This window comes from Amycolatopsis anabasis, assembly GCF_009765355.1.
Classification (GTDB): Bacteria; Actinomycetota; Actinomycetes; order Mycobacteriales; family Pseudonocardiaceae; genus Amycolatopsis; species Amycolatopsis anabasis.
Genome location: NZ_VTHK01000005.1, coordinates 55,117 through 111,039, shown reverse-complemented (window position 1 = coordinate 111,039; position 55,923 = coordinate 55,117). Strand labels below are relative to the sequence as shown.

56 protein-coding genes (2 of these 56 cut by a window edge) are annotated in these 55,923 nt (G+C 70.8%); 21 read left to right on the top strand and 35 right to left on the bottom strand.

Annotated features, from left to right (window positions below):
* The 4 genes from FXO23_RS08660 to FXO23_RS08645 all read right to left on the bottom strand — a co-directional run.
* On the bottom strand, positions 1-75 hold the beginning of the coding sequence (locus tag FXO23_RS08660; RefSeq protein WP_158882687.1) for an SDR family NAD(P)-dependent oxidoreductase. Its footprint begins 1,434 nt before the window's first position; 75 of the gene's 1,509 nt are visible here — the first part of the coding sequence; the start codon lies at positions 73-75; the stop codon falls past the left edge of the window.
* On the bottom strand, positions 72-1,355 hold the full coding sequence (locus FXO23_RS08655; RefSeq protein WP_158882685.1) for a beta-ketoacyl synthase N-terminal-like domain-containing protein: 1,284 nt from the start codon (positions 1,353-1,355) through the stop codon (positions 72-74). The genes FXO23_RS08660 and FXO23_RS08655 overlap by 4 nt, the downstream gene beginning before the upstream one ends.
* Before the next feature lie 17 nt (positions 1,356-1,372).
* Positions 1,373-2,332 carry a ketoacyl-ACP synthase III gene (locus tag FXO23_RS08650; protein WP_158882683.1) on the bottom strand — a complete coding sequence of 320 codons (960 nt, stop codon included), beginning with the start codon at positions 2,330-2,332 and terminating at the stop codon, positions 1,373-1,375.
* Between the two features lie 228 nt (positions 2,333-2,560).
* Positions 2,561-4,276, bottom strand: a complete 1,716-nt coding sequence (locus FXO23_RS08645; protein ID WP_158882681.1) for a CocE/NonD family hydrolase — start codon at positions 4,274-4,276, stop codon at positions 2,561-2,563.
* Positions 4,277-4,415: 139 nt separating this feature from the next.
* On the opposite strand from FXO23_RS08645, the gene FXO23_RS08640 reads away from it, so the two are divergent.
* Entirely contained in the window at positions 4,416-4,961 is a 546-nt protein-coding gene (locus tag FXO23_RS08640) for a TetR/AcrR family transcriptional regulator (RefSeq protein WP_158882679.1), read from the top strand.
* 14 nt (positions 4,962-4,975) lie between these two features.
* Positions 4,976-6,142, top strand: a complete 1,167-nt coding sequence (locus FXO23_RS08635) for a hypothetical protein (RefSeq protein ID WP_158882677.1) — start codon at positions 4,976-4,978, stop codon at positions 6,140-6,142.
* Here FXO23_RS08635 and FXO23_RS08630 read toward each other — a convergent pair.
* Entirely contained in the window at positions 6,139-7,005 is an 867-nt protein-coding gene (locus tag FXO23_RS08630) for a GNAT family N-acetyltransferase (RefSeq protein WP_158882675.1), read from the bottom strand. The genes FXO23_RS08635 and FXO23_RS08630 overlap by 4 nt on opposite strands.
* Positions 7,006-7,096: 91 nt before the next feature.
* A complete protein-coding gene (locus FXO23_RS08625) occupies positions 7,097-7,768 on the bottom strand; it encodes a DUF2461 domain-containing protein (protein WP_158882673.1) in 672 nt (223 codons plus the stop codon).
* Between the two features lie 48 nt (positions 7,769-7,816).
* Between FXO23_RS08625 and FXO23_RS52215 the strand changes: the two genes are divergently transcribed.
* A complete protein-coding gene (locus FXO23_RS52215; RefSeq protein ID WP_281356488.1) occupies positions 7,817-7,948 on the top strand; it encodes a hypothetical protein in 132 nt (43 codons plus the stop codon).
* Positions 7,945-8,130 (top strand): DUF1801 domain-containing protein, encoded by a 186-nt coding sequence (locus FXO23_RS50990; RefSeq protein WP_218951927.1) that lies wholly within the window; start codon positions 7,945-7,947, stop codon positions 8,128-8,130. The genes FXO23_RS52215 and FXO23_RS50990 overlap by 4 nt, the downstream gene beginning before the upstream one ends.
* A gap of 36 nt (positions 8,131-8,166) precedes the next feature.
* Here FXO23_RS50990 and FXO23_RS08615 read toward each other — a convergent pair whose 3' ends face one another.
* On the bottom strand, positions 8,167-9,408 hold the full coding sequence (locus FXO23_RS08615) for a glycoside hydrolase family 18 protein (RefSeq protein ID WP_179956720.1): 1,242 nt from the start codon (positions 9,406-9,408) through the stop codon (positions 8,167-8,169).
* Between the two features lie 477 nt (positions 9,409-9,885).
* Between FXO23_RS08615 and FXO23_RS08610 the strand changes: the two genes are divergently transcribed.
* The gene (locus FXO23_RS08610) at positions 9,886-11,328 is read left to right on the top strand and encodes an aromatic amino acid ammonia-lyase (RefSeq protein WP_158882671.1); all 1,443 of its coding nucleotides are present in this window, start codon (positions 9,886-9,888) and stop codon (positions 11,326-11,328) included.
* A 1-nt stretch (position 11,329) separates the two neighbouring features.
* Here FXO23_RS08610 and FXO23_RS08605 read toward each other — a convergent pair whose 3' ends face one another.
* Positions 11,330-12,355, bottom strand: a complete 1,026-nt coding sequence (locus tag FXO23_RS08605) for a 6-phosphofructokinase (RefSeq protein WP_158882669.1) — start codon at positions 12,353-12,355, stop codon at positions 11,330-11,332.
* A 258-nt stretch (positions 12,356-12,613) separates the two neighbouring features.
* Between FXO23_RS08605 and FXO23_RS08600 the strand changes: the two genes are divergently transcribed.
* Positions 12,614-13,699, top strand: coding sequence for a 3-deoxy-7-phosphoheptulonate synthase (locus FXO23_RS08600; protein ID WP_158882667.1), 1,086 nt, complete (start codon positions 12,614-12,616; stop codon positions 13,697-13,699).
* A 70-nt stretch (positions 13,700-13,769) separates the two neighbouring features.
* On the opposite strand, the gene FXO23_RS08595 is transcribed toward FXO23_RS08600, so the two are convergent.
* Positions 13,770-14,270 (bottom strand): polyadenylate-specific 3'-exoribonuclease AS, encoded by a 501-nt coding sequence (locus tag FXO23_RS08595; protein ID WP_158882665.1) that lies wholly within the window; start codon positions 14,268-14,270, stop codon positions 13,770-13,772.
* Positions 14,271-14,287: 17 nt separating this feature from the next.
* A complete protein-coding gene (locus FXO23_RS08590; protein WP_158882663.1) occupies positions 14,288-15,049 on the bottom strand; it encodes a lysophospholipid acyltransferase family protein in 762 nt (253 codons plus the stop codon).
* 214 nt (positions 15,050-15,263) lie between these two features.
* Here FXO23_RS08590 and FXO23_RS08585 point away from each other — a divergent pair, with 214 nt between their 5' ends.
* From FXO23_RS08585 to FXO23_RS08575, 3 genes are read left to right on the top strand one after another with little or no spacing between them, the layout of a single operon-like run.
* Positions 15,264-16,034, top strand: coding sequence for an alpha/beta hydrolase (locus FXO23_RS08585; RefSeq protein ID WP_158882661.1), 771 nt, complete (start codon positions 15,264-15,266; stop codon positions 16,032-16,034).
* Positions 16,031-16,531: a hypothetical protein gene (locus tag FXO23_RS08580; protein ID WP_158882659.1), complete on the top strand. Its 501-nt coding sequence runs from the start codon at positions 16,031-16,033 to the stop codon at positions 16,529-16,531. The genes FXO23_RS08585 and FXO23_RS08580 overlap by 4 nt, the downstream gene beginning before the upstream one ends.
* 17 nt (positions 16,532-16,548) lie before the next feature.
* Positions 16,549-17,688 carry a glutamate--cysteine ligase gene (locus FXO23_RS08575; protein ID WP_158882657.1) on the top strand — a complete coding sequence of 380 codons (1,140 nt, stop codon included), beginning with the start codon at positions 16,549-16,551 and terminating at the stop codon, positions 17,686-17,688.
* A gap of 185 nt (positions 17,689-17,873) precedes the next feature.
* On the opposite strand, the gene FXO23_RS08570 is transcribed toward FXO23_RS08575, so the two are convergent.
* The 8 genes from FXO23_RS08570 to FXO23_RS08535 all read right to left on the bottom strand — a co-directional run bounded on the left by FXO23_RS08570 (position 17,874) and on the right by FXO23_RS08535 (position 25,729).
* The gene (locus FXO23_RS08570; protein ID WP_158882655.1) at positions 17,874-20,126 is read right to left on the bottom strand and encodes a glycosyl hydrolase family 18 protein; all 2,253 of its coding nucleotides are present in this window, start codon (positions 20,124-20,126) and stop codon (positions 17,874-17,876) included.
* Between the two features lie 261 nt (positions 20,127-20,387).
* Positions 20,388-21,260, bottom strand: a complete 873-nt coding sequence (locus FXO23_RS08565) for an NUDIX domain-containing protein (RefSeq protein ID WP_158883046.1) — start codon at positions 21,258-21,260, stop codon at positions 20,388-20,390.
* A 116-nt stretch (positions 21,261-21,376) separates the two neighbouring features.
* Positions 21,377-22,405 (bottom strand): ROK family protein, encoded by a 1,029-nt coding sequence (locus tag FXO23_RS08560; RefSeq protein ID WP_246257061.1) that lies wholly within the window; start codon positions 22,403-22,405, stop codon positions 21,377-21,379.
* Between the two features lie 68 nt (positions 22,406-22,473).
* Positions 22,474-22,902: a hypothetical protein gene (locus FXO23_RS08555; RefSeq protein ID WP_158882653.1), complete on the bottom strand. Its 429-nt coding sequence runs from the start codon at positions 22,900-22,902 to the stop codon at positions 22,474-22,476.
* Positions 22,899-24,032: an ArsA family ATPase gene (locus FXO23_RS08550; RefSeq protein WP_158882651.1), complete on the bottom strand. Its 1,134-nt coding sequence runs from the start codon at positions 24,030-24,032 to the stop codon at positions 22,899-22,901. Before FXO23_RS08550 ends, FXO23_RS08555 begins: the two co-directional genes overlap by 4 nt.
* Positions 24,033-24,036: 4 nt before the next feature.
* A complete protein-coding gene (locus tag FXO23_RS08545; protein WP_158882649.1) occupies positions 24,037-24,480 on the bottom strand; it encodes an SRPBCC family protein in 444 nt (147 codons plus the stop codon).
* Positions 24,481-24,507: 27 nt separating this feature from the next.
* Positions 24,508-25,299 (bottom strand): metallophosphoesterase family protein, encoded by a 792-nt coding sequence (locus FXO23_RS08540; protein WP_158882647.1) that lies wholly within the window; start codon positions 25,297-25,299, stop codon positions 24,508-24,510.
* A gap of 10 nt (positions 25,300-25,309) precedes the next feature.
* Positions 25,310-25,729: a polyketide cyclase / dehydrase and lipid transport gene (locus FXO23_RS08535; RefSeq protein ID WP_158882645.1), complete on the bottom strand. Its 420-nt coding sequence runs from the start codon at positions 25,727-25,729 to the stop codon at positions 25,310-25,312.
* Positions 25,730-25,848: 119 nt separating this feature from the next.
* Here FXO23_RS08535 and FXO23_RS08530 point away from each other — a divergent pair, with 119 nt between their 5' ends.
* The 5 genes from FXO23_RS08530 to FXO23_RS08510 all read left to right on the top strand — a co-directional run bounded on the left by FXO23_RS08530 (position 25,849) and on the right by FXO23_RS08510 (position 30,370).
* A complete protein-coding gene (locus FXO23_RS08530) occupies positions 25,849-27,645 on the top strand; it encodes an AMP-dependent synthetase/ligase (RefSeq protein ID WP_158882643.1) in 1,797 nt (598 codons plus the stop codon).
* 106 nt (positions 27,646-27,751) lie between these two features.
* Positions 27,752-28,555: a transglycosylase SLT domain-containing protein gene (locus FXO23_RS08525; RefSeq protein WP_158882641.1), complete on the top strand. Its 804-nt coding sequence runs from the start codon at positions 27,752-27,754 to the stop codon at positions 28,553-28,555.
* An 8-nt stretch (positions 28,556-28,563) separates the two neighbouring features.
* Positions 28,564-29,622, top strand: a complete 1,059-nt coding sequence (locus FXO23_RS08520) for a CHAP domain-containing protein (protein ID WP_158882638.1) — start codon at positions 28,564-28,566, stop codon at positions 29,620-29,622.
* Complete coding sequence (locus FXO23_RS08515) at positions 29,619-29,930, top strand: YbaB/EbfC family DNA-binding protein (RefSeq protein WP_158882636.1); 312 nt, start codon at positions 29,619-29,621, stop codon at positions 29,928-29,930. Before FXO23_RS08520 ends, FXO23_RS08515 begins: the two co-directional genes overlap by 4 nt.
* Positions 29,930-30,370, top strand: coding sequence for a hypothetical protein (locus tag FXO23_RS08510; protein WP_158882634.1), 441 nt, complete (start codon positions 29,930-29,932; stop codon positions 30,368-30,370). Before FXO23_RS08515 ends, FXO23_RS08510 begins: the two co-directional genes overlap by 1 nt.
* A gap of 8 nt (positions 30,371-30,378) precedes the next feature.
* Here FXO23_RS08510 and FXO23_RS08505 read toward each other — a convergent pair whose 3' ends face one another.
* Entirely contained in the window at positions 30,379-32,610 is a 2,232-nt protein-coding gene (locus tag FXO23_RS08505; protein ID WP_158882632.1) for a UvrD-helicase domain-containing protein, read from the bottom strand.
* 372 nt (positions 32,611-32,982) lie between these two features.
* Between FXO23_RS08505 and FXO23_RS08500 the strand changes: the two genes are divergently transcribed.
* Positions 32,983-33,780 (top strand): SDR family NAD(P)-dependent oxidoreductase, encoded by a 798-nt coding sequence (locus FXO23_RS08500; RefSeq protein ID WP_158882630.1) that lies wholly within the window; start codon positions 32,983-32,985, stop codon positions 33,778-33,780.
* On the opposite strand, the gene FXO23_RS52210 is transcribed toward FXO23_RS08500, so the two are convergent.
* On the bottom strand, positions 33,781-33,912 hold the full coding sequence (locus FXO23_RS52210) for a hypothetical protein (RefSeq protein ID WP_281356487.1): 132 nt from the start codon (positions 33,910-33,912) through the stop codon (positions 33,781-33,783).
* A 137-nt stretch (positions 33,913-34,049) separates the two neighbouring features.
* On the opposite strand from FXO23_RS52210, the gene FXO23_RS08495 reads away from it, so the two are divergent.
* Positions 34,050-34,883: a hypothetical protein gene (locus tag FXO23_RS08495; RefSeq protein ID WP_158882628.1), complete on the top strand. Its 834-nt coding sequence runs from the start codon at positions 34,050-34,052 to the stop codon at positions 34,881-34,883.
* Positions 34,884-35,007: 124 nt separating this feature from the next.
* Here FXO23_RS08495 and FXO23_RS08490 read toward each other — a convergent pair whose 3' ends face one another.
* From FXO23_RS08490 to FXO23_RS08420, 15 genes are all read right to left on the bottom strand, one after another.
* On the bottom strand, positions 35,008-35,526 hold the full coding sequence (locus FXO23_RS08490; RefSeq protein ID WP_158882626.1) for a hypothetical protein: 519 nt from the start codon (positions 35,524-35,526) through the stop codon (positions 35,008-35,010).
* Entirely contained in the window at positions 35,523-36,023 is a 501-nt protein-coding gene (locus tag FXO23_RS08485) for a hypothetical protein (RefSeq protein ID WP_158882624.1), read from the bottom strand. The genes FXO23_RS08490 and FXO23_RS08485 overlap by 4 nt, the downstream gene beginning before the upstream one ends.
* A complete protein-coding gene (locus tag FXO23_RS08480) occupies positions 36,020-37,267 on the bottom strand; it encodes an MCE family protein (RefSeq protein WP_158882622.1) in 1,248 nt (415 codons plus the stop codon). The genes FXO23_RS08485 and FXO23_RS08480 overlap by 4 nt, the downstream gene beginning before the upstream one ends.
* Before the next feature lies 1 nt (position 37,268).
* Positions 37,269-38,456, bottom strand: coding sequence for an MCE family protein (locus FXO23_RS08475; protein WP_158882620.1), 1,188 nt, complete (start codon positions 38,454-38,456; stop codon positions 37,269-37,271).
* Positions 38,453-39,637, bottom strand: a complete 1,185-nt coding sequence (locus FXO23_RS08470) for an MCE family protein (protein ID WP_158882618.1) — start codon at positions 39,635-39,637, stop codon at positions 38,453-38,455. Before FXO23_RS08470 ends, FXO23_RS08475 begins: the two co-directional genes overlap by 4 nt.
* A complete protein-coding gene (locus tag FXO23_RS08465; RefSeq protein WP_158882616.1) occupies positions 39,634-40,665 on the bottom strand; it encodes an MCE family protein in 1,032 nt (343 codons plus the stop codon). Before FXO23_RS08465 ends, FXO23_RS08470 begins: the two co-directional genes overlap by 4 nt.
* Positions 40,662-41,696, bottom strand: a complete 1,035-nt coding sequence (locus FXO23_RS08460; RefSeq protein WP_158882614.1) for an MCE family protein — start codon at positions 41,694-41,696, stop codon at positions 40,662-40,664. Before FXO23_RS08460 ends, FXO23_RS08465 begins: the two co-directional genes overlap by 4 nt.
* Entirely contained in the window at positions 41,693-43,036 is a 1,344-nt protein-coding gene (locus FXO23_RS08455; protein WP_158882612.1) for an MCE family protein, read from the bottom strand. The genes FXO23_RS08460 and FXO23_RS08455 overlap by 4 nt, the downstream gene beginning before the upstream one ends.
* Positions 43,033-43,899, bottom strand: coding sequence for an MlaE family ABC transporter permease (locus tag FXO23_RS08450; RefSeq protein WP_158882610.1), 867 nt, complete (start codon positions 43,897-43,899; stop codon positions 43,033-43,035). The genes FXO23_RS08455 and FXO23_RS08450 overlap by 4 nt, the downstream gene beginning before the upstream one ends.
* Position 43,900: 1 nt before the next feature.
* Positions 43,901-44,695, bottom strand: coding sequence for an MlaE family ABC transporter permease (locus tag FXO23_RS08445; protein WP_158882608.1), 795 nt, complete (start codon positions 44,693-44,695; stop codon positions 43,901-43,903).
* Positions 44,696-44,803: 108 nt separating this feature from the next.
* Positions 44,804-45,565, bottom strand: a complete 762-nt coding sequence (locus FXO23_RS08440; RefSeq protein ID WP_158882606.1) for a glucose 1-dehydrogenase — start codon at positions 45,563-45,565, stop codon at positions 44,804-44,806.
* A complete protein-coding gene (locus FXO23_RS08435; protein ID WP_158882604.1) occupies positions 45,565-47,076 on the bottom strand; it encodes an aldehyde dehydrogenase family protein in 1,512 nt (503 codons plus the stop codon). Before FXO23_RS08435 ends, FXO23_RS08440 begins: the two co-directional genes overlap by 1 nt.
* A gap of 12 nt (positions 47,077-47,088) precedes the next feature.
* The gene (locus FXO23_RS08430; RefSeq protein ID WP_158882602.1) at positions 47,089-47,952 is read right to left on the bottom strand and encodes a 3-oxoacyl-ACP reductase; all 864 of its coding nucleotides are present in this window, start codon (positions 47,950-47,952) and stop codon (positions 47,089-47,091) included.
* Entirely contained in the window at positions 47,949-49,037 is a 1,089-nt protein-coding gene (locus FXO23_RS08425; RefSeq protein WP_158882600.1) for an alcohol dehydrogenase catalytic domain-containing protein, read from the bottom strand. Before FXO23_RS08425 ends, FXO23_RS08430 begins: the two co-directional genes overlap by 4 nt.
* A gap of 103 nt (positions 49,038-49,140) precedes the next feature.
* On the bottom strand, positions 49,141-49,332 hold the full coding sequence (locus FXO23_RS08420) for a ferredoxin (protein ID WP_158882598.1): 192 nt from the start codon (positions 49,330-49,332) through the stop codon (positions 49,141-49,143).
* A 104-nt stretch (positions 49,333-49,436) separates the two neighbouring features.
* On the opposite strand from FXO23_RS08420, the gene FXO23_RS08415 reads away from it, so the two are divergent.
* The 5 genes in view from FXO23_RS08415 to FXO23_RS08395 are tightly spaced (at most 36 nt apart) and all read left to right on the top strand, a layout consistent with a single transcriptional unit that may run on beyond the window.
* Positions 49,437-50,618 (top strand): acyl-CoA dehydrogenase family protein, encoded by a 1,182-nt coding sequence (locus FXO23_RS08415; RefSeq protein WP_158882596.1) that lies wholly within the window; start codon positions 49,437-49,439, stop codon positions 50,616-50,618.
* Positions 50,619-50,632: 14 nt separating this feature from the next.
* Positions 50,633-51,730 carry an acyl-CoA dehydrogenase family protein gene (locus FXO23_RS08410; protein ID WP_158882594.1) on the top strand — a complete coding sequence of 366 codons (1,098 nt, stop codon included), beginning with the start codon at positions 50,633-50,635 and terminating at the stop codon, positions 51,728-51,730.
* Positions 51,727-53,307, top strand: a complete 1,581-nt coding sequence (locus tag FXO23_RS08405) for a long-chain-fatty-acid--CoA ligase (RefSeq protein WP_158882592.1) — start codon at positions 51,727-51,729, stop codon at positions 53,305-53,307. Before FXO23_RS08410 ends, FXO23_RS08405 begins: the two co-directional genes overlap by 4 nt.
* A 36-nt stretch (positions 53,308-53,343) precedes the next feature.
* Positions 53,344-54,525, top strand: a complete 1,182-nt coding sequence (locus FXO23_RS08400) for an LVIVD repeat-containing protein (protein ID WP_158882590.1) — start codon at positions 53,344-53,346, stop codon at positions 54,523-54,525.
* 16 nt (positions 54,526-54,541) lie between these two features.
* Positions 54,542-55,923, top strand: partial view of a DUF885 domain-containing protein gene (locus tag FXO23_RS08395; RefSeq protein ID WP_158882588.1) — the 5' portion only. The gene runs 292 nt beyond the window's last position; 1,382 of the gene's 1,674 nt are visible here — the first part of the coding sequence; its start codon is at positions 54,542-54,544; its stop codon lies beyond the right edge, outside the window.

Here is a 55,923-nt window from a genome sequence, read left to right as displayed (position 1 = left end):
GACCTCGACCACCGGCGCGCACAGGTGCAGCGAGGAGGTGCGCATCGCCCCGGCGGCCGCGATCCGCCCGGTCATCGGGCACCGCCCAGGACGACCGCGCTGGACACCATTCCGATGCCGTAGTTGGTGCTCAACGCGTGCCGGATCCGCGCGGGCCGGGGCGAATTCCCGGTCACCACGTCGAAACCGCACGCCGGATCGGGTTGTTCGCAGCCGGTCGCCGGGCAGATCTCCTGGTTCGCGATCATCAGGCCGGTGGCCGCGACCCCCAGCGCGCCGAGCGGGGCGCCGCTGTGCCCGAACGCGGCTTCCTGGTCGCTCACCGGGAATCCGGCCACGCGTTCGCCGAGGACCTGCCGCAGCGCGTTCGTCTCGACCCGGTGGAAGATCGCGTCCCCTTCGGCGCCGCCGTTGAGGTAGTCGACCTCGTCCGGGGTGATTCCGGCTTGCCGCAACGCGTCGCGCATCGCGAGCGCGGGGCCGATGCCGTCCGGATCGACCGCGAGGGCGCTGGCCTGCGGGCTGCGCCGGGTGCTCTGCGCCAGCACCCGGGCGATCGGATCCGCGCCTCGCGCGTCGGCGTGCTCGCGGGTTTCCAGGATCAGGGTGACCGCGCCGTTGCCGATGTTCGCGCCGGTGGTGCGGGCGTCGTAGGGCCGCATCGGCCGGTGGTAGGTGGCGTCGGTCGCGTGGCCGCTGCCCTCCGCGGCCTTCGCCGAAACGGGGCCGAACTCCTGGAGCCGGTCGACGTAGTAGTGATCGGCGCCGGTGAGCACGACCAGATCGGCTTCGCCGGTGCGCAGCATCCGGTGCGCCACGCCGACGAGCACCCCGGTGGAGGCGCAGCCGACCGCGACCGACATGCTGCCGCCGGTGGTGTTGAGCACCGAGATCTGCGCCCCGCTCACGTCCATTGTGGACCCGGACAGCAGCGTGCGGGAGATCAACCGGCGCGCCTGCGGCTGGGTGAGCGCGTCGGCGTCGGCCTCGACGGCGTCCTGCTGGATCTCGAAGCAGGTGTCCAGCCCGTGGCGCGCGGTCAGCACGGTGGCTTCGGCGAGGTCGCCGCGGTGCGGGGCGAGCCCGGCGTCCTGGCAGGCCTGCGCCATCGCGATCAGTCCGTAGAGCTGGGTTCGCGAATACGCCTCGAGGTAGCGGAGCGAAAGATCGGGCAGCCGCTCGGCGGCCTGGGCGACCAGATCGGCGTCGATCGAGCCGAAGTAGAGGTCGCCCTGGTCGAGGAAGCTCTGCCCGGTGGAGATCGCGTCCCAGAACTGTTTGCGGCTCGCGCACAACCCGCCGCTGCCCGGCAGGCAGAACCCGACGCCGGTGAGCATGGTGTCCCGTGTGTCCACTGTGTTCACTCCCTGAGTCAGAGCCGGTAGAGCAGACCGCCGTAACACCAGACGCCACCGCCGAGGGATGGGGAGAGCACCAGATCGCCGCGTTGCAGCGTCCCGCGCTCGACGTATTCGGAGAGCGTGGTGGGGATCGAGGCGCTGGACAGGTTCCCCCGGGTGGCCAGGTTGTTCACGATCTTGTCCGGATCGATGCCGAGTTCCGCGCGAAGCGCCTGGTTGAACGGTTCGGTCGCCGAATGCGGGACGACCCAGTCGATGTCGTCCGGGGTGATGTCGTTGCGCGCCAAGAGGTCCTTCACCGCGATGAGGACGTGCTTCACGGCGACGTCGTTCAGCTCGGGCTGGCTGCGCACCCAGCCGTTGCCCGGATGCACCGTGCTCATGTGGGAAAGTTCGCCGTTGCTGTGGAAGGCGGAGTCGATCAATCCGGAGGTCCCGGTGCGGCGGAGCACGGCCGCCCCGGCCCCGTCACTGACCACGAGTTCGCCCTTCGACCCGGGGCGCACGCGGCGGCTGAACCGTTCGGCCGAGGCGACGACCGCGGTTTCGTAGTGCGCGGGCGAGCTGAGGAACATGGCCGCCGTGTGCACGCCCTGCACGAATCCCGCGCAGCCACCGCAGAGATCGAACCCCATGGCGTGCTCGGCGCCGACCCGGGTGGCGACGAGCGCACCCCATTCCGGGGCGCACCAACGATCCGTCCAGTTGCTGAGCATGAGCACGTCGACCTCGGAACCGTCGATCCCGGCGTCGGAGAGCGCGTGGTTGACGGCTTCCGTGGCGAGGTCGGCGAGGTCCTGGTCGTCGGCGCAGCGATGCCTGGTGCGGACCCCGCCGACGCCGAGGACCTGTTGTTCGATGGGCGTGGTGTTGGTGGGCACGAGGTCTTCGTTGGCGATGGGTTGACCTGGAAAGTAGCGGCCCAGGCCGACGATTTCGATCCCGCTGGTGCTCCAGACTGCTCCGGTCATGATCCCGAAGTTACTGACGGGTACCGCCGCGGGGAGTCGTCCTGGAGTACTCGCTCGCGCCTTCCTGGGTGACCGGCGGTACCCAGTGGTCCGGCCGCAACGCTCCCAATCAATCTGCTCGAACATCAGTTCGAATCTGTGGTAGGGTCGAAGCATGGTCCGCGCCGGGCTCTCCGGCGCCGTTGCATCCCCTTTGTGAATTCCCGGGCTTTGAAGTCTTCAGCGCCGTCACACCGTGCTCGGCGCCTGCCCGTCCACGCTGAAGCGCAAATACGATTGGAGGTCCCCGGCATGAAAGACCGTCTGCCGCGCGATCTCGGCCCGGTCGTCGGTGCCGATCGCGTTGCCGGTATTCGTGTTCCGGTCGAGATGCGGAAAGCTGCTGCTCGTGATCAGCACGCCGAGCCGGTGCCCGGCGCGGAATCGCCAGGCGGTGTGCCCCAGGTCCACGGTCAGCGCGGTCGGTTCGCCCGGCCGCAGCGGTATCTCCCGTTCGAAACCCGCCCGGTAGCGGGCCCGCAGCAAACCGTCGCAGACAAGGATCCACCGCCCGTCCGGGGTGACGTCGACGAGTTTGGCGGCGAAATCGGTGTCCGGGGCCGAACTGGCCACCCGCAGCCGCAGTTCGACCGGTCCGATCACATCCAGGGCTCCGCCGAGCGGGGCCGTGGTGTAGGCGAGCACGTCCGCGCGCCGGAGCAGGTGGTGCTGGTCCAACGGGCCGCCGACCAGATCGCCGGTGGCCAGCAGGCGGCCGCCGTGACTGGGCGCCGGATCGTGCGGGTCATACCCGTAGTTCTCCGGCGGATCACCGGCCGGGGCCGGATTCTCCGCGAGGCGGCCGGAAACCTCGTCGCGCGCGTCACCGCGGCCGTGCAGGTACAGGCGTCGCCGGGTTGTCCCCGGTGGCGGCCAGCTCGTGGCCGTGCGCCAGCGGCGCGCGCCCATGAGGAAGTACTCGACGCGCGTTTCCCGCTCACCCGGGCGCCCGCGCAGGTAGTGATCGAAGAACGCGAGGTGTTTCGCGGGCAGGCCGGAGGCGACCCCGGAACTGGTGACCCCGAAGTTCAGCGTGCCCTGGGTGTTGGGCAGCCCGCCCGCGTGCGCCCAGGGGCCGATGATCAACCGGTGCCGGTCGCCTTCCCCGTGCAGCTCGGTCATCCGCTGGTGCAAGCGGATCGTCGCGGCGGAGAACACGTCGAAGAATCCGGCGACCAGCAGCGTCGGAATGCTGATGTCCGGCAACGGGAACACCGGAGTGTCAAGGGAATCGACCAGCACGTGGCGCGTCAGATCGTACGGGGATCCGTCGATCCGCAATGCCGCGCGCAAATCGAAAAGCGCCGTCCGGGGCGAAGTGTCGTCGAGCAAGGCCGCGGCCCGGGCCAGGGATTCGGGATCGATCTCGCGCCCGTGCCGTTCCTCCCTGCGCATCCAGGAAAGCGCCATCAGCGCGGCCCAGCCGAGGTAGTGGTCGAGCCGGATCGCTCCGCCGGTCTCCGCGCGGTCGAGCGGCCCGTCGGTGGCCATCATCGGGGCGATGGCGCGAAGATGCGGCGGCCGCAGCCCCGCCCCGGCCCACTGCACCATGCCCGGATAGGAGGCGCCGGCCATCCCCGCGTTCCCGTCGCACCACGGTTGTCCGGCCGCCCATTCGACGGTGTCGTAGGTGTCCCGTCCCTCCTGGTCCCACATCGCCGGGCGGGCCTCGCCCTCGGATTCGAAGCATCCGCGCGTGTCCTGCACGAGCACGGCATAACCGGCGCGAGCCGCGTCGACCGGACGCAGCGCCTCGTACCCGTCCATTCCGGCGCGGCCGTACGGGGTGCGGTAAATGATCACCGGCGCGGGCTCGGCCGATCCGGGCAGCCAGAGGTCACCGCGCAACCGAATCCCGTCCCGCATCGGTATCGGGACGCTCCACCGGATCATGCTCCTGTCCATGCCGCCCATGACACGGCATCCGCCTGGCGCACCGGAGGTGACCCGGAGTCCTTGATCCGGCAAGGAAAAGTTACCCGGGGCAGGAGTGCCGAAACGTCCCACCTTGACCAGGGTTGTTTCAAACGCAACACTTTCGACCATGCCGAGGACGCCGCCGGATCTCCTGCAGCTGGCCGGGCGCGCCCTCGCCCGCAATCCCGGCGCCTCGCTCTCCGAAGTCGCCACTTCGGCGAACGTGAGCAGGTCGACGCTGTACCGCTCGTTCCCGACCCGGGAAGCGCTCGTGCGGGCCCTGGCCCAGCGCACGATCGAGGACCTGGGCACCGCGATGGACAAGGCCGAACTGGAGACCGCCCCGCCGGAGAAGGCGCTCTCCGCGCTCGTGGAAGGCATGCTCGAAGTCGGCGAGTTGCTGAGCCTGATGAAACTCCTGCCCGAACTCCTCGACGATCCCGACTACGTGGCCCGGGGCGAGGAACTCGAAGATCGGCTGTCCAACTTCTTCGACCGGGCACGCGAAGAAGGCGCGGTCCGGCGGGACCTTCCCCACCGGTGGTACGGCTACGCCTTGGGCGCACTCGTGTCGGCGACGGCCGACGGGATCCGGCACGGCACGCTCGCGCCGCGGGACGCCTTCCACCTGGTGCACAGCACGCTCCTGAGCGGAATCGGGAAACTCCCCTGAGCCGGGCGCTCGCGGTGATCGCGGCGGTGGTGGCCGCGGTCGCCGGTGCCGCCTGCGGCACGCCGCGCGGACCCGATCCAGTGCCAGGGGGCTGGCGACCGGTCGACGCACCGGCCCCGCAAGCTCGGGTGCTGGGCTTCGCGCGGCTCGGCGGCGACCTGCTGGCGGTCGGCTCGGTTCCCGGTGCGGACGGTCGCGCGCCCGGCGCCTGGCTCGGGTCGCCCGGTGCCGGATGGCGAGCGGTCCCGCTCCAGGCGAGCAGCGGCTATGGGCGGCAGGCCGAGCTGACCCTCCCCGCGGTGAGCGGCGAGCGGATCCTCGCGCTCGGGCAGGCGTTCGGCGGGGCGCACGGAAACCCCCGGCTGACGATCTGGTCCGGCGCGGCGAGCGGGCTCGTCGAGTATCCGCAGCCGGTCGAGCTGCTCGGCGGTCCGCGAGCCATGGCGGTCACCGCGTCGGCGGCCACGTCGTCCGGTGCGTTGCTGGTGGGTCAGTGGGACCACGAGCGGGGCGGACCGGGAGCCTCGGCGTGGACCTCGCCCGACGGCCGCGAGTGGGCGCGCGTGGACGAGCCCGCGCTGCAGAGCACCCCGGATGGGCAGACCAGCATGCGGGGCGCCGCGGGGCGGGGCGCGGAACTGGTGGCGGTCGGCGAGGTCCGCGGCGCCGGAAGCGGTTCACCGCGGACCGATCCGCTGGCCTGGAGTTCGGTGGACGGCCGCGGCTGGCGGCGGGCACCGCTCGGGGTGCCCGAGGGTGCGGCGAACACCAGCGCCGAGCGGATCGCGTGCGACACCGCGGGCTGCGTCGCCGTCGGCGTGACGGTCCGGTACGACGGGCCGGACGGCGGGACGCAGCGATTCGTGTGCTGGCAGAGCGGGCCCGGCGACGCCTGGGGCGCACCGGTCAGCGGCGAACCAGCGATGACGGGGAGCCAGTTGCCGGAAGTCGCCGGGCTGGTGGCCGACGGCGATCGGCTACTGGTGGCCGCCACCGCGAACGGCCGGGCGCGGTTGTGGTCCACCGACCGGCGGTGCGGGAACTGGCGGGAACTCACGCTTCCCGAAGAAAGCCGGGGCATCGCGGTGGCCGTGGCGGACCAGCCGCCCTGGGGCCGGGGCGTGCTGCTGGCCACGATCGCCCGGGACGCCAGCCGGTTGTGGTGGCTGGGGAACGCTTAGGCGGCCCGGCACAGGTCCCGCCTCTCCGGGAGTTGCTGGAAACCGGCTGACTGGTAGGTGGCGACGGCGCCGACATTGAAGCTCGGGGTGCAGACCATCGCGCTCGACGCGCCAAGCTCCTGGAGCGCGGCCGCCGCGGCGACGGTGATCGCCTTGCCGTAGCCGCGGCCGCGCTGTTCCCGGTGCACGCCCATCGGCTCGAGCACCCCGGGCTTCCCCGGACCGGCCGACCACACCGTCACCGCCGCCACCGCGTTGCCCTGGTCGTCGTACGCGACCAGGCACCGGGCGTCGGCGTAGGGCAGTCCGGCCGCCATCGCGTGCCAGTGCTCCTCCGTGAACGTCGACCTGTCGAACGATGCCCGCTGCACGGCGGCCCGCACCCGCGCCTGCTCCGGCCCGATCACCTCGATCCGCACGCCGGGGTCCGGCACCGGCTCGGTCAGGTCGCGGCGCAGCGGTGTCCACGGCTCGTCGGCGTTCCAGCCGTCCTCGAACAGGAGATCCTGAACCAGGACGCCCATCGGCGCCTCGACGCACACCTTCCCCGCGATCAGCACGCCGCGCTCCGGCTCGGTCAGGTCCGCGACCAGCTGCCGCGCCAGCTCCTCGTCCCGCTGGGCGTCCGGCGCGATCGTGAGCCGCAACAGCTTGGGCTCGTCCAGCAGCCCGACGGCGAGAATCCGGCCGTCCCGGCTCCAGGTCCGGACCGCCGCGGCCGTCGCCTCCGCGCCGAACCGCCAGAACCAGCCCAGGTCCCCCGGATGCAGTTGCATCGGCGCCGCGTCGTGCTGCCACTCCCGCAGCACGCCCACGGCCTCGCTCAGCTCGTCGACCCCCGGCTCGCCCAACTCGATCGCCACGCCCCGATCACACACCACCGCGCCGGGCGTCCGCACCCGGTTTTCGACCAGGCCGCCTCGGCCGAAGGCCGCCCGCGCACGACGAGCACGGCTACCTGCGACGGGGTGATTCCTCGCTCACGCCGACGTGGTCCCGCGCCCACTCGTTGAACGGGCGGAGCTGGCGCCAGGCGCGCCGGACCCGGTCGAGGCAGGCGCGTTCGTGCAGCGTGTCGTCCGGTTCCCACACCCGGACCGCGTACAGCGAGCGGTGGCGGAGCAGGTCGATCCGCGGGTGGTCCTCGGCGAATCCGCGGGGCTTGGTCTTCAGCGCGTCACCGGCGATCTCCCAACCGGCCCGGCGCAGCTTCGCGAGGATCTTCTCCAGCGCGCCGCCGTGGATGTCGGTGTCCACGGCCTGCCGGAACCGGGCGAGCTGATCGCTGGCCAGGTGGAAGCAGCCGCCGCCGACCCGCAGGCCGGCCGAACTCAGCTCGACGTAGTACGCGCCCCCGCCGCGGCCCTGTTCGATGACGCCACCGCAGTGCGTCTTGTACGGGCTCTTGTCCTTGGCGAACCGGACATCGCGGTGCGGGCGGAACACCTTGCCCTCGCCGAATTCGGCCCCGAACTCGGGCTGCAGCTCGGCCAGCAGCGCCTCCATCGGGGCGCGGACGTCGTTCTTGTAGACGGCCAGGTGGTCTTCCCAGTACGGCTTCGAATTGTCGGCGAGCAATCCGTCGTAGAACTCGACGGCGTGTTCTCCGAATCCCGCGAACTTCACCCGGACACGATAATGCGAGCACCAGCCACTCGATCGCGGGAGCCACCCATGCGGGGCAAGTCCACGGCGAAGACGCATGAGCAGTACCTCGCGAGCCTCGCCGAACCCCGGCGGGCCGAGTTGCGCACCCCGCACGAGCTGATCCGTGCGACCGTCCCCGAACTCGCGCCGACCATGTGACCGCGACCGACGGTGACCGGTACCTCGCCGAGTCCTACGCCGACCGGCTGCCGAAGGCGTCCGTCGGCAAGAGCCGCATCCGGTTCAAGCGGCTCGCCGGCGTGGATCTCGGCGCGGTGGCCGAGATCCTGCGCAAAGCCTCGGCCAACCCGCCGGGCGAGTTGGCCGAGGCGAAAACCTGACGAGGAGCCCCGGTTGAGGACTCCCCGCCCGGTTGGTCATCCGCCGGCGATCGCGGAGATGAGTTCACCGTTGCCGGTGTCGCCGGACAGTTCCCAGAAGAACGTCCCGCCCAGCCCCTGGTTCCGGGCGTAACCCAGCTTGCCGCGGATGGTGCTCGGGGTGTCGTAGCTCCACCACTGGTTGCCGCAGAAGGCGTACGCGGTGCCCGCGACCGTTCCGTTCGCCGGGCACTTGGTCTTCAGCACCTTGTAGTCGTCGATGCCCTGCTCGTAGGTCCCCGGTGCGGGGCCGGTCGCCTTGCCGCCGGGCGCGGACTGGGTGACGCCGGTCCAACCGCGACCGTAGAAACCGAGGCCCAGCAACAGTTTGCTCGCCGGGATGCCCTTGCTCTTCAGCTTCTGGATCGCGGCGTCGGAGTAGAAGCCCGCGGTGGGGATCCCGTTGTAGGACGTGAGCGGCGAGTGCGGCGCGGTCGGGCCCTGCGCCGCCCAGCCGCCGAAGAAGTCGTACGTCATCACGTTGTACCAGTCGAAGTACTGCGCGGCCCCGGCGTAGTCCGCCTTGTCCAGCTTGCCGCCGTCGGTGCCGTCGGCGGAGATCGCGGCGGTCACCAGCTTGGAACCGAACTTCGCCCGCAGCGCGGCCGCCAGGTTCTTGAACGCGGCCGGTCCACTGGTGTCGCAGGTCAGGCCGCAGGCGTTCGGGTACTCCCAGTCGATGTCGATGCCGTCGAACACGCCCGCCCAGCGCTTGTCGTTGATCAGGTTGTAGCAGGACTCGGCGAACGCGGCCGGGTTCGCCGCCGCTTGCCCGAAGCCGCCGGACCAGGTCCAGCCGCCGAAGGAGAACAGCACCTTGAGGTTCGGGTGCATCTTCTTCAGCCGCTTGAGCTGGCCGAAGTTCCCGCGCAGGGCCCCGGCGTCCCAGGTGTCCGAGACCCCGTCGACGCTCGCGTCCGCACCGTAGAACTTGTCGTAGTCGGCATAGGTGTCACCGAGCGTGCACCGGCCGCCCTGCACATTTCCGAAGGCGTAGTTGATATGCGTCAGCTTGGCGGCCGAACCGCTGGTTTCGATGTTCTTGACGTGGTAATTGCGTCCGTAGACGCCCCATTGCGTGAAATAGCCGAGCGTCTTGCCGACCGCGGCGGCGCCGGGGTCGGCGGCGGGAGCGGCCGGGAGGTCCGCGGCGGCCGGCGCCGCCAGGCCCATGGCCAGCACGGCGCCGACGGCCGCGCCGCCGAACGCCAGCAGTGTGCGCTTTCGGAACTTGAACATGTCCTCTCCCTCGGGAGGGCGGTGCCATGCCGCACCGCATGCAGGGAAACCGCGGTCGAGCAGGAACCGCGGCGCTGGTGCACCTCAATTCGGGGTCACCATGGGTGACGGAGAAACTACGGGGCAGGGACTACTAAAGTTAAGTGGACTAGACCAATACGTCAATGGTTCAGACCAGCAAAGCAAACTTTCGTCGTGGGCAACGGAACCAGTCCGGTGGTTCCTCGAACGGCACGCCGGTGGCCGCGGCACGGCGTTCGCCCCGGTCGTAGCGCGCCCGCGGGCCGGACCGAACGTCGTCCCTCCCCGGTGCGGTGGTGCTCGACGTGCGGCGGCCGCGCGCGGAAAGCGCGAACTTGATCAATGCCGTATCGCACGCTTTTCTTACCAGGTGATCATCGAGTACCGCGCCGCCGTGGCAACCGGCGAGCACCTGATCGACCGGCCATAGTGAGCGCAGCGGGAAAGGAGGACGCGGTGATCCGGGTGGACGGCCGAACCCTGCGCTGTGCCGATGTCGTGTCCGCCGCGGCCACCGAGGGGCCGCTGGCACTCGACGTCTCGACCGCGGGGTTGCGCTCCGCCGAGCACGCCTGGCGGCTCGCCGAGGAGCTGAGCACGCGGCGCGTGGTGTACGGCCGCACCACCGGCGTGGGCGCGAACAAGGAGGACGTCGTCGCCGGGAACGACACCGTGGAGCACGGGCTGCGGCTGTTGCGCAGTCACGCGGGCGGCAGCGGCGAGGTGATGCCGCCGGGCCAGATCCGGGCGACCATGCTGATCCGGCTCAACCAGCTGATCGCCGGCCGGTCCGGGGTCGGCCCGCCGTTGATCACCGCACTCGCCGACGCGCTGCGTTCGGGTTCACTCCCCCTGGTGCACCGGCTCGGCGCGATCGGCACCGGCGATCTGACCCCGCTCGCCGAGATCGGCCTGGCACTGGCGGGCGAGCGGCCTTGGCAGGCGCACGGCGTGCCGCCGGTCGCCGTGGCGGCCGGGGACGCGCTCGCGTTCATGAGCAGCAACGCGGCGACCCTGGCCGAGGCCACCCTCGCCGCGCTCCGCCTGGACACCCTGACCAGGGCGAGCCACGCCGTCGCGGCGCTGTCCTACATCGCGCTGGACGGCAACCCGGAGGCCTACGCCACGCCCGTGCACGAAGCGCGGCCGCATCCCGGCCAGGTCGCCTGCGCCGCCGAGATGCGGCGGCTGCTCGGCATGCACGGCACGCCGAAACCGGGCAGCCGGATCCAGGATCCGTTCGGGCTGCGCGCCTTTCCCCAGGTGCAGGGGCCCGCCCTGGACGCGGTCCACTACCTGCGGGAGGTGCTGGCGATCGAGATCAACGCGAGCACGGAGAACCCGATGATCTCGACCCGGCACGCCGACGCCTACCACCACGCGCATTTCCACACCGCGTACGTCTCCGCCGCCCTCGACCAGGCGCGAGCCACCGTGCACCAGGTGGCGGAGCTGTCGGCCGCCCGGCTCGGCGATCTGGTCGAACCCGAGTTCACCGGGCTGCGGCCGTTCCTCGCGGCCGGACCGCCGGGCAGTTCGGGCGTGATGATCCTGGAATACGTGGCACACGACGCGCTCACCGAGCTGCGGCAGGCCGCGCTGCCGGTGACGCTGGGGACCGCGGTCGTGTCCCGCGGCATCGAGGACCACGCGAGCTTCTCCACCCAGGCGGCCCGCGCCGCCACCAAGGCCTGCGCGGCCTACACCCAGCTCCTCGCGTGCGAGCTGATCGCCGCCGTGCGCGCGTTGCGCATGCGCGACGCCGACCTGGTCGACCTCCCCGTCCGCGACGCCTACGAGAAGGCGTCCGAGGTGCTGGACCCGGCGCTCGAGGACCGGCCGCTGACCGAAGACATCGACCAGGCCTCGAGCGTGCTCGACTCCCTCGCTCGGATCTAGGTCAGCCGAAGAAGACTTCGGCTTCCCGGTAGCGCTCCACCGGAACGGTCTTCAGCTCGGCGGTCGCCTCGGACAGCTTGACCCGCACGATGTCGGTGCCGCGCAGCGCGACCATCACGCCGAAGTCGCCCGCCGCCACCGCGTCCACCGCGTGCAGGCCGAACCGGGTGGCCAGCACCCGGTCGTACGCGGTCGGCGTGCCGCCGCGCTGGGTGTGCCCGAGCACGACCGCACGCGACTCCTTGCCGGTGCGGGCGGCGATCTCGTCGGCCAGCCAGGTGCCGATGCCGCCCAGCCGCACGTGCCCGAACGCGTCCTTCTCGCCGGTCTTGAGCACCTCGGCGCCGCCGTCCGGGATCGCGCCCTCGGCGACCACGATGATCGGCGCGTACATCCGCTCGAAGCGGCGCTCGACCCATTCGACGACCTGCTCGACCGAGAACGGCTTCTCCGGCACGAGGATCACGTTCGCGCCACCGGCCAGCCCGGAGTGCAGCGCGATCCACCCGGCGTGCCGGCCCATCACCTCCACGACCAGCGCGCGGAAATGCGATTCGGCGGTCGTCCGCAGCCGGTCGATGGCCTCGGTCGCGATGTGCACCGCGGTGTCGAAGCCGAACGTGTAGTCGGTCGCACCGAGGTCGTTGTCGATGGTCTTCGGCACGCCGACCACGCCGACGCCGTCGTCGGTCAGCCGCTTCGCCACGCCGAGCGTGTCCTCGCCGCCGATCGCGATGAGGGCGTCCACGCCCTGCTCGGCGAGCACCGACTTGATCTTGTCGACCCCACCGTCCACTTTGTACGGATTGGTGCGCGAGGAGCCGAGGATGGTGCCGCCCCGGGTGAGGATCTCCTCCACGTCGTTCAGACCGAGCGGCCGGCTGTCCCCGGTGAGCGGCCCCTGCCACCCACTGCGGAAGCCGACGATTTCCCAGCCGTGCACCTCGATGCCCTTGCGCACCACCGCCCGGATGACCGCGTTCAGGCCCGGGCAGTCGCCGCCGCCGGTCAGCACACCGACTCGCATTGGTTTAGACCTCCGCATGATTGTTGTCCTGCGTCACACTGTCGGCGCCAGGATAGCCGGACAACTCTTGATCGGTGCAGGAGATCGGGGCGACCTGTTACAGTGACGGGCGTGCGGCGTTATTTCTGGTTTAGCGGGCCGGCCCTGGGTGGGCCGGTCGGCGACACCGTGCGCTGACATCTCCACCCACGAGCCGGATCTCGACAAACCGGCTCGGCGGGTTCCGGCGGGGCGGTTTGCGGAAAGGAAACCCCCGCCATGTCACTCACCGCCGGGCCCGCCGACCCGCTCCAGCAACTGGACAACCAGCGGACCACCAGCGTCAGCCCGCTGCTGTCCCCCGCGCTGCTCCGCCAGGAACATCCGATGGACGCCGCCGTCGCGAAGACGGTTCAGCAGGGCCGCGCCGAAACCGTGGACATCCTCAGCGGCCGGGACGACCGGCTGATCGTGATCGTCGGCCCGTGCTCGGTGCACGATCCGGCCGCCGCCCTCGACTACGCGGCGCGCCTGGCCGAGCACGCCGCGCCGCTGCGCGACCGGCTGCACGTGATCATGCGTGTCTACTTCGAGAAACCGCGCACCACACTGGGCTGGAAGGGCCTGATCAACGATCCGGACCTGGACGGCACGTTCGCAGTCAACAAGGGCCTGCGGCTGGCCCGCAAGCTGCTGCTCGACGTCTCCGCGCTGGGCCTTCCGGTCGGCTGCGAATTCCTCGACCCGATCACGCCGCAGTTCATCTCGGACACGGTCACCTGGGGTTCGATCGGCGCGCGGACCGCCGCGAGCCAGGTGCACCGGCAGTTGTGCAGCGCGCTGTCCATGCCGGTCGGGATCAAGAACTCCACCGAGGGCGACGTGCAGGTCGCGGTGGACGCGACCCGTGCCGCGGGCGCCGGTCACGTGTTCCCGGGCATCAACTCCGACGGCCTGGCCGCGCTGATCAGCACCTCGGGCAACCCGGACTGCCACGTGATCCTGCGCGGCAGCGCGGCGGGCCCCAACCACGACCGGGAGACGGTGACCGACACCCTCGCCCGCCTGCACAAGGCGGGGCTGCCGGAGCGGGTGATCATCGACGCGAGCCACGGCAACAGCGGCAAGGACCACCGCCGCCAGGCCGAGGTGACCCGCGAACTGGCCGGCCGCATCGGCGCGGGCGAACGCGGCATCGCCGGGATCATGCTGGAAAGCTTCCTCACCGGCGGCCGCCAGGACCTCACCCTGGGCCGCGGCGCCGAGCTGACCTACGGCCAGAGCATCACCGACGCCTGCATGGACTGGCCCACCACCGCCGCCCTCCTCACCGAACTCGCCAACGCGGTCACCACCCGCCGCTGACCGGGTGTTAGGAGGGGTCCCCTCATGACGAAATTCGTCCGGAGGGGTCCCCTCATGACAAAGGGTGCGGCTAGGCGGGGAAGGTGCGGTGGCGGCGGACGTCCTCGATGATGCGCCAGCGTTCCAGGTTGTGCTTCGCGTCGGCGAGGGCGTCGTGGGCGTCGGTGGGGGCGGCGGGCAGCTTCGGCTTGCCCACGTCCTCCCAGCGCTGGCGCAGGTCACGGGTGAACCGGGGCAGCTGGCGCGGCAGGGCGGGCATCGGGCCCCAGAGCTGGGCCAGGGCGACGTGGTCGTAGGCGGCGAACCAGGCCCAGAGTTCGATCCCGCCCGGCGGCTTGCCGAGGAAGTTCAGCAGGTCGGTACGGATTTGCTCGCGGCTGCGCCAGGCCGGATCGGCGGGCGAGGGCAGCTTGGGCAGCACGTTGTCCCGGACCCACGGGCCCGCCTTGCCGGGGTCGAATTCGGTGGATACCGCGTAGAACTCGCGACCCTTTTCGTCCACGACACCGATCGAGACCAGGTCGATGGTTATGCCGTCCTCGATGAACTCGGTGTCGTAGAAAAATCGCACCGGTGCACCCTAGTGGCCTAACCCGCTTTCGTTTGCGGCACCCGGTCGGCGTCCAGGCCCGAGGCCTGGGCCGGGACCGCGGGGCGCACCCCGGCGGCTTCCGCGGCGAGCAGTTCCTTCGCCTTGGCGGCGTAGATGTCCACGTACTCCTGACCGGACAGTTCCATCAGGGCGTACATGATCTCGTCGGTGATCGACCGCTCGACGAACCGGTCGCCGCCGAGGCCCTCGTACCGGGAGAAGTCCAGCGGCGCGCCGAACCGGATCTCCAGGCGGCGTGGCCACCACATCTTCGAGCCGATCGGGTTGACCTTGTCCGTGCCGATCATGGCCACCGGGATCACCGGCACCCCGGCTTCCAGCGCGATCCGCGCGACGCCGGTCTTGCCCTTGTACAGGCGGGCGTCCGGCGAGCGGGTGCCCTCCGGGTAGATCCCGAGCAGGCGGCCGTCCCGCAGCAGCCGGATCGCGGTGTCCAGCGCCGCCTGCGCGGCCGAACCGCTGGACCGGTCGATCGGGAACTGGCCGACCCCGGTGAAGAACCATTTCTTCAACCGGCCCTTGACACCCTTTTCGGTGAAATACTCCTGTTTGGCCGGAAAGGTGACCATTCGCTTCACATAGAGCGGCATGAAGAACGAGTCCGCCACCGCGAGGTGATTGCTCGCCAGAATCGCGCCCCCGCGGGCCGGAATGTTCTCCAAGCCGCTCACCTTGGTCGGCCACAGCAGCCGGAGCAGGGGACCCAGCAGCACGTACTTCATCAATCGATACAGCACCGTGCCCTGTCCTCCTAGCGCGTCACGTCCCTGCCCGGTCAGCAAGCCTACGAAGCGTGGTAGTCCCAGCACAACGGCTACCCCCCGGTTGCGCGGGCCGGGCGACCGATGTCACATGGGAGTACCCGCGACTCCGCCCCGCACACGCATCCACAACGGCGGCCCGGCGTGCGAACATGGACGTCCGAGTGGTCCGAGGGAAGGGCGAACGAGCATGCCCGTGCTCGCCGGCGCAGAACCGTTCTCGCACACCGGCTCTACCGAGGTCGGCGTGCTGCTCTGTCACGGCTTCACCGGGACCCCGGCGAGTATGCGGCCGTGGGGTGAGCACCTGGCCGAGGCCGGGTTCACCGTCCGCGGGCCGCGCCTGCCGGGGCACGGCACCACCTGGCAGGAGATGAACCGGACCAGGTGGACCGACTGGTACGGCTGCGTGCGCGCCGAGTTCACCGAACTCGCCGAGACCTGCCGGTCGGTGTTCGTGTTCGGCCAGTCGATGGGCGGCACGCTCACCCTGCGGCTGGCCGCGGAGTTCGGCGACGCCATCGCCGGGATCGCGCTGGTCAACCCGTCGGTGATGACGCTGCGCCGGGACGCGAAGCTGCTGCCGGTGCTCTGCCGGGTGCTGCCCTCGGTGAAGGCCATCGGCAACGACATCTGCAAACCGGGCGTGCTCGAGCAGGCGTACGCGCGGACCCCGGTCCGCGCGGCGGAGAGCCTGAGCCGGTTGTGGCGGCTGGTCCGCGCCGAGCTGGACCGGGTGACCCAGCCGCTACTCCTGCTGCATTCGGTCGTTGACCATGTGGTGGAGCCGGAGAACTCGAAGATCATTCTGAACGGCGTACGCAGTACGGACGTGACCGAGGTTGTGCTCCAGAACAGCTATCACGTGGCCACGCTGGACAACGACGCACCGCTGATCTTCGAGCGCAGCGTCGAGTTCGTCAACGCCGTCCGGCACAGCAGAGCGGGTGATCCCGCGTGAACCGCAGCCACGACACCGACCCGGACGACGTGGACGCCACGTTCGCCGCGATCGTCGCCGACCTGCGCGCCGAGGGCGTGGGCACGGCCGAGACCACCGGCCTCGAGCCCGACCCCGAACCGCGGCCGAAGGACTCGAAGGATTCGAAGGACGCCCCGGAGACCGGCGGGGCCGTCACCTCGGGCACCGCCTGGCGCGGCGGCGAGGTCGAATGGGACGAGACCATGTTCGGCGAGGACGCCGGCGACGACGACGAGCACTACGTGCCGCCGGAGCCGCCCCCGCTGCCCCGGCCGCGCAAGGGCGCCTTCGTGGTGCTGCTGTTCTTCGTCGTCGGCCTGCTCCTGCTCATCGCACCCAACCTGGTCGGCATCGGCACCAACCTGGGGACTCCGCTGGGCATCCTGTCGCTCGCCATCGGGATCGCCCTGCTGCTGCTCCGGGTCAAGCAGGGGCCGCCGGACGGCGCCGATCCCACGACCGGGGCACAGGTCTAACCCCCCAGGGGGTCGCCATGCACATCGAGTTCAGCCCCTCCCGCCAGTCGACCGTCGGCGCCGAATGGGAACTCGCGCTGGTCGACCGCCGGACCGGCGAGCTGACCTCGGTCGCCGAGCAGATCCTGCACGAGGTCTGCCCGGCCGGGCTCGAAGCGCATCCCAAGATCAAGCAGGAACTGCTGCTCAACACCGTCGAGATCATCACCGGGGTCTGCACGACGGTCGCCGAGGCCGCCGCCGATCTCGCCGAGTCGCTGGAGGTCGTCCGCGAGGTCACCGACCCGCTCGGCGTGGAGCTGTTCTCCGCCGGAACGCACCCGTTCTCGTCCTGGTACCAGCAGAAAGTCACCGACAAGGAACGGTACGCCAAGCTCATCGACCGGACCCAGTGGTGGGGCCGCCAGATGCTGATCTACGGCGTCCACGTGCACATCGGGCTCGACCACCGGGACAAGGTGCTCCCGGTGCTGGACGCGCTGCTCAACTACGCCCCGCACCTGCAGGCGCTGTCCGCGTCCTCGCCGTTCTGGGGCGCCGAGGACACCGGGTACGCCTCCAACCGGGCGCTGATGTTCCAGCAGCTGCCGACCGCCGGGCTGCCGTTCCAGTTCCGCAAGTGGTCGGAGCTGGAGGGCTATGTCGACGACATGTTCGTCACCGGGGTCATCGACCACTTCTCCGAGATTCGCTGGGACATCCGCCCGGCGCCGCACTTCGGCACGATCGAGATGCGAGTCTGCGACGGCCTGCCCACCCTGGAGGAGGTGGCCTCGATCGCGGCGCTCACCCAGTGCCTGGTGGACGACTTCAGCACCCGGCTGGACAACGGCGAGGCGCTGCCGATGCTGCCGCCGTGGCACGTGCAGGAGAACAAGTGGCGGGCCGCGCGCTACGGCACCGACGCGATCGTGATCCTCGACGCGGCGGGCCGGGAACGGCTGGTCACCGAGGACGTCGTCGACGTGCTGAACCGGTTGGAGCCGGTCGCCGCCCGCCTGGACTGCGCCGACGAGCTGCGCGGGGTGGAGACGATCCTGCGGTACGGCGCGAGTTACCAGCGGCAACGCGCGGCGGCCCGGCAGCACAACGGCAGCCTCAAGGCCGTGGTCGCCTCCCTGATCGCCGAGATGCGGGACGGCATCGCGCGGGACTAGGGGGTGTCTCTGATAAGAGATTCAGTCCCGGCTGCGACACGCGCGCGCCCGCCGGAGGCACGGATTCGCGGAGGCGGGCCGCCCCGCGGCAGGCCGGAACCTGTCCGCATACGTCGCGGTCCGTCTACGCGAATCCGTAGGCGCGCTCGAAAGAACGCAGAACTGAGACGCCGTCCCGCGAATCCTCAGCGCAGTCCCGCGTCGACCGCGGCGGTCAGGAGGCCGGGGTCACCCGACATCTCCCAGGCCATCGCGCCGAGCAGGCCCTTGCTCTTGATCCACGCGGTCTTCTTGCCGATCGACCAGGTGTCGTCGAACGTCCACCACTGCCCGCCGTTGCCGGTGTAGCAGAAGGTGGCGACCGCCGCCTCGTCGTGGCGGACCGTGCAGTTCGGCACGCTGGACACCAGGTTCCCGTAACCCCGGGTCCCGGCCTCCTCCGGGAACTGGCCGGGCGCGGCGCCCTTCGCGTCCTGCCATTCGCCGAACTTGCCGCCGTCGGTGACGTTCTGCCAGCCGCGGCCGTAGTACGCCAGGCCGATGGTGAGCTTGCGCGGGCTCACCCCGGCGTTCAGGTACTCGTTGACCGCGTTCTCCACGCTGAAGTGGAACGGATACGGATCGTCCGCGTCGGTGTGGAGGTTGCCCGCGTGCCCGGTCCGGTTCGGCTCCCACGAGTTGTCGCTGCCCGAGCCGTGGAAGTCGTAGCCCTGGACGTTGAAGATGTCCAGGGAGTTCGCGACCTTCGCCAGTTCCCAACCGGCGGCGATCTTCGCCGGGTCGGCCGGGGTGAACGCGGTGAGCTGGTACCGCTTGCCGGTGGTGGCGCCCAGCTCGTCGAGCTGACGCCGGAACTCCTCGATCAGCAGGGTGTTGTTCACCTTGTCGTTCGGGCTGATGTGGTTACCGGCGTGCCCCTCGGCGCCCGGCCACTCCCAGTCCAGGTCGATGCCGTCGAAGATCCCGGCCGCCGTGCCCGGCCCGCCGGCGCCGTTGTAGGTCGGCAGGTTGCCCTTGATGTAGATGTCGAGGCACGAGCGGACGAACTTCTTCCGGGCCGCGTCGCTCGCCGCCACGTCGGAGAAGTACTTCGAGTACGTCCACCCGCCGAGCGAGATCAGCACCTTCAGGTGCGGGTGCTTGGCCTTCAGCTTCTTCAGCTGGTTGTAGTTGCCGCGCAACGGCTCCCAGCCGGTGTCCCCGACCCCGTCCACGGACTGCCCCGCGGACATCGGCCGGCTGTAGTCGGCCTCGGCGTCACCGGCGCCGTCGCCCTGGTTCGGGTCCTGCGGGTTCGGCGAGGTGCCCTTGGTGACACCGTGCAGGCAGGTCAGGTTGACCGGGTCGATGTTGCCGAACGCGTAGTTGATGTGCGTCAGCTTCGCCGCCGCGCCGGTGGTGTCCATGTTCCGCACGAAGTACTGGCGCCCGTAGATGCCCCACTGCACGAAGTAGCCCACCTTCGCGTGGCCGTTCACGATGTCGCTCGTGGTGACCGTGAGCGGCGTGCTCGCGGCGGAGGTGTTGTCGAATCCGTCGCGCGCGGCGACGGTGAAGACGTACTTGGTGGACGGCGCGAGCCCGGTGACCTTCGCCGAGGTGCCGGTCACCGTCGCGGCCAGGGTGCCGCCGCGGTAGACGTCGTACGCGACCACGCCGGTGTTGTCGGTCGCCGCGGTCCACGCGAGCGAAACGCTGCCCGCGTCGACGGCCGTGCTCCGCAGCCCGCTCGGCACGCTCGGGGCCTGGGTGTCGTCACCGGGGTTGTTGGTCCGCACGACCAGCGGGGTGCTCGCGGGGGAAGCCGTCCCCTTCCGGTCCTTGGCCACCACGGTGAACGAGTACTCGGTGTTCGGGGTGAGCCCGGTCAGCGTGGCCGTGGTGTCGGTGACCGACGTGGCGAGGCTGCCGCCGCGGTACACCTCGTACGTGGTGACCGGCAGCGAACCGGGTTTGGCCGCGTCCCACGCCAGCGTCACGGTTTTCGTGGTCTTGACGGTCACCCGCAGTCCGCCGGGCGCGGCGGGCGGGGTGTCGCCGGTCCCGTCGCAGTTCGCGTCGTCGACGCGGCAGTTCGCCGGGGTGGCCGCCGCGCTCAGGCGGAACGACGGGTTGTACGGGTAAGTGGACTTCCCCGGTTGCAGGGTGTTGATGTAGTAGGCCGGGGTCAGCGTCACCTGCGTGCCGTTCTGGCTGACCGTGGCGTTCTCCCCGGAGCTGGCGGTCACGCCCGCCGGCAGGCTGAAGGTGATGGCCCAGCCGGTCACCGCGGCGCTGCCCTTGTTGGTGACCGTGTACTGGCCGGAGGTGCCGGACATCGCGAGTTCGGCGGTCAGGCTGCCCGCGGCCTGGGCGGCCGGGCTCGCCGTCACGCTCACTCCGGCGACGAGCAGTGCGGCCGCCGTCGCACTGAGTAATCGATGCAGGGTCGATCTCATGACTGCTCCTCAATGGCAGTTCAAACGAGAATGCAGGGAATGTGGTCTAGACCACAAACAAACGTTAGCGCCCCGCGCGCCACCGGTCTAGACCACTCGGCCCGGTTCTCGGGGTTCCCCCAACAAAGCTTTCCCAGCGTGGCTCCCCACGTGACGCTTCGAAGCCCCCAATGCGGCATTGGTGTCGCTCAACGCCCCGAACGCCACATTGGGTACCTTCAACGCCCCCAACGCCACATTGGGGGACTCCGGCAACCGGGGTTATGGGGCGAGCAGGTTGAGCAGGGTGGCGGGGCCGCGGACGGTGGCGCCCTCGGCTTCGACGCGGGTGCGGAGTTCCCGGTCGGCGGTCACCACGACGACGTGGTCACCGGGCCGGTCGGCGCGGGCCGCGCGGGCGGTCGCCACGATCGCCGAGTCCCCGTCCCGCGCAGCGGAAACCACCTCGACGCCGTCGACCGCCGCCGTGCCGCGCGCCTGCCCCTCGACCACGAGCACGACCCGCGGCCACCACGACCAGTGCGGCCGGTCGATCAGCCCGAGCGCGCCGTCGGGCACCCCGGCTCCGGCGAGCCCGGCCAGCCGGTCCCGCAGCCGGGCCGCGGCGCCCGCGCGGTCCCGCCACCAGCCGTCCGGCCGCGAGCCCACCACGTTCGCGCCGTCCACCACGACGACGAGTTCGCGGTCCAGCTGTGCCCGCAGATCCGGCCACGCGGTGGCGAAGTCGCGATGCAGTTTGTAGTCCGCGACTTCGTCCGGGTCCACCCAGCGCAGTTCGGCGCTCTCGATACTGGTCGCGCGTTCCTCGATGGTCAGCCGTGCGGTCGCCAGAACCGTGGTGTAGCGCCAGGTTCCGTGGTCCACAATGGACTCTGCGGTGGGGCGCAGGGCCCCGCGGCGCACCGCGGCTTCCTCCTCGGCCTCGCGGGTCGCGGCCTGCCACGCGGACTCCCCCTCGTGCACCGCGCCGCCGGGCAGCGCCCAGGTGCGCCCGTGATGGGTCCACCACGCCCGGCGCTGCAGCAGCACCCCGCGCGCGGGGTCGGTGAGCAGCAGCCCGGCCGCCCCGTGCAGGCCCCAGTGCCGGTGCCCGCACGCGCACCGGACGAAACCGCCGCCGTTCTCCCGAGGCATGAGCGCCATCGTCCTACCCTGTCACACCGGCCCGGGTGCCGGGAGCCTTCGCCGCCGCGGTGCTTGTTTCCGGACGCGCGGACACGGTCGTGCCGCCGGGGCTCGGACTTGACACCTTACGTCGCCTTCCGCTGTCCGACGCCCCACCGCCACGCTCGCGGGGCTTCGCCGACGCGCGTACTCGGACTCGCCGCCGCAGGGTCGGTCCGGCTCTCGACGTGACTGTCCAGCGCGAGCGCCGCGGCGCCCACGATCGCGGTGTCGTCGCCCAGGTGGGCGGTGCGGATCCGCGCGAGCGGCCGGTGCCCGGCGCCGGTGATCGCGCCCGCGTAGTGCTCGCGCGCCTCGTCCAGGAACAGCGGCGCGGATTCGGAGACCCCGCCCGCGATCACCATGACCTCCGGATCGAACACGTCGGCCACCAGCGCGAGCCCCTCGCCCAGCCACTTGGCCAGCTCGCCCAGCGCGCGCTGGGCGATCGGATCGCCGTCCCGCGCGGCCCCGGCGACCCGGCGGCCGGTCAGCGAACCGGGGTCGCCGGAGATCTCCCGGGCGAGCACGGTCGACGAGCCGGGATGCCGCGCCAGCAGTTCGACCGCGGTCGCGGCCAGCGCGGTGCCGCTGCAGTACCGCTCCCAGCAGCCGTACTTGCCGCACGGGCAGGCCCGGCCGCCGGGCACCACGCACAGGTGCCCGAGTTCGGGCGCCACGCCGTGCGCGCCGCGGTAGATCCGGCCGTTCAGCAGCAGCCCGGCGCCGATCCCGGTGCCCAGCGCGATCAGGCAGGCCACCTCGGCCCCGCGCGCCGCGCCGAACCGGTGCTCGGCCACGGTCGCCGCGTTCGCGTCGTGCTCCAGCGTCACCGGCAACCCGACCCGCTTGGCGATCCGGTCCGCCACCGGCGCCGCCCGCCAGGCGAGATGCGGGGCGAACATCACCGAACGCCGGTCCTGCGCGACGAAGCCCGCGACGGCGAGCCCGACCGCGGCGACGCCCTCGTGCCGGTTGCGCAGTTCCTCGATCGCCCCGGCGATGGCGTCCTCGAGGGCGTTCTCGTCGCTGGGGGTGCCGACCCTGGTCGTGTCCAGGAGCGAGCCCCGCTCGTCGACCACGCCCGCGCGCACGCTGGTGCCACCGACGTCCAGCCCGATCGCACGCAGTCCCGCGGCGGTCACTGTTTCTTACTCAAGACTTGCTACCGATCTCCACCCGACTACTGCCATTCCTCCCGGCGGCGCACCGCGATGCGCTGCACCCGGGCGGCCTCCGCCCGCGGTTCCCGCGGGGGTTCGGCCGGTGCCGGCCGGAAGCCGGGCATGTGCACGCCTTCCTGCGGTTCCCACCGGTCGGCGAGCACCGCCCGCAACAGGGCGACGAGCTGGGCCGCCTGTTCCAGCACCCGCGCGGCGAACTCGGGACGTTCCCCGCGCACCACCGCGACGATCGCACACAGTGGACACCAGCCGCAGGTCCGCTGCTCGTCGTGGGGGGTCTGGTCCGCCTCGGCCGCGCCGTGCCCGGCGGCCAGGACGTCGTCCAGCCAGGGCGCCGCCCGGTCCATCACCATGTCGACGAGCAACCGGATCTCCTCGGCCAGGCTCGCGCCGTCCTGGCCCGCCTGCGACTCGTCTCGTTCGGTCATCCGCGCCTCCGGCCTGGCGACAGCGAGATGACCAGCCCTCCGGCGTCCGACTCGGCGCCGGTGACGTGGCACGGGCGCAGGAGTTCCGGCAGCGCGATCAGGCGCCGGAAGCCGTCCACAGTCACGGCCAGGTCGTCGTCGATCCTGGCGAGATCCACCGCGGCGTCGCGGCCGAGCGGCAACGCCACCCGGAGCTGGTATCCACTGTCCACTTCGGATACTTGAAGGAGTGGCGTGACTCCCTTTCCGTTGCCGGACAAGGGGTTCCCGCCACGGTAGAGCTCGGTGAAGATCTCCAGCAGCGCGGGCAGGCCGACCGGCTCGACCGCGCGGTGTTCGACTGTAGCAAGGCCGTCGCCGGTCAGTCCGGACGCGGCCAGTTCGGCGAGCACCCGGTCCTGCTGACCACGCCGGGTGCGCATCCACGCGGCCGCCGGGCCGAACCAGCGTCCGGCCGTCGGCAGCAGGCGGTTCACGATCAGGCCGTCGACCCGGATCCCGCGCAGCGCCAGCGCGCTGAGCGTGCGGCGGGCCTCGGCGACCACGACCCGTTCCGGGGTCAGCACCAGGCGCACGGTGGTGGTCGCCGGATCGGTGAGGAGGCCGCGCAGCGATTCCAGATGCGCGGCCAGCCGCCGCAGATCTCCACCCGCCCGTCCGGCGAACACCTTGGGCAGGTACCCCGCCAGCGCGTCCGGCAAACCGAGCAGCCGCAGCGTTTCCGCGGTCGGGCCGCAGTCGACCACGACGGTGCGCCACGGGCCGTTCTCGGCGAGCCGCCGCACCTCGGTGAGCGCCAGCAGCTCGTCCACTCCGGGCACCACGGCCAGTTCCTCGGCGTCCAGCGCGTCGATCCCGGCCCCGGACAGGGCCGACCGCAGCCGGCCGCGCAGCTCCTGCCAGGCGCTGTCCACCAGGGCCCGGGCGTCGATCTGCCCCGCGTGCAGGCAACTGTCTACTTCGGACGGTTCGGCGCCCAGCGGGCGGCCGAACGCGTCCCCGAGCGAATGGGCCGGGTCCGTGGACACGACCAGCGTCTTCCTGCCCTGCCCCGCCAGCCCGGCGGCGGTCGCCGCCGCGAGCGTCGTCTTGCCGACACCCCCCTTACCGGTGAACAGCAGGATCCGCATGAGGTTAGCCCTGGCTCTCGACCCGGCGCTTGAGTTCCTTCAGGGCGGTGTCCATGACCATCTTCTCCGCCTTGCGCCGGAGCATGCCGATCATCGGGAGCACCAGTTCGACGGACAGGCTGTAGGTGACCAGCGTCTTCCCGCCGCCGATCGGCTCGAGCTGGTAGCGGCCGTCCTGGGCCTTCTGCATCTGGCCCTTGACCAGGTGCCAGGTGACCGAGAGCCCGTCGGCCGCCCAGTCGTACTCCAGCGTGTAGACGTCCTTGATCGGCCCGGCGTCCAGGGTCAGCCGGACCTGCTTGGGCTTGCCGCCGGCGTCTTCGGCGAGAACCTCGGTCTCGCGGACCTGCTTGGCCCACTCGGGGTAGGCCGGGAAGTCGGCGATGACCGCCATGACCCGCTCCGGCGACGCGTCGACCTCGATGGACTGGGTGGACTGCTCGGCCATGGCGATGAGGCTACCGTCCCGTAGACCTCACCAGCGCAGCACGTACGGCTCCTCGGTCACCTTGAAGTGCCCGACGTTGCGGCATTCGGTCTTCCCGACCCGGGTCCGCGCGGAGAGGGGCTGGTGGACGTGCCCGAACAGCGACCAGCGGGGCTGCTGCTCGGCGATCAGCTCGCGCAGCGAATCCGAGCCCAGTTCGGCCCGGCGGGCGACCACGTCGTAGGTCAGCTCGGGCACCGCCGGGGGGATGTGCGTGCACAGCACGTCGACCTCGCTCAGCTTCCCCACCGAGGCGTCGAAGTCGTCCCGGGTGCGCAGGTACGGCCGCCACACCGGGTTCGTGCGCCGGGGCACCACGCCGTGCGGCAGCAGCGCGCCGCCGACGAACCCCAGCCGCAGGCCGCCGACCTCGGCGACCTCGCCGTCCAGGATCTGCACCCCGGAACCGGCGAACTCCGGCCACAGCGCGGGGGTGTCCACATTGCCCGGAGTGGCGTAGGTGGGCACGGTCAGCGCGCCGAACAGCTCCGCGTACTGCTCGCGGATCGCCTCCTCGACCGCGGCGGCGGGATCGTCCAGGCTGGCCCACAGCGCCCGGGAATAGGTGACCGTCTCGTCCCGCGTGCCCTCCCGGCGCAGGCGGGCGAACTCGCCCACCTTCTCCGCGCCGAACAGCGCGCCCAGGATGCCCTTGTGGTGTTCCCGGTAGTCGACGAAGTCGAGGAGATCACCGAGCACGACCAAGGCGTCGGCCCCCGCACCGGCACGGGCGAGCGCCTCGGCGTTTCCGTGTACGTCGGAGACGACATGAACCCGCACGAGATCCACTCTACCGAGCCGACGGCGGTACGCCCGGCTCGCGCCCGTCCTCCAGGATTTCCTTCAGACCCAGCGCGATCTCCTTGGCGGCCCGGGCTCGCCGGTCGAACTCGCGCCGCAGATCGCGCGGGCGCAGCGGGAGCGGCCGCCCCGCGGCGTCGGCCGGGGTGGCCCGCAGGAAGTAGTGCAGCAGCGTGCCGTCCAGCACCGGCTCCAGCCAGACCTCCATGGTGCCGACCAGCGCGCCCCGCACGGTCCAGCGCAGGCCCTGGTCACCGCGGTCGGTGTACACCTCGAGCACCAGGTCGGGCCAGTACCGGGTCCAGGCGCCCGGATCGGCGAACGCGGCCGCGACCGTGCTCGGCGGGACCGCCAGAAACGTCTCGTCCACTATGTCGAGCGCCGGAGTTGTCTGGTTCGAAACGGACACGTTATGCAGAATGTCATGCCCAACCCCCCACTCGGGGACCAGCATGGTCAATCGTCGGACATACGACTAAGTTGACTGGCGAGTAACACCTGCGACTCGCGTGTAACACGGAGGTCTACGTGCGCGAATACAGCGCTCCGGCGAGCAAACCAGTGTCCGACGACGAGAACCTGGCCGACATCGTCTGGGCGAACGCCGAGCGTTTCGGGGACGTGATCAGCTTCCGCCGCCAGGTCGACGGCTCCTGGCTGGACGTGACCGCGCGCGAGTTCGCGGCCGGGGTGCTCGCGGTGGCCAAGGGCCTGCTCAAAGCCGGGATCGAGGCGGGCGACCGGGTCGGCCTGATGTCCAAGACCCGCTACGAGTGGACCCTGATCGACTTCGCGATCTGGGCTGTGGGCGGTGTCACGGTGCCGATCTACGACACCTCCTCGGCCGAGCAGGTCCACTGGATCCTGTCCGACTCCGCGGCCAAGGGCGTGTTCGTCGAGACCGACGGGCACCGCGCCACCCTGGACGAGGTGCGCGAACGGCTCGGCGGGCTGGAGCACGTCTGGCAGATCGAGGGCACCGCACCGGCGGTGGACACCCTGTCCGCGACCGGCGCCGAGGTCGCCGACGACGACGTGCACGAACGCCGCCGCTCGGTGCCCGCCGACGCGCTGGCCACGATCGTGTACACCTCGGGGACCACCGGGCGGCCCAAGGGCGTCGAGCTGACCCACCGCAACCTGCTCGCCGAGATCCGCGCGGACATCCAGGCGTTCCCGCAGCTCATGGAGCAGGGCAACTCGCTGCTCGTGTTCCTGCCGCTCGCGCACGTGCTGGCCCGGGCGATCGCGATCACCGCGCTCACCGCGCGGGTCACCCTCGGGCACACCGCCGACGTGAAGAACCTGGTCGCCGACCTGGGCACGTTCCGGCCGACGTTCGTGGTCGCCGTGCCCCGGGTCTTCGAGAAGGTCTACAACGGCGCGAAGCAGAAGGCGCACGGCGAGGGCAAGGGCAAGATCTTCGACGCGGCCGAGGCCACCGCGGTCGCGTTCAGCCAGGCCAGGGACACCGGGAACATCGGCCTGGGGCTGCGGCTCAAGCACGCGGTGTTCGACAAGCTCGTCTACTCGAAGCTGCGCGCCGCGCTCGGCGGCCGTTGCAAGGCCGCGGTGTCCGGCGGCGCGCCGCTGGGCGCCCGGCTCGCGCACTTCTTCCGCGGCATCGGCGTGCCGGTGTTCGAGGGCTACGGCCTCACCGAGACCTCGGCGGCGGCGAACGTCAACACCGAGGACGCGTTCCGGGTCGGCACGGTCGGCAAACCGGTCGCCGGGACCTCGGTCCGCATCGCCGAGGACGGGGAGGTGCTGCTCAAGGGCGACGTGGTCTTCCGCGGCTACTTCAACAACGAGCAGGCCACGAAGGAGGCCCTGGAGGACGGCTGGTTCCACACCGGCGACCTGGGTGAACTGGACTCCGACGGCTTCCTGAAGATCACCGGCCGGAAGAAGGAGATCATCGTGACCGCGGGCGGCAAGAACGTCGCCCCGTCCGGGCTGGAGGACACCCTCAAGGCCAATCCGGTGATCAGCCAGGCGATGGTGGTGGGCGACCAGCGCCCGTTCATCGCCGCCCTGGTGACCATCGACGAGGAGTTCTTCCCGGCCTGGAAGGCGCGGCACGGCAAGCCCGAGGGCGCGACCGTGGCCGAGCTGGCCGACGACCCGGAACTGCGGGCCGAGGTCCAGGCGGCCGTGGACGAGGCGAACAAGGCCGTCTCGCACGCCGAGTCGATCAAGAAGTTCACCATCCTCACCCGGGACTTCACCGAGGCCGGGGGCGAGATCACGCCGAGCCTGAAGCTCAAGCGGAACGTGGTGAGCAAGAACTACGCGACCGACATCGAGGCGCTCTACCGGAAGTAATAGCCCGGCTGAGCAGTCGGCCTGCGCGTTTGTGCAACCGCGGTTCCGATGGTGGTCGTCCCACGTCGAAGCTGCGGAGCAAGCACACGAACCGCGGGAGACGCGCATGAGCAAGCTATCGGCGGAGGAGATCGCGCAGCACGCGTATCGCGCCGGGTTCCGGGGGCAGGGCCTGACCACCGCGGTGGCGGTCGCGCTCGCGGAGTCCGGCGGGAACACGCGTGCGCACAACGGCACTCCCCCGGACAACTCGTACGGCCTGTGGCAGATCAACATGCTCGGGTCGATGGGCCCGGAACGCCGCCGCCAGTACCACCTGAGCTCGAACAACGAGCTGTTCAACGCGGCCGACAACGCCCGGGTGGCCTACCAGATCTCCGGCCACGGCAAGAACTGGGGCCCGTGGTCCACCTACACCAACGGCGCCTACCGCAAGCACCTGTCCCAGGCCACGAAGGCCGCGCACGCGGTCACCGCGCGCCACGGCAAGGGTGGCGGGGGCGGTGGCCAGCCCAAGGGCGGAGCGCACCACCCCAAGGGCGGGGGCGGCGCACCGCACGGCGGCGGCCGCGCGAAACCCCCGGCCAAGGGCAGCGGCGGCGGGTTCGCGGTCGACACCGACGCGCTGACCGCCTACACCAAGCAGGCCCGCCGGATCGGCGACGAACTGGCCGCGGTCGGCAACCGGAACCTGCGCGCGGTGCACGGCATCGCCGCGGACAGCTTCGGCAAGGTCGGCAAGGAGACCGGTTTCGCCAAGGCGCTGGGTGACTTCAGCACCTCCCTGCAGCGGCAGGTCAAGGGCGTCGGCACGAACGCGGACCGGCTCGGCGACCAGGCGGCCAAGGCGGCGAAGGTCTTCCGCGACCAAGAAGACGACATCGCCCGCGGCATCGGCAAGATCTTCTAGGGGGAAACGTGGACACCAGGGAAATCGCGAAGCTGTTCGCCGGCGAGATGGGCCTGCACCGGGACAAGCTCACCGGCAACGCGCGGGAGTCGCAGATCGCCCAGGCCTCGCTGGACGCGGCGGCGAAGGAGATCCTCGAACAGCGCGACGCGCAGCAGAAGAGCGCGTCGACGGTACTGAGCCACTGGCGCGCCGCGGGTTCGGGCGAGTTCGAGAAGGCGACCGCGAAGCTCGGCAGCGACCTGCGCACCACGGCGAGCGCCACCACCGAGGCCGCGAAGATCGTCGGCGGGGTCACCGACGCGCTGGCCGGGCGGCACACCGTCTCGCAGCGGCTGATCGACGAGTACGTCACCAAGGCGTCGAAGATCCTGGACGGCGCGCTCGCGGTGTCCGGCGCCGGATCGCCCGCCGCGCTGATCAACGCGGTCGGCCAGGTGACCGATCTGGTCGGCAAGTACACCAAGGAATCCGGCGGGCACCTGAAGAACGCCCGCGACGAGATGGTCGAGGCGGCCCGGAAGCTGCACGCGCTGCAGAAGGAGATCGACCACGACGGGATCGCCGACGCGACGCGGAAGGCGAAGCCGGGCCACCCGGCGAAGAAACCGCACGACAAGGACAAGGGCGGCAAGACCAAGCCGAGCCATTCGGGCAAGGTCGACGACATCCTGCGCAACGCCCGCAAGCACCTCGGCTACCACGAGGGTCCGGGCAACCGGAACAAGTTCGGCCCGGCGGCGCCGTGGTGCTCGTCGTTCGCCACCTCGATGTGGCGCAAGGCCGGGGTGAACATCCCGCTGCTGCCGTTCACCGGGGACGTCTACAACTGGGGCCGCAAGCACGGGCTCGCCTACGGGAAGAACGACCTGAAGCAGGCCCGCCCGGGAGACGTGCTGCTCTTCGGTTCCGGCCCGGGCTACGGTGCCAGCAAGCACATCGGGATCGTGGAGAAGGTCGAGGGCAACACCGTCACCACGATCGAAGGAAACTCCAGTGACCAGGTCCGGCGGGTCACGCACAAGCTGAGCAGCGCGACGTTCTACGGCGGGGTGCATCCGAAGTGACGCAGACGATCAGCGGGCGCGCGGACGACCGGGCGCACGGCATCGAGGTCGAGGTGGGCCCGGGCGGCGCGCTGCGACGGCTCGAGCTGCAGCCCGAGGCGCTGCAACTCGGCCGCCACGGCCTCGCCACCGCGATCCTGGACCTGGTCCGCAAGGCGAACGCCCAGGCGAGCCAGCGCACCCGGCACGCCCTGCGCGACGAGCTCGCCGGGTTGACCGGCGACGAGCTGGAACTGCTGGGCCTCACCCAGGACGCGGCGCTGACCGAGTCCGTCGAGTCGACCACCCCGGACACGTGGAGGGCGTGATGACCTCGCCGGAAGACGACGGCCGCAGCGTCGACGAGCTGATCGAGCTGGCCGAGGCCCTGCCGGAATCGGCGGGGCTGTCGGCCGGGCTCGCCGCCCTCCGCGGTACCGCCGCGGACCGGGGCATCGCGGTGTCGGTGAACCTCGCCGGGATGCTGGTCGGGCTCGAGCTGGAAGACGAGGCGCTCGCGCTGGGCGCCCCGGCGCTCGCCGGCGAGATCGCCCGGCTGAGCGCCGAGGCCGCCGCGAACGCGCTGCGCGAGGGCATCGTCGCGATCGCCGCGGTGTGCGGCGAGGAGCTCGCGGCGGTGATCGGCGACCAGCTCGGCATCCAGCGGGAAACCACCCCGGCCGAACCCGGGCCCGCCCCGCGCCGCCCGGCGTCCACTGTGGACGAAGGCGACTTCGGCGAGGTTCAGTCCTGGGCGGTTTCCCCCTGAATCCGCGATCACGTCAACAGGGCACTCCTTGACGAGCCCGGCTCGGCTTGTCGCCGGACGGTTTCCAGGCGTCCCGCCAGAACCGGCGGCAGCGGCTCGGTGTGCAGCACGCCGAGCCGCTGCGTCGCCCGGGTGAGTGCGACGTACAGTTCCGCCGGTCCGTCGAACCGCTGGGGTTCGACCAGGAGAACCGCGTCGAACTCCAGGCCCTTGGTCTCCTGCGGGGTCAGCACCGGGCCGTCCAGCGCGGTCCCGGGTGGGGCGATGACCGCGACCGTGCCTTCGCCCTCGGCGAACTCCCGGCGGGCCGCGCGCACCGCCTCGGCGAGATCGTCCGGGCCGATCCGGCTCGCCCACGGCTGGATTCCGTTGCTCCGCACCGATTCCGGCACCTCGAGCGTGGGATCCACCTCGGCCAGCACACCGGCGGCGACGGCCATGATCTCGGCGGGCGTGCGGTAGTTGACGGTGAGCCGCCGGTAGCTCCACCGGTCCTGGACGTATCCCGCCAGGATGTCGCCCCAGTCGCGCGGCCCGGCCGCGGACTGCCGTTGCGCGAGATCGCCGACGACGGTGAACGAGCGGCTCGGGCAGCGCCGCATCAGCACCCGCCAGTCCATCGCGGACAGTTCCTGCGCCTCGTCGACCACCACGTGCCCGTAGGTCCACTCCCGGTCCGCGGCGGCCCGTTCGGCCAGGTCGCGCTGGTCGCGTTCGGCGGCCCGCTCGCCCAGCGCCTCCGGATCGATCACGTCGGCCGCGACGAGTTCGAAGTCCTCGACTTCTTCCCGGTCCAGCTTGAGCAGTTCGAACACCCCGCGGGCGTACTCGGCCCGGGCCCGCCGTTCGGCTTCCGCGCGGCGTTCCGCCGACCGATCGGTGCCGAGCAGTTCCACCGCCTCGTCCAGCAGCGGCACGTCGGAAACGGTCCAGGCGTCCCCGTCCGGGCGGTACAGGGCATCCCGTTCGGCCGGGGACAGCAGGCCGTCCGCGGCTGCCAGGCGGTCCCGGTCGGCGAGGAATCCGCCCAGCAGCTCGTACGGGGTCAGCTCCGGCCACAACTCGGCCACCGCGGCCGCCAGCTCCGGGCTCGCCACGAGTTCCCGGCGCACGTCGTCGGCGAGGTCGGCGCGCAGCAGCCGGTCCGCGCCGGTCAGCCACCCCGTTCCGATCCGGCGCACCGCGCTCTCGGTGAGGGCCGCGATCAGCGCCTGCCGGAAGACGGACCGGGCCTCGTTGTGCGGGAGGCCGCTGGCCCGCGCCAGTTCCCGCGCGGAGCCCGCGATCCCGGCGTCCAGCGGGACGGTCACGTCGTCGAGCTCGATCTCGATCGGCTCCTCGGGCACGCGTTGCCGATCCGCGAGCGCGGCGGCCAGGACGTCGGCCATGACCGCCGATCCCTTGACCCGTTCGGTCTCCGGCGAGGATTCCCGGATCGTGGTGGTCACCCCGGGGAACAGCTCGCCGGGCGCGGCGAACACCACGTCGGTCTCGCCCAGCGACGGCAGCACCTCCCCCACGTACCTCAGGAATCCCGGGTTCGGGCCGACGATCAGCACACCGCTGCGGGACAGCCGCTCGCGCCGGGTGTAGAGCAGGTAGGCGACGCGGTGCAGCGCGACCGCGGTCTTCCCGGTGCCGGGCCCGCCCTCGATCACCACGACCCCCTTGTGCTCGAGCCGGATGATCTCGTCCTGCTCGGACTGGATGGTGGCGACGATGTCGCGCATGGTCTCGCCGCGCGGCGCGTTGAGCGCGGCGAGCAGCGCGGTGTCCCCGCCCTGGCCCCCGCCGTCCAGGTGGTCGTCGTGGAAGTCGAGGACCTCCTGCCCGCGGGTGTGGAAGTGCCGCCGCCGGGTGACGCCCTCGGGGTTGGCGGCGGTGGCGCAGTAGAACGGCCGCGCCGCCGGGGCCCGCCAGTCCATCAGCAGCGGTTCGTAGTCCGCCTCCTCGTCGAACAGGCCGATCCGGCCGATGTGCTGGTGCCCGCCCTCGGCGTGGTCCAACCGGCCGAAGCAGAGGCCGTGGTCCGCGACGCGCAGCCCGTTGACCCGACCGCCGACGGCGTTGGCCGCCACCTCCCGCTGCCACCGGGCCTCGCCGTCGGCGTCCGAGCTGTTCCGCAGCACCCCGGCCAGCTCCCGGGTGGCGCCGGTGCGTTCGCCCGCTAGCCGCCGGTACAGAAACGCGATGTACTCCCGTTCGGCCCGCAATTCGGCCGCGTGATTCGCGTTTGACAAAGTTCCCCCTTGCCCGTTATACTGAACCTGTAACAATAGCTGTTATTCTCTTTTCCGGCATTCGCCGAAGGTCCATTATTACGCACTTGTCAACTGCGATAAGAACGCGTTAGAAACCTTGCCTTCCGCGTTTCCCGCGGGTTCGATGGAGGCCATGCGCAGCCCGGAATTCACCGAGCGCGCCGCTCTCGACCTCGATGATCAGCCGCCTGATACCACTCCGGCCGGCGGCTCTCGATAACTCAGCGGCCCGCTGACCGGACCGTCTCTCGTACCCCGGGGATTCCCCCGGTTCTCCCGTATTCCACGCCGGGCAGGCGCCGCATTCGGCTTGCCCATGCCCGGAATTCCACGCCATTTTGGGGAACAACCATGCCTACTGCCCTGGTCACCGGCGCCGACAGCGGCGTCGGGTACGACACCGCGCGCGCACTCGCCGCCGACGGCCACACCGTGCTCGTGCACGCCCCAACCGCCGAACGCGGCGAGGAAGCGCTGGAGCGGCTGGTGAAGGGCGGCGCCGAACCGCTGCGCCTGCACACCGTCACCGCCGACTTCGCGCGGCTGCACGAGGTCTCCGCCCTGGCACGGGAGGTGGCGACCCGGTATCCCGCGCTGGACCTGCTGGTCAACACCGCCACGATCACGGGCGACCAGCAGCGGCTGCTGACCGAGGACGGCAACGAGCTGACCTTCGGGGTCAACTACCTCGCGCCGTACCTGCTGACCCGGCTGCTCGAAGTACCGCTCAAGGCGGCGCGCGGCCGCGTGGTCAATGTGTCTTCGACGCTGCACCGCGGCTCCACCATCAACTGGGCCGACCCGAACCGGCTCCGCCCGCACTCACCGCTGTCGGCGTACGCGCAGTCCGCGCTCGCGGTCACCCTGTTCACCCGGGCCCTCGCCGAGTTCTGGCCGGACGGCCCGGTCGCGATCAGCGTGGACCCGGGTACCGACGACCGGAAACTGCTGCGGCTGCACGGGCGGGTGGCCCAGCGCCGCGCCGACGGGGCCGCGGTCCTCGCGCGGTTGTGCTCGCCCGAGTTCGAGGTCGACAACGGGGCCTTCTACGAGGGGCTGACGCCTGCCGCGCCACCGGCCCGGAACGCCGACCGGCGGTCGCTGCTCCGGCTGTGGAAGCTCAGCGCGGAGTTGGTCAAGCTGAGCTGACTACCAGCGGCGGTCCCGGTCGGTCGGGCGGTGGGCGCGGGCCGCGCCCGACCAGCCTTCCAGCAGCCGCAGCACCAGCGCGATGGCCACGAAGACGCCGATCAGCATGATCGTGTACAGCAAATCGCTCATCAGGCAAGAATGGACGCCGCATCCGGGGAGCGCGGGAGAACCTCACAAACCCTTGACGCGGCGGCTCCGCACCCTTGACGGCGCCTTGACGGGTGGCCCCGGCGCAACGAATCGGGGCCGCCGGTCGTCTAGCAGTCGTGAGAGAGGTTCACGTTGACGCGGCGGCCGGGTGGACCGTGCGCGGGCGGTTGCTGGCCGTCGCCGCGGCGCTGGTGGCGACCGCACCGATCTGGCCGGTGGATCCCCTCGCCGACGAGGCGATGGACCCCGCCGAGGTGGCCGTGCTCGTGCCGGTGGTGCTCACCTTCCCGGTGGCTTGGGCACTGCTCGCCCGGTCCCGGCGATTCGGCCTCTGGGTCGCGCTCCTGCTCGCCGGGCTGACCGGTGCCTGGTCGGTGTGGACGGTCACCTGGGCCGATTTCGGCACCCCACCGGATGCCGACGACGGGCTGCGCTGGTACCTCGGCGCGGCGGGCGCGGTGGTGCTCGCCGCGACGCCGATCGACGTACTGCTCCGGCGCCGGGCCTCGGCCGCGGCGTGGGTGCGCTGGGCGGCGGGCGCGCTCGTCTGGTGCTGCGGTGTCGCGCTCGTCTTCGCGGTGCCGAAGCTCGACGGCGAGCCCATGCCGCCGGACGACGCGCTCCTGCCGCTCCCGCCCACCATGGTGGTGCTCGCCGACGAGGCGGGCTGCGCGTCGCCGGGCCGGTCCTGCGTGCGGCGGTTCACCGTGACCTCGGCCGGTCACCTGCCCGCGCGCGAACTCGCGCGGCGGCTCGGCGAACACCTGGCGGCCAAGGGCTGGCAGGTGCGGACCTCCGGCTTCGCGGCGGAACCCCGGCTGGAGTGCCGCCGGGCGGGCTGGCTGACCAATCCCTTCGAGCTGTGCGGCGAGCTGCGGGTCGACGAGCAGCGGGCGACCGTCGAGATCCAGTTCGCCCACGCGAACCGGCACGATCCGATCGTGGAATGAGTCAGCGCAGCCGCGATCTCGGCGTGGGCGCCAGGCGCGTGCTGGGGGTCGCGAGTGTTTGGGCCGGTCAGCGGTCTGTCCACTCACGACCCCCGCCAACAGGCAACCCCCTGTCCCCGCCCACCTACAAGGCGGCCAGGTTGGCGATCTTCCAGGCGCCGTCGACCTTGCGGGCGGTGACGTCCAGGTGGGCGGCCGACGAGGTCTGCTGGTTCTCGGTGGTGCGCAGGGTCTGCTGGTCGAGGAAGACCAGCAGGCGCGCGGTGTCCTCGTGCAGTTCGCGCACCCCGATCGCCCGGATCGTCGTGGAGCGGACCAGTTTCTGTTCGGTGGCCTGCTTCCCGGCCGCGGCGAAGCCGTCGCGGTACTGGCCGACCGCCGCGTCCACGAGCACCCCGGCCGCCGCCCGTTCGGTGCGGGCCAGATTGCTGTAGTCGTAGGAGAAGATGGCCTTGACCCCGGCGCCGATCTGGTCGGTCACCTCGGCGGTCGCCGCCTGATCGGCGAGCGCGAGGTTGTCGTCGCGCAACGCCGACGCCCGCACCGCGGCGAACACCGCGAACCCGGCGGCCAGCACGATCACCGCCGCCAGCGCCGCGAGCACGGTCGCACGGCGGCTGTCCACAACAGACTGATCGCTCATGCGGCCGCCTGCACGCCGCTGACCTTCCAGCCCTGTTCGGTCCGGTTCAGCTCGACGTTCAACCGGCTGCGGTTGGCCGCCGGTGGCCCGCCGTTCGTGCTCACCTGGAGGTCGAGCACGGCGACCAGCCGCGCGGACCCGGCTTCGCGGTTGAGTTCGGTCACCGCGGCCTGCTTCATCGTCGCGGTCGCGACCGTCCGGCTCGCCGCGGCCCGGTCGAGCTGCCCCTTCCGGTCCCCGCCGAGATCCTTGCCCAGCTGCCCGGTGGTCACCGCGAGCCACCGGTCGACGTCCCGGGCCGCACTGCGGTAGTCGATCGTGTTCAGCACCACCAAACCGTCGGTGGCGGCGGTCAGCACCGCGTCCCGGTCCTCCGCCCGCAGCACCGCGTCGTCGCGGGACGCGCTCCACCACGACCAGCCGGACCACGCCGCCGCCAGGACGGCGAACACCGCGAGCACGATCAGCCCGCGCCGCACGGAATCGCCGCTTCTCATCCCGGCAGTCCGAGCAGGTTCCCCAGCCCGAGCGGTCCGCCGCCCGCCGTGGCCAGCCCGAGCAGGCCGGGCAGCTGCTGCTTCTGCGGCGTCCCCGGCTGCGCCGCCTGCTGCTGCGGTTTGGCCGGATCGGCCGGTTTCCCGGGATACGGCGAGTTCTGCGCACCACGCACCCCGGTCGGGCTGCCCGGCGGTTCCGCGCAGTACGCCCGCGCGTTCGCCGGAACGTCGGTGGTGTCGCTGGCCGGGCGCTGGTGCGTGGTCTCGTAGCCCTTGGTGCACGAATGCGGGTCGAAGAAGTTCATCACCAGCCCGAGGTGGCCCTCGCCGTTGGAGGTGACGGACCGGGTGAACGAGGAGATCACCGGATAGGCCACCAGCAACTCCTCGACCGCGTCCACCCGCGCGGTGGTGATCTGCGCGGTGGTCAGCAGGTTCGCGATCACCACGCCGAGATCGGTGCCCGAGGTGGCCAGCACGTCGGAGACCTGGCGGCTCAGCACCGGCGCCTCGTCGATCACCTTGCGCAGATCGGGATCCGAGTTCTTCAGCCGTTCGGCGATGTCCTGCAGGCCGCCGGCGAGCGAGACGATGTTCGCCGACTGCCGCCGCTGGGTGTCCAGCACGGTCCGGCCGTCGGCGAGCAGTTCCTTGGTCTGCGGCAGGTTCTCGGTCGCGGTCCGGGTGAACGAGCCCGCGGTGTCCAGCAGCTTCCGCAGATCCGGGCCGGTGCCGTTGAACGCCAGGTATGCCTCGTCGACCACCGTGCGCAGCGAATTCGGGTCCACACTGGACACCAGTTTGTCCAGACTGGACAGCACGGTGTCGGGGGCGAGCGGGATCGCGGTCTTGTCCTGGCGGATCACCGAACCGTTCTCCAGGAACGGCCCGCCCTCGTGGCTGGGCCGCAGGTCCACGTACTGCTCGCCGACCGCCGACCGGTTCCCCACCACCGCGGCCGTGTCGGCGGGGATGTCCGGCCCGCCGGAATCCAGGTCCAGATCGACCGCCACCCCGTCGGCGTTGAGGTGCATCGCGGAAACCTTGCCGACCGCCACCCCGCGGTAGGTGACCTCCGCGTTGACGAAGATGCCCCCGGAATCGGCGAGCTGCGCGGTCACCACGTAGCCCCGCGTGCCGAACAACCGGTCCAGCCCGGCGTAACTGGCCCCGGCGTACACCACCGAGACCACCGCGATGATCGCGAACGCGAGCAGCTGGATCCGGTGCTTCCTGGTGAACATGTCAGCCCCCTCCCAGCAGGTCGCCGAGCAGGTTCCCCAGCCCGCCGAGCGGTCCGCCGGAGTTCTGCCGGGAACTCGCCGCGGGCGGCGGGGTCTGCGGCAACGGCAGTGGCGGCGGTGGGCTGCCGCTGCCGCCGATCACGTCCTGCGGAACCGGTGGCGGGGGCGAGGACTTGCCGCCGTTGACGATGTTCTGCAGCACCGAGTCCAGGTTCAGGTCGAGCCGGGCGCGCACGTTGGCGAAGTCGCCGCGGAACGCGTTGCCCGCGGCCACGGTCGGGATGGGGTAGGTGATCAGGATCTGCAACGCGGTGGGCAGGTCCTGCCCGGCCTCGGCCAGTTTGGTCAGCGCCGGGCTCAGCGCACGCAGGTTGGCCACCAGCTGGTCCTTGCTCTTGTTCACCGTGTCCACCGCGACCTCGGACAGCGTGTTCAGCGACTGCAGCATGCCGACGAGCTGATCCCGTTGCGCGGCGACGACCTTGAGGCCGGGCGCGAGGTTGTCCAGGGCGTTCGTCAGGTTCGCGGTCTGCCCGTTCAGCGTGCTGGACAACCGGTTGAGCCCGTCGATCGCCCGGATGATCTCGCCCTTCTGCCCGTCCAGTTCGGTCGCCAGTTTGTCCACATGCGACAACAGGGCGCGGATCTCGGCCTCGTTCCCGGCGAGCGCCTTGTTCAGTTCGCCGGTGATGGTCCGGACCTGCTCGACCCCGCCACCGTTGAGCAGCAGGGAAAGCGCGCCGAGCACCTCCTCCACCTCGGGGTTGCGGTTGGTGCGGGCCAGCGGGATCGCGGCGCCCTCGCCGAGCCGCCCGGCCGCCTTCTCCCCGGCCGGGGCGCGCAGTTCGACGAACTTCTCCCCCAGCAGGCTGGACTGCCGCAGCTGGGCGTCCGCGTTGGCGGGCAACGCGACGTCCCCGTTGACCACCATGGTGACGATGGCCGATTTGGCGTCCTGGGCGAGATCGATCTTCTCCACCCGGCCGATCGGCACGTCGTTGACCTTCACGCTCGCCTGCGGCACCAGATCGAGCACGTCGGCGAACTGCGCGGTCAGCCGGTACGGATGGTCGCCGACATCCGCGCCGCCGGGCAGCGGAGTGTTGTACAGCCCGGAAAAGCCGCCGATCCCGCAACCACCGAGCAGCGGCACGAGGGCGAGCACCGCGAGCGAACGCCTGAGTTTCATGGTCTGCCCCCGGGAACGGAGATCAGCGGCAACGGCAGCGGGGGCAGTTCGCCCTTGGTGATGGCCGCCATCACCTCGGACAGCGACGGCAGTTTCGCGATCCCGTCGACGACCGGTGCGATCAGCTCGCAGAGCTTGCCCACGGTGTCCGGCAGGCCCTTCGGCGTGCCCGCCTTGACCAGGCGGCACAGCGTGGTGAACAAGGGGTTGGTCAGCTCGTTGGCGTTGTACCGGATCGCGATGCTGCCCGAGGCCGCGTCGTAGGAGTTGATGAAGTTCGTCATCCCGGTCGGGCCGACGTCGAGCACCTCGGCCAGTGCGGCGCGCTGGTCGACCAGCACCTTGGTGATCCCGGCCAGCTTGTCCACATTGGATTCCAGGGAATCCTTGTTCTCCGCGACGAAGCCCTGCACGTCGCCCAGCGAACCGGCCAGCGCGGACAGGGCCTTGCCGACGTCGTCGGACTCGCCCGCGAGGAAACCGCTGATGTCGGCGACCCGCTGGTAGAACTCGTTGAGCTGCTGGTCGCTTGCGGCGAGCATGTTCGTGAACGACTGCAGGTTCCGCACGGTGGCGAACAGGTCGCCTTTCGAATCCTCCAGTGTGCGGGAGAGTTCGGCGAGCCGGGTGACCGTGGTGTTGAAGTTCTTCCCGTTGCCGTCCAGGTTCTTCGCGAGCGTGTCCAGGCCCCGCGAGAGGGCGCCGTCCTTGTTCGCCCCCTCCGGGCCGAGGCTGGTGGACAGCTTGTCCAGGCTGCCGTAGAGGTCGTCCAGTTCCACCGGGGTCGCCGTCTTGTCCCGGCCGATCACCGTGCCGCCCCGCATCACCTCGCCGCCGTCGTAGGCCGGGGTGAGCTGCACGTACCGGTCGCTGACCAGGCTCGGCGCGACCACCACCGCACCGGCGTCCGCGGGGATCTGGACCCCGGGGTCCACGCGCATGCCGACCCGCACCTGGTCGCCCTGCGGGGTCACGTCGGTGATCTCGCCGACCTGGATGCCCAGCACCCGCACCGAGGACCCGGCGTACAGGCCGACGGTCCGGTCGAAGTACGCCGAGAGCCGGGTGCCGCCGGGATCGCGGAAGATCCACCACAGCGCCCCGGTGAGCAGGAGCACGGCCACGCAGGCGATCGCCAGCCAGGAGTACAGGCTGCGCCCGGTCCGGGTCTGTACCGTCATCTTCCGCCCACCCCCTGATCCGGCGCCGAGATCGGCGGGGTGCAGCCCTCGGGGTTGATCGACAACCCGCCCGCCTTGATCACCGGCGGCAGCAGGCCGCAGATGTAGCCCTCGAACCAGCGGCCGTTGCCGGTCGCGTTCGCGCCGACCCGGGTGAACGTGGCCAGGCTCTTCAGCCCCTTGTCGAGGTTGTCCTGGTTGCGCTGCAGCAGATCGGTGACCAAGCCGAGTTTCTCCAGGGCCGGGCGGAGCTGCTGCCGGTTGTCGGCGACCAGCCCGGTCAGCTGCGCGGACAGCTGCTGGGTTCCCTTCAGCAGCGCGCTGATCGCGTTCTTGCGCTTCTGCAGCTCGTCGACCAGCAGGTTGCCGTCGGTGATCACCTTCCGCAGCTGCGCGTTGCGATCGCTGAGCGTCTTCGAGACCTGGCTGGTGTTGCTCAGCAGGTTCGCCAGTTCCTGGTCCCGCGAGGACACCGTCTTCGACAGCGCGGACAGGCCGTTCAACGCCTCCCGCATCGGCTTCGGCGTGTCCCGCAACGCGTCGGAAAGGACGTTGAAGCTCTGCGCGAGCTGCTGGGTGTTGATGTCCCCGACGGTCTGGTTGAGCTGTTTGAAGGCGTCCTGCAGTTCGAACGGCGTGCGGGTGCGTTCGACCGGGATCGGCTCGTTCGGATCCTGCGCGCCCCCGCCTTTCGGTTGCAGCGCCAGGTACTTCTCGCCGAGCAGCGTTTTGATCTCGATCGACGCGGTGGAGCCGTCGCCGATCCGGGTGCCCTCGACCTTGAACTTGACCTGGACCTTCTTGCCCGCCAGCGAGACGTCGGTGACCTGGCCGACCTTCACCCCGGCCACCTGCACCTCGTTGTCCGGCTGCAGCCCCGCGGATTCGGCGAAGTAGGCCGAGTACGTGGTGCCGTTGCCGAGCAGGGGCAGGTCGTCGGAGTTGTACGCGGCCACCACGGACAGCACGAGCAGCACCAGGGTCACCGCGCCCACCGCGGCCTGGTTGCGATCACGCAAGCGTTTCACAGCGGCTTACACCTCTCCGGGGTCTCGGTGAGCGGCAGCGGCAGGAACGGCAGCGTCAGGTTCAGCGAGGAGAGGCCGATCGTCCCGGACAACCCGCAGAGGTAGTAGTTGTACCAACCGCCGTAGCTCAGCGCGCGGCTGAACTTCTCGGCGTTGCCCGGCAGCGCCTTCAGCAGGGTGTCCAGCTGCGGCGCGGCGTCGGCGAGATTTCCGGACAGCTTTCCCAGTTCCGCGATGTCGGTCTTGAGCGACGGCCGCGCGTCGGTGAGCAGCCCGGCCGTGGTCTGCGTGAGGCTGCCCAGCGCGGACACCGCGTCCCCGATCGGTTTGCGCTGTTCGGCGAGCCCGGTCACCAGTTGCTGCGTCGCGTCGATCAGGTTCCCCAGTTGCGGTCCGCGCTGGTTCACCGTGGCCAGCACGGTGTTCAGGTTGCCGATGACCTCGCCGATCACCTTGTCCTTGTCGGCGATCGCCGAGGTGAGCGAGGCGGTGTGCGCGAGCAGGCTGGTGATCGTGCCGCCCTCGCCCTGGAACACCTGGATGATCTCGTAGGACAGCTTGTTGACGTCTTCCGGATTCAGCGCCTTGAACAGGGGTTTGAACCCGTTGAACAGGGTGGTCAGGTTCAGCGCGGGCTGGGTCCGCTCCGGTGGGATCAGCCCGCCCGGGGGCAGCACCTTGTCACCGTCCACAGTGGTCCCGAGGGACAGGTAGCGCTGGCCGACCAGGTTGCGGTACTTGATCGTGGCGGTCACCATCGCGGGCAGCCGCCGCGCGGCCTCGACCTCGAAGTGCACCTCGGCGTGGTTGTCCACGGTGACCGTGATCCGGTCGACCTGGCCCACCTTCACGCCGACGATCCGGACGTCGTCGCCTTCTTGGAGCCCGGAGGAATCGACGAACTTGGCGGAATACCCCGAGGTGCTGCCGAAGTTGGTGTTGGCGATCGTGGCGCCGAGGATCCCGGTGAGCAGCACGGTGACCGCGGCGAAGATCAGGATCTTGATCAGCGACGGCAGGGTCTTACTCATTGGACGTCCACCCGCGCACCCCGGTAGAGCGGCCCGACCAGCAGGCTGCTCCAGTTCGGCACCTCCGAAGGCGGCACGCCGAGCGCGCCCGCCCGCAGCGCGGTGATCAGGTTCTGCTCGTCCGGCGAGTTGGGCATGGACGGCCCGCCCTCGGCCGCCGAGCCGCCGCCGATCAGCCCGCTGTTCACCGGGAGCTTCTGGTCGCCCTTGGGCGGCGGCGGATGGCTCGACCCGTCCTGCACCGGCCCGTCCGGCGGGTACTGCGGCCACCGGCCGGGCGGGAGCACCTGCGGGTAGCACCGCGGCCCGCGCTTGTCGGTGTACTTCGGCTCGTCCACGCCCGGCAGGTACTTGGTCCGGTCCGCGCCCGCGATGAACCGGATGGTCACGTGGTTCATCTGGTCGGTGCCCTTGCCGAACGCGGTTTCCGCGCGCGGCAACGATTCCGCGAGCTGCTTGAGCAGGCACGGGTACTCGGGGGCGTACTTCGCCAGTACGTCCAAGGTGGGCTGCACGGTGGTGGTGAGGTTGATCAGGTTGTTCTTGTTCACCCGCAGGAAACCGCCCAGATCGGCGGCCGCGTTGCTCACCGACGCGTAGAGCGAATCGAGTCCCTGCCGCTTCTCGACCAGGGTCTTGCTCGTGGTGGTCAGATCGGACAGGGCCTGCAGGAAGTCCGGGGCCGCGCGCGAGTAGGTGTCCGCGGCGTCGGCGAATCCGCTGATGTCCTTCTTGATGTCCGGCAGCGACGGGTTGATCTGCCCGAGGTAGTCGCCGAGCTGGGCGAGCGTCTTCCCGAGCTGCTCACCGCGCCCCTCGATCGCCGTGGACACCGCGGTGAGCGTGCTGGACAGCTTCTCCGGTTGCACCGCCTGCAACAGCGGCATGACGTCCCCGAGCACCTTCTCCAGCTCGATCGCCGTGCTGCTGCGGTCCTGGCCGATCACGTCCCCGGCGGCGAGGTGCGCGGGCGCCGGATCACGGGGGATCTGCAGGGCCACGTACCGCTCGCCGAACAGCGTCTTCGGCAGCAGCCGCGCGGACACGTTCGCCGGGATCACGCCGAGTTTGTCCGGTTGCAACGCCAGCTCCAGCGCCGCGTGGTCGCCGCGCGCCTCGATCCCGCGCACCTCGCCGACGATCATGCCGCGGATCTTCACGTCCGCGCCCTCGCGCAGCTGGTTGCCGACGTGATCGGTCTCCAGCCGCACGGCGGCGACCGGGGTGAACTTCTTCTGGTAGATGGCGATCGTGGTCACGAAGAACAGCGCCACCACGATCAGGAAGATCAGCCCCAGCACCTGGTGCCAGAGCCTGCGCAGCAGGACCTGCCGGTTCATCCCGAGATCCTCACGGTCGTGCTGGCGCCCCAGATGGCCAGGCTGAGGAAGAAGTCGAGCACCGAGATGAGCACGATCGAGGTGCGCACGGCCCGCCCCACCGCGACGCCGACCCCGGCCGGGCCACCACTCGCGGTATAGCCGTAGTAGCAGTGCGAAAGGATCACCAGCGCGCTGAAGATGATCACCTTGAGGAACGACCAGAGCACGTCCTCCGGCGGGAGGAACAGGTTGAAGTAGTGGTCGTAGGTCCCCGCGGACTGGCCGTAGAGCCAGACGGTGATCTGCCGGGACGCCAGGTACGACGACAGCAGGCCCACCGCGTAGAGCGGGATGACCGCGGCGATCCCGGCGAGCACACGCGTGGTGACCAGGTACGGCAGGCTCGGCACGCCCATCACCTCGAGCGCGTCGATCTCCTCGGAGATCCGCATCGCGCCCAGTTGCGCGGTGAATCCGCAGCCGACCGTCGCGGACAGCGCGAGCCCGGCCGAAAGCGGCGCCACCTCGCGGGTGTTGAAGTACGCCGAGATGAACCCGGTCAGGGCGGCGGTGCCGAGCTGGTTCAGCGCGGCATAGCCCTGCAGGCCGACGATCAGACCGGTGAACAGGGTCATCCCGATCATCACGCCGAGCGTCCCGCCGATCACCGCCAGTCCGCCGGTGCCGAAGCAGACCTCGGTGAGCAGGCGCAGGGTTTCCTTGCTGTACCGGCGAATCGTGCGCGGCGCCCAGGCGAGCGCGCGGAAGTAGAAGGAGAGCTGCCCGCCGAAGCCCTCCAGGAACGCGCCCGGCCGCGCGATGATCTCGAGGGTCCGGTCGGGTCCGGGGGTGTCGGGGGCTTTGGCCGCTTCGGTGGTCATGTCACAACGCCTTCGGCGGCACGATCTGCAGGTAGATCGCGGTGAGCACCACGTTGATCAGGAACAGCAGCAGGAACGTGATGACCACCGCCTGGTTCACCGCGTCCCCCACGCCCTTCGGCCCGCCCGCCGGGTTCAGCCCGCGGAACGCGGCGACCACCCCGGCGACGAATCCGTAGAGCAGCGCCTTGATCTCGCTGATCCACAGGTCCGGCAGCTGGGCGAGGGCGTTGAAACTGGCCAGGTAGGCGCCCGGGGTGCCGCCCTGCATGACCACGTTGAAGAAGTACCCGCCGAGCACCCCGACGACGCTGACCAAACCGTTCAGCAGCACCGAAACCACGATCGCGGCGAGCACCCGCGGCACGATGAGCCGCTGGATCGGGTTGACCCCGAGCACCTCCATGGCGTCGATCTCTTCGCGGATCTTGCGCGCCCCGATGTCCGCGCACACCGCGCTGCCGCCCGCGCCGGCCACCAGCAGCGCGGTGATCAGCGGGCTCGCCTGCTGCACGATGGCGAGCGCGCTGGCCGCGCCGGTGAACGACTGCGCGCCGATCTGCTGGGTCAGCGAACCGAGCTGCAGCGCGATCACCGCGCCGAACGGGATGGCGACGAGCGCGGTCGGCAGGATGGTCACGCTGGCGAAGAACCAGCACTGCTGGATCCATTCGCGGAACTGGAACGGCCGCCGGGGAATCGCGCGCAGGACCTCCCAGGAGAGCGTGGAGAGCCTGCCCACCTGGGTCAGCGCGGCGGTGCCCGGGATGGCGACCGAACCGTCTCGAACGCCCACGACACCTCCTCTAATGCTCCGTTGCACCGAGTCTTTCGCACCGCCCGCGCCCGATTCCGGTTAGCGGTGTTCACTCACTGGTTCATGAACTAACCCGTTTGTCCTCCGTCACACCTTCAACGCGTGTGTCGCGGTCGCGCCGCCGTCGGCGGTGAACTCCGCGCCGGTGCAGTACGAACTGTCATCGCTCGCCAGGAACACCACCACCCCGGCGATCTCCTCCGGCTTCCCGACCCGGCCGAGCGGGAGCCGCTTGGTGATCGGGCTGAAGTCCACCTCCGCCCCGCCCACCGCGTCGGAGATCATCTTCGTGTCGATCATGCCCGGATGGACCGAGTTGACCCGGATGCCCTTGGCCCCCAGCTCCAGCGCGGCCACCTTCGTCATGCCCCGGATCGCGAACTTGCTCGCGGTGTAGGCGACGAGGAACGGCATTCCGGCCAGACCCTCCACAGAGGACACATTGACGATCGAACCCCCACCAGCGAGGGACATGGGTTCAACGACCGAACGCATGCCGAGAAACGCCCCGATCTGGTTCACTTTGATCACGCGTTCGTAATCGGCGAGCGCGGTCTGCTCCAGCGCGGAGAAGTGCAGGATCCCGGCGTTGTTGACCAGCACGTTCAGCTTGCCGAACGCTTGTACCGTGGCTGCCACGGCGGCGGCCCAGCCGTCCTCCTCGGTCACGTCCAGGTGCTGGTAGACGGCCGCGTCGCCGAGTTCGTCGGCGAGCGCCTTGCCCGCCTCGTCCTCGATGTCGGCGATCACCACGCGCGCGCCCTCGGCCACGAACCGCCGCACCGCGGCCGCCCCCTGCCCGCGGGCGGCCCCGGTGATCAGCGCGACCTTGTCCTCGAGGCGAGCCATCACATCAACTCGTCGGTCAGCGGCATGAGCACGGTCTTGAGTTCGGTGTAGGCCTCGAACGCCGACCGGCCGCCCTCCCGGCCGAGCCCGGACTGCTTGAAGCCGCCGAACGGCAGATGCGGTTCCACCTGGAACCCGTTGACCCCGATGGTGCCGACCCGGAGCTTGCGCGACACCCGGAACACGCGCTGCGCGTCCCCGCTGAAGATGCTGGCGCCGAGGCCGTACTCGGTGTCGTTGGCCAGCCGGACCGCCTCCTCCTCGGATTCGAACGGGACGACCGCGAGCACCGGGCCGAAGATCTCCTCCTGCGCGATGGTGGCCGAGTTCTCCACGTCCGCGAAGATCGTCGGCGCGACGAAGTTGCCGTTCGCCAGGTCGCCTTCGAGGCGTTCGCCGCCGCAGACCAGCCGGGCGCCCTCGTCCTTGCCGCGCTGGATGTAACCGAGCACGCGTTCCAGCTGCCGTTCGTTGATCAGCGGGCTGGAGATGACCCCGGGGTCGAACGGGTCGCCGTAGGTGATGGCCGCGGCCATGCCCTGCGCGGCGGCGATGAACTCGTCGTAGACGTCCCGGTGCACCAGCGCCCGCGTGTTGGCCACGCATGCCTGGCCGGACAGGCCCATGGTGACCGCGCCGATCGTGGTCGCCGCGGCGAGGCCGACGTTCGGGGCGTCCGCGAAGCACAGCGCCGGGCTCTTGCCGCCGAGCTCGAGCGAAACGCGTTTGAGCGTGCCCGCCGAGGCCTCCACGATCCGCTTGCCGACGCCCCGGCTGCCGGTGAAGCTCACCTTGTCCACGTCCGGATGCGTGATCAGCCGCTCCCCGGTGGGGTCGCCGGGCCCGGTGACCACGTTGAGCGTGCCGGCCGGGAGCCCCGCCTCGGCGAGCAGTTCGACCATGCGCAGCACGGAGAACGTGGCGTACTCGGACGGTTTCAGCACCACCGTGCAGCCCGCGCCGAGCGCGGGGGCGAGCTTCTGCGCGAACAGCAGGAACGGCGCGTTCCACGGCAGGATCGCCGCGACCACGCCGATCGGCTCGCGGAAGGTCATCGCCAGGTGGTCGCCGCCCTGGTACGGGGGCAGGGTCTCCCCGCCGATCTTGTCGATCCAGCCCGCGTGGTGGTCGAACACGTCCGCCGCGGCGCCGACCGAGGTCGCGTAGATCCCGCCGAACGACAGCGGCACGCTGTTGTCCAGTGCCTGCAGCGCGCGCAGTTCGTCGGCGTGCTCGCGCAGCAGCGCGGCGAACCGGTGCAGCACGCCGATCCGCACGCCGGCGCGCGCGTTCGACCATTCGCCGCCGTCGAAGGCGCGGCGGGCGGCGGCGACGGCGGCGTCCACGTCGGCGGCCGAGGCGACCGCGAACTCGCCGATCGGCTCGCCGGTGGCCGGGTGGTGGTGGGTCCAGGTCGTCGCGTCCTTGGCCGGTCCCCATTGCCCGTCGATGTAGAGCTGACCGGTCTTCAGGCCGACCGACTCGCGATGCGGTTGCACGGTAAGCGTCATTGTGGCTACTCCTTACGAGAGCGAGAGGATCTCGGTGGCGGCGAACATCTGCTCGGGATCGCGGTCGGCGAAGTACGCGCCGACGGTCGAGGCGAGGTCGCCGTCGAAGCGCTGCTCGACCGTGGGCGGCCGGAGCAGGGCGGCCATCCCGCCGTGCACCACGAAGACCTGGCCGTTGATCCGCGCCGCGGCGGGCGAGGCCAGGAAGGCGACGAACGGCGCCACGTGATCGACCGACAGCGGATCGTCGCCTTCGGGCGCCTCGCCGAACACCTCCTGCGTCATCGCGGTCCGGGCGCGCGGGCAGATCGCGTTGGCCCGGACCCCGTAGCGGGCGCAGCCGCGCGCGGTGGCCACGGTCAGCGCGGCGATCCCGGCCTTGGCGGCGGAGTAGTTCGGCTGCCCGGCCGAACCCACCAGGAACGCCTCGGACGCGGTGTTCACCACGCTGCCGTAGACCGGCTTCCCGTCTGCTTTGGACTGCTGCCGCCAGTAGGCGGCCGCGTTGCGGGACAACAGGAAATGGCCGCGCAGATGCACCCGGATCACGGTGTCCCAGTCCTCGTCGGACATCGAGAACACCATCCGGTCGCGCAGCAGGCCCGCGTTGTTCACCAGGATGTGCAGGCCGCCGAAGTGCTCGGTCGCCGCGGCCAGCAGCGCGTCGGCGGTCGCGCGTTCCGACACGTCCCCGGTGACCAGCAGCGCCTTGCCGCCCGCGGCCTCGATCTCGTCGACGACGGAACCCGCCGCCTGCGAGATGTCGTTGACCACTACCGAGGCCCCGGCGTTGGCGAGCGCGAGCGCCTCGGCCCGGCCGAGCCCGGCGCCCGCACCGGTGACGATCGCGGCCTTACCGTCGAGATCGGTACTCAATCGAGGGTCACCACCTGGCGGATGACGTCGGTGCTGCCGCCCCGCAGCACGCCCAGGCCCTCGTTGATGTCGTCGAAGCCGATCTTGCGCGAGATCATGCCGTCCAGGTCGAGCAGCCCGGCCCGCCAGAACTTGAGCATCCGGCCGGTGTCGCGGTGGACGTGCGCCGAACCGTAGAAGGAGCCGAGGATCTTCTTGTCGTGCAGGAACAACTCCTGCGCACTGAACTGCACCATCGCGTCGCCCTTGCCCGCGCCGACCACGACCACGGAACCGCCGCGCCGGGCCTGGTCCCAGGCCGAGCGGATGGTCGCGGGCAGGCCGACCACGTCGAACGCGTAGTCGAAGCCCTCCATCGCGGTGACCTGCTGCTTGATCTCCTCCAGCCCGTCCGGGGTGGTGGCGTGCGTGGCGCCGAACCGCTTGGCGATGCCGTGCTTGGCCTCGACCGGGTCGACCGCGACGATCGCGGTGGCCCCGGCCAGCCGGGCGCCCTGGATGACCGAGATGCCGACCCCGCCGCAGCCGATCACGACGACCGTCGAACCCGGTTTGACCTGGGCGGTGTTCAGCACGGCCCCGACACCGGTGAGCACCCCGCAGGCCACCAGCGCGGCCGTTTCGAACGGGACGTCCGGATCGACCTTGATCGCACCGGCGGCGGGCACCACCACCTCCTCGGCGAAGGTGCCCAGGCCCGCGTAGCCGAACAGCGGGGTGTCGCCCGAGCGGAATCTCGGGTTGCTGAACGCGGCGATCGCGTGCACCGCGCAGAGGTTGGGCTCGCCGCGCAGGCAACTCGGGCAACTGCCGCAGGGCGGGACGAAGGAGACCGTGACGTGGTCCCCCGGAGCGAGATGCTCGACCGCCGAGCCGACCTGAAGGATCTCGCCCGCACCCTCGTGGCCGACGACCCCGGGCGCCAGTGCGGGGAGCGTGCCGTCCATCGCGGAGAGATCGCTGTGGCAGATGCCCGACGCCCGCACCCGGATCCGCACCTCGTGCGGGCCCGGATCGACCGTCGTGACGTCATCCCTCAGTTCCAGCTTGTCGTCACCGATCGCGTTCAGTACGGCCGCTTTCACCGGGCTGCCTCCTCACCGAAGCAGGGCAGGCCCTCGTCGGCCCGCCTCTCACGGCACAGACTAGAATCTGTTCTCGTTCTGAGCAAGGCACAAATCTCGCCGCTTACTTCCGCATGAGCAGGGCGTTCTTCGGACAGGCGGCGACAGCTTGCGAAACATGTTCTAGCTCAGACTCCGGCGGGTTGGGCTGGATGATCCGCAACTCGTCGTCGTCATCGATCTCGAACACCTCCGGCGCGAAGGCCACGCAGAGTTCGTTCGCCTCACACAGGGTCCGGTCGACGCTGACCTCCATGCCTTCCTCCTGACGATCACGGGTGGTACAACTAGAACAGGTTCTAGACTAGCGGCCGACCGTGCTCGACACCACAACGAGCGCGCCCGGGTGGAGGTGACGGAATGCGGATCAGCTACACGCCCGAGCAGGAGGCGCTCCGCGAACAACTGCGGTCCTACTTCGCGGAGCTGATGACCCCGGAGCGCCGCGAGGCCCTGGCGGGCGACGGCGGCGAGTACGGAAATGGCTTGGCGTACAAGGAAATTGTCCGCCAGCTCGGTAAGGACGGGTGGCTCGCGATCGGCTGGCCGACCGAGTACGGCGGGCAGGCCCGGCCGATGCTCGATCAGCTCATCTTCACCGACGAGGCGGCGGTCGCCGGAGTGCCGGTCCCCTTCCTCACGGTGAACACCGTGGGCCCGACGATCATGCGGTTCGGCACGAAAGAACAGAAGGCGTTCTACTTGCCGCGCATCGCGGGCGGGCAGCTGCACTTCTCGATCGGCTACTCCGAACCCGAGGCGGGCACCGACCTCGCGTCGCTGCGCACCCGCGCGGTCCGCGACGGTGATGATTACCTGGTCAACGGGCAGAAGATGTGGACAAGCCTGATCGAATACGCCGACTACGTGTGGCTCGCCGTGCGCACCGACCCCGACGCCCGCAAGCACAAGGGCCTGAGCATCCTGATCGTGCCGACCACGGCCGAGGGCTTCTCCTGGACCAAGGTGCGCACGGTCGCCGGACCGGGCACCAGCGCGACCTACTACGAGGACGTGCGGGTGCCGGTTTCGGCGCGGATCGCCGAGGAGAACGCGGGCTGGCCGCTGATCACCAACCAGCTCAACCACGAGCGGGTCGCGCTCACCTCGGCCGCGCCGGTCCAGTCCGCGCTGCGCGAGGTGCGGGCCTGGGCCCAGGCCACCAAGCTCCCGGACGGCAGCCGGGTGATCGACGCGGACTGGGTCCAGCTGCACCTGGCCCGGGTGCACGCGCACGCGGAGAACCTGAAACTGCGGAACTGGAAGATCGCCTGGGCCGCCGCCGAACACGAACTGGGCCCGGCCGAAGCCTCGGCGACCAAGGTCTTCGGCACCGAACTGGCCATCGAGGCCTACCGCCTGCTGATGGAGGTGCTCGGCGCGGGGGCGGTCGTGCGCGAGGGCTCCCCCGGCGCCCTGCTGCGCGGCCGGATCGAGCGCATGCACCGGTCCTCGCTGATCCTGACCTTCGGCGGCGGCACCAACGAGGTGCAACGCGACATGATCGCGGCCACCGCCCTGGGCCTCCCCGTCACCCGTTAACCGCAGGAGCATTCATGGACTTCTCGCTGACCGAGGCGCAGCGCGACCTCGCCGAGCTGACCCGCCGGATCGTGCATGACCGGGTCACCCCGGAGTCGTTGGGGGAACACGGTTCCGGTGGATTCGACCGTGCACTGTGGACAGAGCTGGGGAAGGCCGGGATCATCGACGCGGCGCTGCCGAATTCGGTCGGCGGCGGCGGTTTCGGGCTGCTCGAGCAGTGCGCCGTGCTCATCGAACTCGGCCGGGCGGTGGCCCCGGTGCCCTACCTGCCGACGGTCACCCTCGCGGCCTCCGCGCTCGCCGAGTTCGGCCGCGGCGAGCAGCTCGAGCGCTGGGTCGTCCCGGCGGTGCGCGGGGAACGCGTGCTGACCGCGGCCCTGCCCGACACCGGGGCGCCCTGCGGGTTCACCGGCGAGCGCGCGGGCACGGGCTGGCGGCTGTCCGGCGCGCAGACCGCCGTGCCGTTCGGCGCGTTCGCCGACGGGTTCCTCGTCCCCGCGGCCACCGCCGACGGGATCGCCGTGTTCCTGGTCGCCGCGGACGCGCCCGGCGTCGCGGTGTCCGCGCAGCGGACCGTGGACCACGCCGACGCGGCGCTGGTCGAACTGGCCGCCGTCGAGGCCGGTCCGGACGCGGTACTGGGCGAACCGGGCGCGGGCGTCGACGAATGGCTGCGGCTGCGCGGGACCGTCGGGCTGTGCGCGCTGCAGCTCGGCGTGCTCGAACGCGCGCTGCACGCCACCGCGGAATACGCCAAGGAGCGCAAGCAGTTCGACCACGTGCTCGCCGGGTTCCAGGCCGTCCGCCAGCGCCTCGCCGACGGCTACACCGACGTGGAAGCGGTCCGGCTCACCCTGTGGCAGGCCGCGTGGCGCCTCGCCGAAGGGCTTCCGGGCGCCGAGGAGGTGGCCACCGCCAAGTTCTGGGCCGCCGAGGCCGGGCACCGGGTCGCGCACAGCGCGGTGCACATCCACGGCGGCGTCGGCATCGACACCGACTACCCGCTGCACCGGTACTTCGTGGCCGCCAAGCGCCACGAGTTCACCTTCGGCGGCGCGACGGCGCAGCTGCGCTCCCTCGGTTCCCTGCTCGCGGCCGAACCGGCATGACGGTCCCCACGGTCACCGAACTGCTGCTCGCGCGGGCGGGCGACGGGCATCCCGGGCTCCGGTTCGAGGACCGGAGCTGGTCCTGGGCGGACCACGTGCGCGCGAGCGCGGAACACGCGGCGCTGCTGCGCGAACTGCTCACGGGCGAACCGCCGCATTTCGGCGTGCTGGCGGACAACGTGCCGTCGTTCTCGTTCCTGCTCGGAGCGGCGGCGCTGTCCGGTTCGGTGCTCGCCGGGCTGAACCCGACCCGGCGCGGCGAGGCGCTGGCCCGGGACGTCCGGCTGGCGGACTGCCGGCTCGTGCTCGCCGAAGGCCGGTACCTCCCGCTGCTCGACGGCCTCGACCTCGGCGGGGCTCGGGTGCTCGAGCTGGATGGTCCCGAGTGGACGAAGCTGCTCGCCGCGCACTCCGGCGCCGAACCGCGGCCGGTCGACGCGAGCCCGGACGACCTGCTGATGCTGATCTACACCTCGGGCACCAGCGGTGATCCGAAGGCGGTGCGCTGCACGCACGGCAAGATCGCCTTCCCCGGCCGCATGCTCGCCGACCGGTTCGGTCTGTCCGCTTCGGACACGGTGTACGTGTCGATGCCGATGTTCCACTCCAACGCGATCATGGCCGGCTGGTCGGTCGGGCTCGCCGCCGGCGCCGCGGTCGCCCTGCGGCGCCGGTTCTCCGCTTCGGGTTTCCTCGACGACGTCCGGAAGTTCGGGGCCACCTACGCGAACTACGTCGGCAAGCCGCTGTCCTATGTGGTCGCCACCGAACCGCGCCCGGACGACGCCGACAACCCGCTGCGGCTGGTGTACGGCAACGAGGGCGCCGAGGCCGATCTGACCGCGTTCGCCGAACGGTTCGGCTGTCACGTGGTGGACGCGTTCGGTTCGACCGAGGGCGGCATCGGATTCGCCCGCACCCCGGGCGCCCCGCCGGGATCGCTGGGCAAACTCGCCGACGGGGTGCGGATCCTGCACCCGGAGACCGGGGAGCCGTGCCCGCCCGCCGAGTTCGACGCGGACGGGCGGCTGGCCAACGCCGACCGGGCCGTCGGCGAATTGGTCAATACCACCGGCCCCGGGTGGTTCGCCGGGTACTACGGCGATCCGGCGGCGGACGCGGAACGCCTGCGCGACGGGAAGTACTTCACCGGCGACCTGGCCTACGCCGACGCGGACGGCTACTGCTACTTCGCCGGCCGCCACGGCGACTGGCTGCGGGTGGACGGCGAGAACCTGGGCACCGCGCCGATCGAACGCGTGCTGTTGCGGCATCCGGGCATCGCCGAAGCGGCGGTGTACCCGGTGCCCGATGCCGTGGGCGATCACGTGATGGCGGCGCTCGTCCCGCGCGAGGGCGGCTTGGATCCGGCGGAATTCGGCGAGTTCCTGACCCGGCAGCGGGATCTCGGGCCGAAACAGCTGCCACGATACGTGCGAATTGTCAACGAACTACCCCGAACATCTACCTATAAAGTAATCAAACGCGAGCTCTCCGCCCAGGGTTGGCACTGCTCCGACCCCGTCTGGTGGCGTCCCGAAAAGAAAGTGGTTTACGAACTACTTCCGCCCGGCTAGCACTTTCCCCTACCTTTACTCCACCGGCTTCACTCGATGGAGGTAGATGTGCTGCGCCGCCGATTACTCTCCGTCCTGTTTGCTCTGACGGTGACCGCACTGGCGTTCGCGCCGTCCATCGCCCGCGCGGCCCCGGTCAAGCTCACCCCCGGCGATTTCCGCCTGGCCGAAGGCGCCTACAGCCCGGTGATCGCGAAACTGGACGCGCTGCTGAAGGTCACCTCGGTGCCGGCGGTGCTGGACAGCGCGAACCGCGACGCGATCACCGGCAGTGGCTGCAAACCCGGTGCGACCAACCAGGTGGCCGCGTTCTGCTGGGAATCCGGCGACAACGCGACCGCCGACTGGTACCCGCAGGGCATCACCTCCACCGCCGACGCCTACGGCAACGGCCAGTACGAGGGCCGCACCGCGATGTTCGCGAGCTGGTACTACGCGGGCTCCGGCGCGAACAAGGGCGTGCGGGTGTCCTTCGTGGACTACGCCGACCCGGCGGCGCCGAAGTACCGGCACGTCCTGCTGGTCGAGCCGTACACCAACGCCTCCGGCCAGCCCGACTTCCGCGCCGTCGGCGTGCACGCGGGCGGCGTCTTCGCCTACGGCTACTACCTCTACGTGGCCGACACCTGGGGCGGGTTCCGCGCGTTCGACCTGCGGCACATCTGGCAGGTCGCCACCGGGGACAAGGACAAGATCGGCCGCCAGTCCGATGGTTCGTACCACGCCCACGACTACGCGTACGCCCTGCCGCAGGCGCAGAAGTTCACCGCCTCCACGACGAATGGCGTCGCCGCACTGCGCTATTCGGCCGCATCCCTGGACCGCACCAGCACTCCGGACAGCGTGGTGGTGCCCGAATACGGCGCGGACGGCGCCGGGACCCGGGTGGTCCGGTTCCCGATCGACTACACCGACCGGAAGTTCTCCGAATCGGCGGACGGTTACACGCACGCGACCGAGGCCTACCGGGTCGGCATCAAGAGCATGCAGGGCGCGACCGCGATCGACGGGAAGTTCTACGCCTCGGCGAGCGCGGGTTCCGGTGCGCGGGGCTCGCTGTACACGTTCACCGCGACCAGCGGGCCGACCCGGCACGCGAGCGCGCTGCCGATCGGGAACGAGGACCTGTCGTACCGCGGGCCGCGGAACCAGCTCTGGACACTGACCGAATACCCCGGCAAACGGTTCGTGGTGGCAGTCGACCCCAAGAAGTTCTGACGGACAGAATGGCCGCATGGCCGAAACCGCTCCGCAGGAGACCACTTCCGTCCGTGCCCTGGCGAACGCCTACGTCGACGCGCTCGCCGAGCTGGATCCGCTGCTCGCCACCACGCTCGGGCGGCCGTCGGACCGGCTGCCGGACCTGTCCCCGGACGGGCACCAGGCGCGCGACGACCTCGCCCGCTCGACGCTCGCGCGGTTGGACGGCGTCGAACCCGCGGACGAGGACGAGCGGCGCTGCGCGCGCCTGCTGCGCGAACGGCTCGCGGCGAACCTGGCGCTGAGCGAGGCCGGCGAGCACCTGCGCGACATCCGGTCCATCTTCAGCCCGGTGCACCGGGCGCGCGTGGCGTTCCAGCTGATGCCGACGGCCACCGAGGAGGACTGGGCGGTGATCGCCCGGCGGATGGCCGCGGTCCCGCGGGCGGTGGGCGATTTCCGGCTGTCCCTGGACGAAGGGGTGCGCGGCGGGTTGTTCGCGGCGCCGCGCCAGGTGAGCACGTTCGTCGAGCAGCTCGACGAATGGCTCGCCGGGCGCGGCTGGTTCGCCGGGTTCACCGAAGGCGCGCGGGTGCCGCCGGCGCTGCGCGCCGAACTGGACACCGGGGCCACCGCCGCGACCTCGGCCGTCGCCGAGCTGCGCCGCGACCTCGCCGAGCGCTACCTGCCGCGCGCGGAAGGCACCCCGGACGCGGTCGGCGCGGACCGGTATCTCGCCTGGGCCCGGTACTGGACCGGTGCGGACCTCGACCTCGCGGAGACGTATGCCTGGGGCTGGGCGGAATTCCAGCGGCTGCGCGCCGAGATGCACGAGCAGGCGCAGCGCGTGCTGCCCGGCGCGTCGACCCTGGAGGCGACCCGGCACCTCGACGAGCACGGCGAGGCCGTGGAGGGCGAAGAGGAGATCCGGCGCTGGCTGCAGCGGTTGATGGACGGCGCGATCGCCGACCTCGACGGCGACCACTTCGACCTCACCGACGCGATGAAACGGGTCGAATCGCGCATCGCCCCGCCGGGCAGCGCGGCGGCCCCGTACTACACGCGGCCCGCCCAGGACCTCTCCCGCCCCGGGCGCACCTGGCTGCCGACGCTCGGCCGCACCCGGTTCCCGGTGTGGGACCTGGTGAGCACCTGGTACCACGAGGGCGTTCCCGGGCACCACCTCCAGTTCGCGGAGTGGGCGAGGATCTCCGGCCGGTTGTCGACGTTCCAGACCAGCGTGGGCTCGGTGAGCGCGTGCAGCGAAGGCTGGGCGCTGTACGCCGAGCGGCTGATGGACGAACTGGGGTACTTCACCGATCCGGGCACCCGGCTCGGCTACCTGGACCAGCAGTTGCTGCGGGCCATCCGGGTGGTGATCGACATCGGGATGCACCTGCGCCTCGAGGTCCCCGG

Excerpts from the sequence above, each read along its gene's own strand:
- FXO23_RS08480 (WP_158882622.1), bottom strand. The coding sequence starts at position 37,267 with ATGTTCACCAGGAAGCACCGGATCCAGCTGCTCGCGTTCGCGATCATC.
- FXO23_RS08600 (WP_158882667.1), top strand. The coding sequence starts at position 12,614 with ATGTCACTCACCGCCGGGCCCGCCGACCCGCTCCAGCAACTGGACAAC.
- FXO23_RS52215 (WP_281356488.1), top strand. The coding sequence starts at position 7,817 with ATGCGGGGCAAGTCCACGGCGAAGACGCATGAGCAGTACCTCGCGAGC.
- FXO23_RS08460 (WP_158882614.1), bottom strand. The coding sequence starts at position 41,696 with ATGAGTAAGACCCTGCCGTCGCTGATCAAGATCCTGATCTTCGCCGCG.
- FXO23_RS08500 (WP_158882630.1), top strand. The coding sequence starts at position 32,983 with ATGCCTACTGCCCTGGTCACCGGCGCCGACAGCGGCGTCGGGTACGAC.
- FXO23_RS08510 (WP_158882634.1), top strand. The coding sequence starts at position 29,930 with ATGACCTCGCCGGAAGACGACGGCCGCAGCGTCGACGAGCTGATCGAG.
- FXO23_RS08450 (WP_158882610.1), bottom strand. The coding sequence starts at position 43,899 with ATGACCACCGAAGCGGCCAAAGCCCCCGACACCCCCGGACCCGACCGG.
- FXO23_RS08640 (WP_158882679.1), top strand. The coding sequence starts at position 4,416 with ATGCCGAGGACGCCGCCGGATCTCCTGCAGCTGGCCGGGCGCGCCCTC.
- FXO23_RS08555 (WP_158882653.1), bottom strand. The coding sequence starts at position 22,902 with ATGACCGAACGAGACGAGTCGCAGGCGGGCCAGGACGGCGCGAGCCTG.
- FXO23_RS08415 (WP_158882596.1), top strand. The coding sequence starts at position 49,437 with ATGCGGATCAGCTACACGCCCGAGCAGGAGGCGCTCCGCGAACAACTG.
- FXO23_RS08645 (WP_158882681.1), bottom strand. The coding sequence starts at position 4,276 with ATGGACAGGAGCATGATCCGGTGGAGCGTCCCGATACCGATGCGGGAC.
- FXO23_RS08605 (WP_158882669.1), bottom strand. The coding sequence starts at position 12,355 with ATGCGAGTCGGTGTGCTGACCGGCGGCGGCGACTGCCCGGGCCTGAAC.
- FXO23_RS08485 (WP_158882624.1), bottom strand. The coding sequence starts at position 36,023 with ATGAGAAGCGGCGATTCCGTGCGGCGCGGGCTGATCGTGCTCGCGGTG.
- FXO23_RS08565 (WP_158883046.1), bottom strand. The coding sequence starts at position 21,260 with ATGCCTCGGGAGAACGGCGGCGGTTTCGTCCGGTGCGCGTGCGGGCAC.
- FXO23_RS08400 (WP_158882590.1), top strand. The coding sequence starts at position 53,344 with ATGGAGGTAGATGTGCTGCGCCGCCGATTACTCTCCGTCCTGTTTGCT.
- FXO23_RS08435 (WP_158882604.1), bottom strand. The coding sequence starts at position 47,076 with ATGACGCTTACCGTGCAACCGCATCGCGAGTCGGTCGGCCTGAAGACC.
- FXO23_RS08650 (WP_158882683.1), bottom strand. The coding sequence starts at position 2,332 with ATGACCGGAGCAGTCTGGAGCACCAGCGGGATCGAAATCGTCGGCCTG.
- FXO23_RS08545 (WP_158882649.1), bottom strand. The coding sequence starts at position 24,480 with ATGGCCGAGCAGTCCACCCAGTCCATCGAGGTCGACGCGTCGCCGGAG.
- FXO23_RS08410 (WP_158882594.1), top strand. The coding sequence starts at position 50,633 with ATGGACTTCTCGCTGACCGAGGCGCAGCGCGACCTCGCCGAGCTGACC.
- FXO23_RS08475 (WP_158882620.1), bottom strand. The coding sequence starts at position 38,456 with ATGAAACTCAGGCGTTCGCTCGCGGTGCTCGCCCTCGTGCCGCTGCTC.
- FXO23_RS08490 (WP_158882626.1), bottom strand. The coding sequence starts at position 35,526 with ATGAGCGATCAGTCTGTTGTGGACAGCCGCCGTGCGACCGTGCTCGCG.
- FXO23_RS08470 (WP_158882618.1), bottom strand. The coding sequence starts at position 39,637 with ATGACGGTACAGACCCGGACCGGGCGCAGCCTGTACTCCTGGCTGGCG.
- FXO23_RS08615 (WP_179956720.1), bottom strand. The coding sequence starts at position 9,408 with ATGTTCAAGTTCCGAAAGCGCACACTGCTGGCGTTCGGCGGCGCGGCC.
- FXO23_RS08575 (WP_158882657.1), top strand. The coding sequence starts at position 16,549 with ATGCACATCGAGTTCAGCCCCTCCCGCCAGTCGACCGTCGGCGCCGAA.
- FXO23_RS08440 (WP_158882606.1), bottom strand. The coding sequence starts at position 45,565 with ATGGCTCGCCTCGAGGACAAGGTCGCGCTGATCACCGGGGCCGCCCGC.
- FXO23_RS08585 (WP_158882661.1), top strand. The coding sequence starts at position 15,264 with ATGCCCGTGCTCGCCGGCGCAGAACCGTTCTCGCACACCGGCTCTACC.
- FXO23_RS52210 (WP_281356487.1), bottom strand. The coding sequence starts at position 33,912 with ATGAGCGATTTGCTGTACACGATCATGCTGATCGGCGTCTTCGTGGCC.
- FXO23_RS08405 (WP_158882592.1), top strand. The coding sequence starts at position 51,727 with ATGACGGTCCCCACGGTCACCGAACTGCTGCTCGCGCGGGCGGGCGAC.
- FXO23_RS08420 (WP_158882598.1), bottom strand. The coding sequence starts at position 49,332 with ATGGAGGTCAGCGTCGACCGGACCCTGTGTGAGGCGAACGAACTCTGC.
- FXO23_RS08525 (WP_158882641.1), top strand. The coding sequence starts at position 27,752 with ATGAGCAAGCTATCGGCGGAGGAGATCGCGCAGCACGCGTATCGCGCC.
- FXO23_RS08455 (WP_158882612.1), bottom strand. The coding sequence starts at position 43,036 with ATGAACCGGCAGGTCCTGCTGCGCAGGCTCTGGCACCAGGTGCTGGGG.
- FXO23_RS08570 (WP_158882655.1), bottom strand. The coding sequence starts at position 20,126 with ATGAGATCGACCCTGCATCGATTACTCAGTGCGACGGCGGCCGCACTG.
- FXO23_RS08550 (WP_158882651.1), bottom strand. The coding sequence starts at position 24,032 with ATGCGGATCCTGCTGTTCACCGGTAAGGGGGGTGTCGGCAAGACGACG.